The organism is Pontibacter sp. YIM B11418 (assembly GCF_059278805.1).
Genome location: NZ_JCAEMH010000009.1, coordinates 57,672 through 104,441, shown reverse-complemented (window position 1 = coordinate 104,441; position 46,770 = coordinate 57,672). Strand labels below are relative to the sequence as shown.

Below are 46,770 nucleotides of genomic sequence, written 5' to 3'. Positions count from 1 at the left end.
CGGAGCAGGTAGTATTTATCAAGATGGTTTTGGGGAGCAAAAAGAGAAGTGGAATCAGAAAAGCTATAGAGATCAGAAGTTACTGAGGAGTTGTGCAACAGCTACCCTTGTTAGCAGCTTTTATTCTTTTGTTAATCTAATTTCCTCAATGATGCTGTACCCGAAGAACCCTTTCCGAGTGGTAAGAACTACGTAGTTCGCAGCTTCAACTTGTTGTCTTTCAGCACTGTCAAACCTAATGTCCTTTGAATAGTCAACCGAGTTAATTTCAGCATATACGGATCCGCTCCTCCTTGCATGACTAACGCCCACGATCGGCTTTTTCAATGTCTCTGTCTGTTCCCTTCCAAAGACAGAGTTAATCAAAAAGAGAAGTCCGGTAATAAAACCACCGAAAGTCAGGATTGACCAGAATAGATGCCCGTAGTACCTAAACTTTTTACCGCTATACTCTCTCAAGTATTTGCTTGTAAGCAAGCTGAAAAGAGTGCCCGACATGGCCGCAATAAGCATGGGTAACCTGTAGTCAATTAGTGTCTTGTTGTATTGAATACCCGCATATAAAGCTGATATGCCCCCAATCAAATAGCTAAACAGAACGACCCAAGAAGTTCTTCTAGTGATGCTTTCCCTTTTTTGCTTAGCAAGCTTATTCATTAATTAAAAATTGCTGCTAACTAAACGCTACAGTATCTGCAGTCGCTTCAGCAAAGCATCGCGGTGGGTGTTGCCGATCGGGATCTGCTTGCCGCCGATGAGGATGTTGTTGTCTTCGATGGCCTCGATGGCGGTGAGCTGCACGATGTAGGAGCGGTGTATGCGCATGAACTGGCCGGCGGGGAGGCGCTGCTCCAGGTTTTTCAGGCTTTGGCTGACCAGGTGCAGGTGCGAGCGGGTCTTGATGTTGCAGTAGATGTCCTGCGCCTCGGCCCAGACGATGTCTTCGAGCATCACTTTTTCGAGGCGGTTGCGCACTTTTACAAACAGGGCATCGTGCAACAGGAAATTGTCGGCCTCCACGGTATCGGCGGGCTGGGCAGGTATAGCCATGGCCTGTGCCGGCTGCAGCTGTCGTGTGCCAGCATTGTGTATGGCAAGCTCGATACTGCTTTGCAGGGTGCGGGCATCAAAGGGCTTCACCAGGTAAGCATGCGGATTGGTTTGCTTGGCGCGGTCGATGGTCTCCTTATCCGAAAAAGCCGTCATAAAAATGAAGGGAACCTTGGTCGCCTTCGCTAACATGGCAGCGGTCTCTATGCCGTCGAGTTTGCCATCCAGTGTGATGTCGAGGATGATCAGGTCCGGTTGGTGCTGGTGCACTTGCAGGAGCAATTCCTCGCCCGAACTCACGGCCTGGCACACCTCGTAGCCCATCGACTCCAGCGAAAGCGACAGGTTCTGGGCGATCACCACATCATCTTCTGCAATCAGTAATTTAAGCCGGGCCATAGGTATAGGTATGAGTAAAATCAGTCAGGTATAGCAGCTCAATATAGCAAAAGGTTTCCATTGGCGAAATCTCTTACATGCCGAAGTATAGCTGAACTGAGATTATTTTGTAAATTGACGTATGCTTGCGCCTTGCTATACCTGGTTTTCGCGTCGCCTTTTCAGGCTGTTCGCCTTGCTGCCTTTCCTGTTAGTGGCGCTGCAAACCCGTGCGCAGGCACCCGATACAGTAGATGTGTCGGCTTCGGAACAGCACATAGTAGAGGCACTGCAGGTATACCACGACCCAAGCGCGACACTGACCGTTGACCAGGTTCAAACGCACCAATTTATACCTAACAAGACTGATGCTGTGCTGCAGTCGGGTAAAACGGTGCATTGGGTGCGGCTTGTGTTGCGTAACCCCGGCAACCGCGAACAGACGCGCCTGCTCTATGCCGGCGATTGGAGTCACCTGGAGCTCTATCAGCAAAACGAAACAGGCTATACCTTAAAGCGCACAGGTCAACTTTTGCCTATTGGGGAGCGCGACGTGCCTTCTCATAAACCTTACATCCGGCTGGAGTTACTGCCCAACAGCACCACCACGCTATACCTGCGTCTGCAAGGCGACATTGACCTTTATAAGCCGCAGGCGCTGCAGCTGCAATTGCTGCCGCCGGAACAGGTGAGCGCCACTAACAGCGACAGGCTTTTCGGGCAGGGTATATTTATCGGCATTATCCTCGTGATGACGCTCTACAACCTCGTGCTCTTTGCCTCGGTGCGCGACCGCAGTTATCTGTACTATGTGTTGGCGCTGCTGGGCACGGGGCTCTATTTTATGTTCTACCACGGTTTTGCCATTGAGCTGCTTTGGCCTAACTCTCCGCTCTGGAATGCACACAGTTTCCCGTTTATCGTCACGTTCAACGGTTTGTTCCGGGTACTGTTCACGCGCCACTACCTCAATACCCAACGCACCATGCCCGTCTGGGATAAAGCGCTTACGTTGCTGGCGCTGCTGTACATGCTGCCGGTTGGCATGGGACTGTTATCGTACCTCACACCGCTCGACCTGTTGCAGGCCTGCGTGAGTCTGATCGGGATAATCGGTGGGCTGGTGCTGGTGGCCATGGTGCTGACCAGTATCCAATCGCTGCGACAAGGGTATAGACCGGCCCTTTACTTCCTGATCGCCAATGTGTTTTTTGTGGTAGGAGCCTTGCTGTTCATCCTGAAAGAGAACCATTTAGTGCCGGACAATATCGTTACGGTGTATGCGGCGCAGGTAGGTATGGTCGCGCAGGTGGTGCTCTTCTCGCTCGGTCTGGCCTACAGGCTGAATACCGTAACAAGCGAGCTCAACGCCAGGGTGCTCGAAAAGGAGCGACTGGAGCGCGAAAAAGAAACGGAACGAAAACTGCTGATAGAGCAACAGAAAAACGAGTTGGAAGTGATGGTGGCTAACCGCACGGCAGCTCTCCGGCATCGTACGCAGGAGCTTAAGGATACGGTGCGCAAACTCAAGGCGTCGGAGCAAAAGCTGCGCCGGCTTAACTATTTCAAGGACCGCTTCTTCTCCATTATTTCGCACGACATCCGCACGCCGCTGGCCACGCTGGAGTCTTTCCTGAACATACTCGTGAACTTCTCGGACAAGATGAAGCCGGACCAAATGCAGAAACTGGCCACGCATACGCAGGTATCGGTGCGCAATCTGCAGGCCCTGCTCGAAAACCTGCTGCAGTGGTCGACGGCCCAAACAGCCTCGGGGCACCATGTGCGCTTCGAGCCGGAAGTGCTGACATTGGAGGAACTGGTGAACCGAAATGTGGCTTTGCTGAATGACACAGCCGATACAAAACAGATTACCTGGCAGGTGCAGGTGACGCCTACGTTGCAGGTTCGTGCCGATGCCCACATGCTCGACTTCGTGGTGCGCAACCTGTTGCACAATGCTATTAAGTTCTCGTACCCGGGCGGACTTATAAAAATAGACGCTGAAAAAGGTCCCGGCCACATGGCGACCATAGCCGTGACAGACCAGGGAACCGGTGTTAGTCCGGACGTACTGGCAACGCTGTTTAAGCTGGAAACGCCCGCCATGGCCACCAAGGGCACCGTGAACGAAAAAGGAACAGGCCTGGGGCTGCTGCTTTGCCGCGATTTTGTGGAGCGGCACGGAGGCAAAATACAGGTCGAGACAGCATTGGGACAAGGTAGTCGCTTTTACTTTACAGTGCCGCTGGCTATACCTGAGCAAGCACCAGGAAAGCAATTGCAGTTGGAAGGCGAGATCTGCTAAGTCCTCGCTCGCGTAGCCCGAGAGTGCGCTATCTGGCGGACTTTGGCTGCTAGCATTTGTGCTCTGGCGCCGCACCAAATGCTATTTCGGATTTATCAATTCGAAATCTAACTCTCGCGGATTTGCAATCCGCATTGTATGGCACGGGGATTAGGAAATCCGGAAGAGCGATGGCCCGGGAGCATGAGGTATAGGTCGGTTGCCAGCTGGCCTGGAGAAAGCCCACAAGTTATACCTGCAGGGCGAGTAGCCTAGGTATAGATAACCAGTTTTCATGAGAAGTTTACCGCGAAAATTCGTGCATACACCTGATACAGATACGATTTGGCTATACATCAAACGGCGCCTTTCATAATTTCCGGTTAGATTTGATTCTCTCCGCTATACCTTAAAACAACATATCTTATGCGACATCGCCTACCCGACGGACTGGAACTACACTACGAACTGCACGGAAACGCTGACGCCACACAGGCCATGGTTTTCCTGAATGGGCTGTCGCAGTCAACGGCGGCTTGGGCGGGACTGGTGCATGCGCTGGGCAAAAAATACAGGCTGGTGCTGGTGGATCTGCTGTTTCAGGGGCAGTCGGATGAAGCGCCGGAGCACCGCAGCTTCGAAGAACACGCTGCTGACCTGGCCGATCTGCTCAGGAACTTGCAATTGCCTGCCGACACGATACTGGTCGGTATATCCTACGGGGGAGCGGTGGCGCAACGTTTTCTGGTCAATCATCCGGAGCTGGTGCAGCGGGGGGTGCTGCTTTCTACTTTCCCTTACAAAGACGCTTATTTCGACGGTATCGGGGCCAGCTGGAAACAGGCTTTGCTGGCAGGCGGCTACCCGCTGATGCTCGAGGTGATGCTGCCTTTTGTGCTGGGCCGCACCTATTTCCTGAACCCGATCATCACGATAGAGAACCTCAAAAACAGCAAAACAAGCCAAAGCCCTACCTCGGAGCGATTGCTCAAACTGGTGCGCGCCACCGAAGAGAGCGGCAACTATTTGGATGAGCTCAAAAAAGTGAAGGTGCCCGTGCTGGTGGTGCACGGCGAAGAAGACATGCTTTGCACCCCGGAAATGGGCCGGGCTATGTACCAGTCGCTGCCCCACGGTGAGCTGGAGATTCTGCCCCACGTAGGCCATACCTTAAACCTAGAATGTATACCTGACCTGATTCAGCTGCTGGATACTTTTGCCGCGAAGGCTATACCTGTCGAAAGATAAATAGTCAATAGGGCCTGCAGCAATACAGTTTACACAAGACCCAGGATCAGAAGAGCGTTAACAGCTTCTCCTCCAGCCATAAAAATCCGCTGCTCAACACGAAGAGCAAGAAGAACCAAATTGCCGAGACCTGCTCCTCTGCATACGCCGTTCTGCTTTCTGCTACTTTAGTGCGTTGCTGTAAAGCAAACTGCAGAGTTGCTTCCCGTTTCGCCTGTATACCTTGATGCTGCCACGCGGCAGTATCCTGCACCAGAAAATAAAACGGCTCTATACCTGCTGACTCCACCATATGCCAGCCCAGACGGCGCGGCCAGAAAGTGCCTTCGTATACCTCTGGCTGATGTACGCTTTGCTGTAAGACTATACCTGTTTGTGTTGTGTCGTTTGTACTACGGACGGTTGCCACAGGTATAGCAGAGGCTTCGGTCAGGGTATAGTCGGTGAGTTTGAGGGTAACAGGTTGGTGAAGCTGCGGCACTTGCGGGTTGGCAATCTGCCAGAACTTGTCCTGTACCTCTCGCCTGGCCACCGACGAAAGCAAATGTGCCCAGTAGCTGGCATAGGTGCCTTGCTTGCCTTCGAGTTGCCAGCTGAACGTTTGCGGCACCACCGACAGCGCCACCGTACCCCAGCCTGCTTTGCGGCCCGCTGCCAAAAGATTGTTGCTTTGTTCTTCTATCAATCCCGTTACAGCATCGCTGCTCACCAGGGTATAAGGCGACACAGGTATAGCCGCGGCTGTGGTGCCATTGCTCCAGTTGGCGCGGGCACTACGGGTGTCCTGCTGCGAGAGGCGTTTGCTTTGGAAGTTAGTGAAGAAGGCGGTGGTACGGTTACCCAGTTGTTCACTGGCGATGGTTAGCACGCCCAATCCATCCTCGGTAACAGCCCTTTGCAAAGTTGCCCTTTCGCCGCTGTTAAGGTCCTGCAAAGCCTGCGGTTCTATGATCACCACATCAAACTGCTGCAATAATTTGGGCGTGATGCGGCTCAGGTCGGTTTGCGGCATGTTCAGCCATTCGCTCTGGTACATACCTTTGCTAACGGTGCTGCGCAAGGCCACTTTGTGCTGCAACTGGCCGAGGTGGTTTTTCAGAAACTTAAATTCGAACAGCGGGAATGACGAGACGAGCAGCACGGCAGGTTTGGCAGCAGCATCTACCTTTATCGGCACCATGCCCAGCGTATCCACTTTCTCACCCGATTTAGCTGTCAAGGTATAGGTATAGCGGTCCTCCTGCTTCGGGGTATAGCGCAACTGGAGCGTTTGCTGACCGGCTTCTTTTAAAGTAACAGAATCCTGCGCCTGCCCTGCGGCCTGCAGGTATAGCGTTGTCATTTGATCGGCTTGCAGGTTATATCGGCCCGCCACTGTAACCTGCTCTCCCAGCGTAATTATTTCTGGCCATGTAACATTCGCTATACCTGTGGGAATACCGGATAGATGCGGAACCACAGTAATGTTTTGCAGCGCCTGTAGTTCTTGCTTCGCTAAACCATAACCCAGCACATGCACGGTTTGTACCTGTGGCTGCTCTTGCCGGAAGGTATACAAGTCAGGTATGGCGGTTGATTTTGGAGCTTCGGTTTTGTAGGTATAGACCAGCGGCCTGGGCTCCATGCTGGCGAGCAAAGCATCCAATGTATCAGCCTCATATCCTTCAGTCATCAAGATAGCGGTGCCCGGATCGAGTGCCCGCTGGTAAGTTGGTGGGAAAAGCAACAGCACCAGACTTATACCTGCTACCGCGCTGGCCAACAGTCGCCATACCAGCCGCCTGCGGTCAGGCCGACGCCACGCCAGCCAGCCGAGCAGAAGCACAGCTGGAATTGCAAGGAGGTATGGGAGGTATGGTGTCATTTGTCTGAATCAGGATTAAAAAAAATTCAGGATTGATAATGTTGGGGTTAATTGTTGGCTGTGACCCATCGAGCGGAGAGCGGCTCTAGTTATAGATTCGTCGTATAGGGGTTTTCGAAATCTCTTTTTTACTAACCCGTCCATCCGACCCAATGGTGTAATGTGTAACTGTGGAGTCGCCCTCCACAACTTCTGTGTTAGTAACTGAATCGATCTCTACCATTTCGGTTTCAACCATTATTTCTTCGTAGGTATCTTCGGAAATAAATTTACCATAAGAGTACAGGCCCCAGCCACCGTCGCCGCAACCGGCAGCCGCTACAAAGCTATCAATGGCCTTTCCGTTTTTATCGTAAATCAGATAGTGTAGCTGGTCACAATAGCTGCTCTCATCCTGAGTTAAAACTGTAAACTCCATAAGATTTGGGTTTCTGTTCTGCCACGAATAGAAATAGTCGCGGTCGTAATCTGTACCAATGAAGACCCTGTCACTCTTTTGCCAGACTAGCTTAAAGTTGGTGCTGTCGAGCTCCTTGTACTGCCCTATTCGGTTTTCCCAGTTAAAAGAGTCGATGGCGAAGCTGTCTAAATCCGAAAACTTAAAGTCAGTCTTGTAATCTAATATGGATAACTGCTTCTCTTCAACAATAGGAGCTTGTTCCACGCTTTCTGTGGTGAGTTGCTTGTTATCATTGCAGCCAGAAATAAAGAAAAACGCACTGCAAATGGTGATTAGAGATTTTCTCATTTTATAGTTTCAGGTTCTACTGCTAAGTATGAGTTTTGCCGGTTAATTAATCTTTCAACTCCTCCAGATAACTCTCCGCCAGCCTGCTCCTCGTCGTGCCCCGCTTCTGCGGCGCTGGTTTGGCTGGTGGCAAAAGCTCGTACCACGCCCGTTCTACCGTTATCAAACAATTAGAACAAAGCGGACGGTTGGCGTTGATGTCAGCAATAAGGGTGCGTAGGTCTTGCATGGTGCGGAGGTAGCGACCGGGTTTGGCCAATGCCTCCTGTGCCAGTTCCCGTCCGGCCCGCTCCAGTAGCGCCACATCCTGCTGGCTATACCTGTTGCCCTGCTTTTGGCGCTCTAGCCACTGCAGCGCCTGCCGGGTGTCAGGAAGTTTGGTTTCGGCTTCTATCGTTCGTCGCTCCGTCGGGGCTTTTATTTTACTCAGGTCGCCTGTCAGGCGTTTTTCGGGTTCTTTGAGTGGCGGTGCATCGAAACCGGTTTTGGCGGCGTAGGCACGGGTGCTTTGCTGTACCTCCTTGAGCATGCGCAGGGCCTTGTACTCGTAAGGCAAGGCTTCTTTCGGACGATGAGTGCGCAGCCGCAGTTCGGCTTCCCACATTTGGGCCAGTGCGCCCTTCAATTTGGTTTTCACGGCAGGCTCAAAGAAAGTGGCAGCCTCCTCCTGATCGTGCTTGTGCAGGTATGGGTCGAGCAAGGCCTCTACACTGGTCTCGTCCTCAAACTCCGGATGATCGTGCCCGTCGCCTGCAAAATGCTCTTCTTCTCCGTGGCCTTCTTCGCCCTCCGGTATGCCGCCGCCCGGACCTATACCTGACTCGAACTCCTCACCCAGAAATTTACCATAGCGCAGCCGCAAAAGCTTCTGGTCCACACCCAGGTTGTTGCCCCGCTCTTCAAATACAGCTCGACTCAGTGTGTTTTGTTCTTTAATCAGCTTTTCGGTGTCGATGATGATCTGGCGCTGGCTGCGGAAATACTCGGGTACCGGGTTCACGCCCATGGTCAGGTCATCCATACTCTCCACAATGGTCGTGTCCTCGATCTGCACAAAGTAGGTTTCAGAGCGGGTGTATCCGCGGTGATTGTCCCAGGCCTGCACATAAAAGTAAAGCTCGTCACCGTAGGTCATGCCCAGCTTTTGCAGGTCAATCGTTTTGTTCACACTGAAATTGCGACGCTGACCGCTAAAGCCAATGCTCATTTTTTCCTCCCTGAACTTCACGGCCTCGCCCGAACCTTTAGCCACGGTAGCAATCATGTTCGCATCGCGCAGGCCGTAATCGTCTGATAATTCTGCCCGGATGGTTACACGTTGCGGGTCGCCGAACAGGATTTCCGTGTACTGCTCCGGCTTCGTGATCTGGATGGTCGGGGCTTCGTCAGGTATAATCTCCAGGGTATAGTAAGCCGATTTTTGTCCGTTGACAGCAATGCGATAGAGCGCCGGTTCTGTAAAAGTCCGCGACAAGGTATAGCCGCTATTTTGCGAGGAGAGCGCCATGGGTTTTCCCTCGTTGAGCACCAGTGCTAGACTTCGGACTGGGCGGTTTGTCTTGATGCGCCACGCTACTCGGGCACCCTGCTCCACCCGCAGGTTAGGCTGCTCGGCCTGGTAAGCTTTGCGCCCGGTATAGGCAGGCGGCGTGATGGTGATGTCGATTTTCTGGATAGAAACGGCAGTGTCGGCAACCGCTGCGGGCGTGTCGGGGAAGTCAAGTTGCAGAGGAGAGGCCGTGGTGACATCGGCCACTGAGGCGGCCGGCAGTGCGGCTATACCTGCTGCGACGAGCACGGCTATACCTAAGGCAACATAAGTTGGCTTCTTTTGCAGGTGAAAAACCGACTGCTTTTCAGGTATAGCGGTCTGCAGTCGATCGGCTACCCGTTGCTGTTGCAGGCGCTCCAGTAAGTTGAGTTCAGGAGTAGGTTGAAGCAAAAGTCCAGCGCTGTCCTCGAGTTGCGGATAGGTGCGATTGAGGTGACGGGCCACCTGCTGCAGGGTAGTTTTTTGGACGCTACGCCATGCCCAAATCAGGTATAGCAAAGCACCCAGAATTGTCAGGATAGCCAGCCCAGCCAGCAAAGGTACCTCCAGTCGCCACTTATACAGGATGGCAGCACCCACCAAGGCCACAGCCAGCGCCTGCAAGGTATACAGCCATCCCTTCGCCAGGATGTACTCCCGGCGGATACGCTGCAAGGTATGGAGGCTGCTCTGCATCAGGTGGTTTTACGTTTACTGGAAATCAATCGCTCTGCTAAAAATAACAGGAAAGCCAGCAACACCAGCCAAGGTATCAGGCTGTACTGCTGCTTTTCGGACTTGTCTTGTTTGATGACCGGCTGCACTATGGTTGATTTCAGTTGTGTTTCATCCAAAGCCCTGGCATCGTACTGATTGGCGCTTTGTTGTGGCAAAAGCAAAGGCAGCAAAAGCTCCGGCAGCTGCGGACTCTGCCCCAGCTGGCTCCAGGCTGGACCAAAACCGCTTCTGAAATGATAAACCTTTCCTATACCCAACTGTTGCACTAAAAGTAAAGGTTCTCCAACGGACGTCTGCCACACGATATTCGCATCGCTTAGATTTATACCTGCTTTGCTGTTCGCTATACCTGCAGAATGCTGCTTTATCCTGATCTTCTCTATACCTGTCGAAGCCAGCTGCGCGGTTATTGGCTCAGGCTCCGAAGCTGACTGCACCCACAGTTTGCTGCCCTTTTCCTGCACCTGCTCTAACCAAGAGCTAGGTACATCTTCATTGCTCAACCAAAATAACCAATTCGCAGAAGTGTCGGTTTGGGCGGCAGTGATGACGTGCGTTTCGATGGGTATACCTGTATAGCGACTGATCGCCTGCACGGCGGCCTGAAGATACCGCACCTCTGTTTGTTGCGTTTCGTCGTGGGCTATACCTATGTGGAGTGGTTTATTCCGAATAGCTACCGTTTGCGAGGCGCTGTTGCCCCATTTTACTGTAAGAGAATCTCCCTGCATACCTAAGCTAACCTGACTGCCGTTGATATTCGTCTCCCTAGCAATAGCAGCCACTTTGGTAGCATTAAATTTAGTGCCTTCGCGATTGCTTTGGCCCGAGATCAATAAGAGACTATCAGAGCGCAAGGTATAAGCGGCCTGTACCCAGTTGGTGGTGCTTTCCAGTGCCACCGGTACCCAGCGGATGTTCTCCTGCAATGTGGTTGGCGAACCCTGAAAGTGCCGTTGCTGATCCGAAGTGAAAAGCCAGACGCTATCCTGCTGTTGATCATACTTTTGCGCCAGAGCGGGCAGTAAACCCCAGTGATTGCCACTACTCACAACAGAGTCTATCGGGTTGCTACTAAGCGCCAGCCAGGCTTCTGCAGGTATAGCCTCAAAGTTCGGGGTATAGCGATGCAAGGAATAGCCGCGTTGTAACAGGGCATCCACCGTCGGTTTAATGTTGCGGAGGGCAGCGCTATACAGCAATTCCTGGCTGATGAAAACAGCTTTTTGTGCCTGCTGTGTTGTCGGGCTTCCTTCCCATACCGGTTTTGCCAAAGCTCCTGCCAGGAGTAAAAGGATGCAGCAACGCAGCACCAAAAGCCAGACGTCGTTCAACTTAATACTACTCCAGCGTTTGCTTGCCGACGGCTCCAGCCAGCGCAGACTCCCCACCTTCACAGTCTTCCCCTGCCGCCTGTTCCACAGGTGAATCGCGATCGGGACCAGTATCGCCGACGCTGCCAAAAGCCAATATGGGGAGAGGAAAGTCAAGGGAGTTTAAGAATTTGAGAGTTTAGGAGTTTGAGAGATAGAGGATTCTAGAGTTTAGGATTGATGTATTTTGCCTACTCGGGTTAGAATGTCGAATGTAACAGTGGCAGTCTCGCCCTCAAAAGCCTCCCGGAGTTGCTGCTCTACCTGCTGCACCGGATTGTGGCCTTGCTGCTTCTCGTAGTGCTTCACCGCCGACCAGGTGTTCAGGTAACCGATCAGGTCGTCGGGTGTCCAGGTATAGCTACTGCTGAATTTTGGCAACACAATCTCCTCAAAAGGAAAAGGAATGGTGCGGTAGCCCTCGTCAAGGTAATTACGCTCCGGGTCCCAATAACCTTCGAGTACATCGCTATAGAAATGATCAATTACCTTATCCAGAGCAGGATGCGTTTTAAGCAGGGCATACCCAATCACAGCGATCACCCCCTCGGGCTTAAGTACCCGCTCGACTTCCTGATAAAAGCGCTCAAAGTTAAACCAGTGCACCGCCTGCGCCACTAAGATCAGGTCTACAGATTGGTCAGCCAGCGAAGATTTCTCGGCCTGCTCTACCCTATAGTTGATGTTGGGCAGCTGCACGGCGTTCTTCAGCTGATTCTCACTAATATCAGTAGCTACAACCTGATTGAAAAGCGGTGCGAGCATGGCAGCTACCTGTCCGTTACCCGTGGCGCAGTCCCAGGCCAGCTGCCGGCCTGGCGCTATACCTGCCAGATGTGCAATCAGCTCCTGCGGGTATGTGGGCCTATACCTGGCATAGTCTGCAGCGTGTGCGGAAAAGTTATCTTTCACCATTCTTCTAGTATTCACTCCATCTTAATTCACTCATCCACTCAATCACTCATTCACTCATTCACTAACTTAACAACAGTCTGTTCTTCAAAAATGCCCTCAAGGCCTTGTCCAGCGGCTCGTCCGTCACGAAGCGGTCGTACGTAATCTGGCGGTTGCGCATGGCTTTTTCGGTTTGCTGGAGCCAGTCCTGCAGCTTGGTCAGGTATGTCTTGCGCTGCTCAGCGGTGCCTACCTGCATGGTCTGACCTGTTTCCAGATCCTCGAACGTCAACGTGCCTTCAAACTTAAAATCCAGCTCATTGCGACTCATCAAGTGACATAATAATAACTCGTGCCGCTGTGCGCCTAGTTTGTAAAGCAGGTCTGTTATCTCATGCTCGTGCTCATACAGGTCGGTTACAAACACAGTTAACTCCTTCTGCCGACGACCCGAGAACAGATTGGCGGCTGTATCGGCATTCGGGAAGCGCCCGCTGGGTTTGATCTCGGCCAGCTGGTGCCAGAAGCGCTGCAGGTGCATGTTATCGGAGCGGGGTGTCAGGTTGATCAGTTGCTGTTCATGCAACACATACAAACCCACCGCATCGCCTTGCGTGGTAGCCAGGTAGGCGAGTGAGGCCACCAAAAACCGCGCATAATCCATTTTGGTGAGGCCGTTCTCGTCTTCATGCGCCATCGAAGCACTGCCGTCCACGATAAAGCGCACGGTGATGTTGGTGTCTACTTCGGCTTCCCGGATATAATAACGGTCGGAGCGGGCAAACATTTTCCAGTCGAGCTGGCGCAGGTCGTCGCCGGGCTGGTAGCTGCGGTACTGGCTGAACTCCAGTCCTGCTCCCCGCCGGATGCTCTGGTTCTGGCCGCTCAGAAATCCTTCCACCACCGTTTTAGCCAGCAGTGGCAGGTCCTTGATTGTGGACAGCACTTTCGGATCGATAAACTTGTGCCCTGTTTGTGACATGAAATGCTGCTGTTAAACCAAACTCTGGCGTAGTTTCAGATCGACTAATTCTGCTTCTATCGTGGCTTCATCCAGTATAATATCCACGCCGCCGATCAATTCTTTGCGTACTTTCAGCATGTACTTCTGCGAGTCGGTATACAGCACAATGGCTGCATCGTAGTGAATGGCCTCGTCCATCTCCTGGTTCCAGTCCTGGTATACCTCGATCAACAATACCGGGGTTGATAACACGCGTATCTCGGAGTGCTGACCTGATTGGAGCAGTTTTTCGCAGCGGAGTGGCATCCGGCTTTCCTCTATTGCAAACTCGTAAAACGTTGTAGACGAACGGGGCGTCAGTTTGTAGTCAGCACTGATGTTGATAAAGCGGTGGTCCTGTTTGTTTTTGGTTAAGCCGATGGCAAACTCAGACGCCCAGTAGGTAACCTTTCCCCCGGTGGCCTGTATTTTTATATTGTCAGTGAAGAAATAACAGATTCGCTCTCCTACAATCCTTTTCAGGAGTTGTGTGCCTGACTCTGTTAGTTTCACGTTTTCTATTTCTTCCATTTGTTTTCAGTTTTTGCCACGTAGAGCAGCCGTAACCAGTGTTCATGCTACTTCGGCAGCAGGAGACTCAATACTGCTATACCTATACCAGCACCGCTTTAGGTAGTTCAATGTGGCGGAGCAACTCTTCTACCACTTTGTCTGGGGAGATGCGCTCGGCCTCGGCTGTAAAGTTGACCAGTATGCGGTGGCGCAGCACCGGGTAGGCCATGGTTTGCACATCGGCAGCGGTTACGGCAAAGCGGCCCTGCAGCAAAGCCCTTGCTTTGGATGTCAGGATAAGCGCCTGCCCCGCTCTCGGGCCCGCTCCCCAGCGCACATAGCTCTTGATGTGTTCACTCGAAGTTGTGTCGGGACGGGTGGCACGCACCAGTTGGTTCACGTAGGTCAGCAGATCGTCGCTGATGCTCACTTCCCGCACAAGTTGCCGCAGTTGCAGTATTTCCTCGCCCGAAATAGCCGGGTATACCTGTGACTGCCGCGTGCCGGTGGTGCTGGTGAGGATGCTCAGCTCCTCCAGTTCCGTAGGGTATTTTATTTTGATGTAGAGCAGAAAGCGGTCTAACTGCGCTTCAGGAAGCGGGTAGGTGCCGGCCTGCTCGATCGGGTTTTGGGTTGCCAACAGGAAAAAGGGCTTCGGCAAGGTATAGGTAGTGCCCGCGTAAGTCACTTCGTACTCCTGCATAGCCTCCAGCAGTGCTGCCTGCGTTTTGGGCGGCGTCCGGTTAATCTCGTCAGCCAGTACGATATTAGCGAAGATGGGCCCTTCATTGAACTTGAAGAATCGCTTGCCCGTGGCATGGTCCTCTTCCAGCACCTCGGTGCCGAGAATGTCGGTGGGCATAAGATCCGGCGTGAACTGGATGCGGCGGAAACTCAGGTCCATGGCGTTGGATAAGGTACGAACCAGCAAGGTTTTTGCGAGCCCGGGTACACCTTCGAGCAAGCCATGACCGCCCGCCAGCAGTGTGATCAGCACCTCGTCGAGTACTTCCTCCTGCCCCACAATTACTTTCTGTATCTCCTGCTTGAGCTGTGGCAGCTTGCCGAGGAGTTGGTTGATGTCTTGTTCAGTCACTGTTTAATGGGTTAATGACTTGTGTTATTGTAGCAATTGCTGTTTCAGGTATAGCCACCACTATTGTTTTATAGCTTGCCCTGGCCGGGCGGGCCTCACTTTTTTCCTTGATGAAAAAAGTAAGCAAAAAAATCAAGACTCCCCAAACTCGCTGAACGCTCGAACAGTGGGTAGTCAATTGGTGCACCTGGCAAAGCGATCTGTTTCATCGCTTCCGGTGCAAGTTAGTCTTGCCATACCTGCCAGTGGTTATTTCTACAACGCTTCTACCAGTAAAATGGCAGTTGCTGAAAATCCCCTTTTGAGAGGGACAGGGGTGTGTTATAGCAGCTGCCTGTCCTCCCTTCAACTAAGATCAAGATCCTTTCTGGATGACAGAAAGAAACTGGTATAGAAAAGGCCCCCTCGAAGGGGGCAGGGGGATGACAATCGTGCACGACAATTCTGAAGCCCCTGATGCAGACAGACTAACTCGTCAGCGCATACATAATAATATTCACCCCAAACTTCGTGTTATCTTCCGCTAACCATCGCTTGTTCCGAAAGTCGTAATCCCACTCGCAGCCGTAGTCTTTGTTACTGTAGAGTACTGCAATTCTACCGTTGATTTCAATCGCTTTCAGATAATCGTGTACCAGGTCGTCGCCCCAGCCGTTGAGCTCGAATGACGTAGTAGGCGGACCATCGTCGAAAGTAAAGAAACTACAGTAGAGCTTGTGGTTGTTGGGAATTTTTTTCAGCGCAGCCTGCCCGAAAATCTGCTTCATCTGCTCCTCAAATGACCTTGCAAAAAGCCCGTCGATGTCGTGGTTGCAATCGTCCACAAACACAAAGCCGCCGTTGCGCACATACGTCTCGAAGTTTTGTCGCTCCTTCTGGTTGAACTGCACCAGCCGGTGGCCACTCATATAGCTGAAGGGGTAGTTGAACAGCTCGGCACTGTCTAAAGGTATAATTTTCTCCTGCTCGTTCACCTTCACCGTGGTATACTCGATGAGCGAATGCAACAGATTGCTCGGCATACGTGGGTCGGTATCCCAGTTGCCGGAACGATACTGCAGTCGGACGAAGGTAAAAGGTTGCAATTTGGATAGTTTAGGGTTTTATACTTTATGCGTTTATTTGCTTGGTAATAAACTAAATCCAAGAATTTTCTCCGGGTCTAGCTCGGCTGTTCTAAGAATAAGTTTGTAGGCTTCTAAAAAATCATTCAGCTTCCTTTTATCGGTTTCATAGTCTGGTGTGTTCACATGATGAGTAATACTTGTGCCATTTGCTCCATAGGATATGGAACAGGAAGCTCCATCTAAAAGTGAAGGGTGCGGGCCATCGATAATATCTGTTTGCTTTATCTTCTGCAGAGAGGTGACAAGAGCTTGAAACTGACCTTCTGTAATTGCTATTTTCTTCTCCGTTGGCTTGGCCTCCGGTTTCAGGGAATTAGGGTTTATTTGTAACCGCATGGATACAGATTCTACTCTTAAGCTATAAGTATTGTCCGTACCGCGGGAAATGTGAACTTTAACACGAGCATTATCCGGTCTGACTGCGGTACTATATTCCAGTTTTATAATTCTAATCTCTTGGCTAAAAGCAGCTGTTAGGGACAAAATACTTATGAATATTACTGATAGCACTGCTTTCATAGTGAGTTAGCTTGTCATTCATAACCTTTTGGTATGAAAATGAATGCCGTACACAAAGCGCTGCATACGGCATTCAAGGTATAAGCTTTAGTGATTACACCGCGTCAGACAAACTGGTGAAGGTGAAGTCGCGGATCTTCATTGGTGGTACGAGGTTGCCGTTGATACGCTGCGGACGACCTAAAGCCTCCAGGTTGTTGAGCATGATGATCGGGCTCTCGTTGAAACGGAAGTTCTTCACCGGATACTGGATCTTGCCGTTCTCGATGTAGAAGGTACCATCGCGGGTAAGTCCGGTGTAGAGCAGCGTTTGCGGGTCTACGGAGCGGATGTACCATAGGCGTGTTACCAGGATGCCGCGCTTGGTGCTCTTGATCATGTCTTCCAGTGTCTGGTTGCCGCCTTCCATCACCATGCCGCCAGGGCTCGGTACGGATTTGGCACCAGTTTTCTCAGCCCAGAAACGAGAATTGTACAGATTCTTGATAACGCCTTTCTCAACCCAAGTGGTCTTCTCGCGCGGACGGCCATCGCCGGCAAACGGAGCAGACGGAATTTCAGGGTGTGTCGGGTCAGAGTAAACCGTGATGCGTTCGTCAACCAGTTTCTCGCCCAGCTTGGTTTTGCCGCCAGGTTTGCTCAGGAAGCTGCGACCTTCTTCGGCGTTGCGCTGGTCCATGTTACGGAACATATTCTGAAGCAAGTCAATAGAAGCAGCCGGTTCCAGGATAACGGTATACTTGCCCGGCTCCAGGGCCTTGGCATTACGGGAGTTCACCGCTTTGCTGGCTGCAATCTGGGAAGCAGCGCCTGTGTCGAGTTTGCTTACGTCGCTGAAGTCCTGCGTCACGTAGCCCGAACCTGTGCCATCTTCTGTTCGCATCGTTACCGAGAAGTCGACTACAGTAGACGGATGATAAGCAAAAAGGCCTTTGGAGTTGAGTCGCGCCATAAAGCTGGTCGAGTGCTCCAGAAAGCCCGCGGCAGTCAGACCTTTGTCGGCGGCTGCTTTTATGCTTTTGGCAGCAGCATCGGCTCGATAGGCGGCGTCTATTTTGGCAGTGGAGTCAAAGTGCGCTTTGGTGGTGATATACTTCTGAGGTCCCAGCATGGGCACATACTCGGGACTCTCCGGCGCAATGCGCGCGATCTCCTCGGCGCGGCGCACCACTTTCTCCAAAGAGGCATCGTCAAACTCGTTTATAGTGGCCACGCCGGATTTTTTCCCGAAGCGTGACTCTACTGACAAGGCCACGTTTTCGTCTGCCCCACTGGTGGACACCTCGTTACGGGCGTATCGGATATTGCCACCATTGTTGCCGCTCAGCGTGACCTCACACTCATCGGCTTTTGAGTAAGCCAGCGCCTTTTTGAGTAAGGCTTCTGCTTGTTCTCTTGTATATATTGCCATGTGTTTTTTAGTTAAGAGTTATGAGTTCAGAGTTAAAAGTTGATAAGCGGCGGAAGGTATAGTTCAGCTATACCTGTCAGCAAGGCTTATCGCTGAGTAAGGGCACATGTATGGCCGCTTAACTCACAACTTTTAACGCTTAACTAATTTAGATTTTACGAGCCGTATTGATCACGTTCACGCCATTAAAGCGTGTGTGGGCAGAGCCGTGCGATACTGCACTTACCTGGCTTGGCTGGCCTTTGCCGTCGAAGAACGAACCGAACAGGCGGTAGTCGCTTTCGTCGCATGAGCCCGCGCAGGAGTTCCAGAACTCTTGCGTGTTGCTCTGGTAGGCCACGTCCTCCAGCATACCTACAATCTTGCCTTTGCTGATCTCGTAGAACACCGTGCCCCCAAACTGGAAGTTGTAGCGCTGCTGGTCGATGGAATAAGAACCACGTCCGGCGATGTAGATGCCCTTGTCGACGCCTGAAATGAGTTGGTCCACGTTCATCTTTTGCTTGCCCGGCGACAGTGATACGTTCGGCATACGCTGGAACTGCACCGAGCTCCAGTTGTCAGCATAGCAGCAGCCATGCGACTCCGGCTCGTCGATGATGTGCGCCTGGTCGCGGATGGCTTGATAATTCACCAGCACACCATCTTTGATCAGGTCCCACTGCTTGGTTTTCACGCCTTCATCATCCCAACCTACCAGGCCAAGCGAGCCCTTCTGGGTCTTGTCAGCGAAGATGTGCACCTTATCGGAGCCGTATTTGAAGTTCTTGGATTTCCACTTGTCGAGGGTGGCGAAGGAGGTGCCGGCGTAGTTGGCTTCGTAGCCAAGCACACGGTCGAGCTCCAGCGGGTGACCTACCGATTCGTGAATGGTCAGGCCGAGGTGGTTCGGGTCCAGGATAAGGTCGTACTTACCAGCGGCGACTGACTTGGCGGTTAGTTTTTCCTTGGCTTGTTTAGCGGCCAGGGCGGCGTCTTCGAGCATGTCGTAAGCGTAGCGGTAGCCTACCAGACCTGTGCCTTGCGGCCCGTTGATCTTTTCGCTTGCTTTTGGCACCATGTACTCCCAGCCCATCCCCATCGGGGCGCTCAGGGCCTCACGTGTTCTGAACTTCCCACTTGCTTTGTCCACAGCCGTTACCGTGAAGTTTGGCCAGATGCGGTGGATGTCCTGGTCGATGTAAGAGCCGTCTGTAGAGGCAAAATACTTCTGCTCGTTTACCTGGAAGAGAGCCGAGTTCACGAAGCTGGCCCCGTTCTCCATGGCCTTGGCGTTGGCAGCCAACAGCAGGTCGGCTTTCTCGTTGATCGGCACTTCAAAGGAGTTCTTCTCGATCGGCGTTTTCCAGCTCACTTCGCCATAGCTCTTCACTGGCGCCAGTCTTACCGGCTCTTTCTGTAGCTTAGCGTTGGCCTTGGCGATAGCCACAGCCTCCTGAGCGGCCTTGGCAATACCCTTATCGCTCACGTCGGAGGTGGCGGCAAAGCCCCAGGTGCCGTTGGCCAGCACCCGTACGCCCACGCCATAAGACTCGGCGTTTACGATGTTCTGCACCTGCTTCTCACGCGTGAAAACATACTGCTGCAGGTAGCGGCCTATGCGCACGTCGGCGTAGGAAGCGCCGCTTGACTTGGCTGTATTCAAAGCTACATCTGCCAATCGCTTTTTCAGGGCAGGGTCTACCTGTTCCAGCGCTCTCTCGGGTGAGATGATATCGCCGAAAACAGGTATGGAAGGCAACATAAGCCCACCAAACCCGAGCGCCGATAGCTCGATAAAATGACGTCTTTTCAAGTTCTTTTAAGTTAAGGTTTAGAGAAGTTTAGTTTTAGGTAACTAAGTTTAGGCATTTGCATGCTTAAATCAAAGTGCAGGCGCAAGTTATAAGCCGTATAGCAGGTTTTTATAGATGAAGCAGGTGTATCCTTCTATGAAAATAGCGGCCTGGCTTTTAGAATATAGGAAATGGAGAAGGTTTAATGAGGAACCTGACAAAGCCCTTAAAACCAAAAAGCGGGATGCCATATCATGGCATCCCGCTTTTTGGTTATCAGTAATCTATTAGTCGTTTAGGCTTCGCTAACCTTTCCTGCCAGGCCTTCTTCTTCGAGTAGCTCGTTGAAGGCCTCAGCTTCGTTTCTGCTATTAAATCTGCCGGCTTTTAGCAGCATTACTTTTCGGCCGTTAACACGCTCTTCAGCCATCTCTAGCGGAAGGTGCTTGTCAAAGGCTTTGAGTTTGCGGCTAAGCGCCTCGGCCTGCTGTTGGTCGGCTGCCGTCTGGATGGTATAGGCTCCTGGCTTCGCTTCTGTTGTCGCAGCTGCCAGGTCACTCTTATCGAGCACCTCTACCTTTACTTTGGCCACTCCTGCCGAATGTATACCTAGCTTGTGAGCGGCTGCTTCCGACACATCAATAATGCGTTTACCCACAAATGGGCCGCGGTCGTTGATGCGCAGGATGACAGATTGGTCGTTGGCTGGGTTGGTCACTTTAACCATGGTGCCGAAAGGAAGGGTTTTGTGCGCGGCGGTCATCTCGTTTTTGTTGTAGCGCTCGCCGCTGCTGGTTTTTCTGCCGTGGTATTTGCTGCCGTACCAGGAGGCAGCTCCCACTTGGGTTTTGTCGTTGCTTTGTGCGAAAGTTGGTTGACTAACTCCGATAAATAGAAAAATGATTACTGTTAAGAGAATGCACTTTCTATCGTTCTTCATATAGTTTTTGGTTGGTGAATCCGCAAAGTTACGGAAAATTTTGAAAACAAGGTCTTATACGCTGTATCACGGCCTTAGGTATAGGGGGATACGCGCTGCCTCAAATAATCGCTATAAGGGCTGTAAAGTCAAAAAGGCTTTTTTTAGCTTATATGAGCATATTTTCATATACTATTATAGCGATTAACTAATTTGCTATACCCGAAAAAATATTTTGTTTTTCAGTCATAGCTGGAGTTAAAACGGGAACTTTTGGTGGTATATTTTGTTTGAGCCCAAAATTCTACCAAAGCGTATACTTTATAAAAGCATAGTGCCATGGACTTTGGAAAACTCTCGGATATCAGCCGCATTGACTTTGCCTTGCCAGCCGACCATCCTGATACCTTACCGCTGTTAAACAGGTATAGTAAGCGCTACAAAAAACCCAGGGTATACATTGGTCTGCCTGTGTGGGTAAACAAGGCCTGGGTAGGCGAGTACTACCCTGCAGGTATGAAAGAGAAGGAGTCGCTGCTGTGGTATGGCAAGCAGTTCAATACCATCGAGCTCAACAGCACGCACTACCACGTACCTGGCCCGGATACCATTGAGCGGTGGCGGAATTCTGTGCCACAGGGATTTACCTTCTGCCCCAAGTTTCCGCAACTCATCAGTCACGAGGGTCCGCTTGTGAGCTCCCTCGATCTGACTGCCACTTTTTGTGAAGCCATCGCCGGACTGGAAGATAAATTGGGATGTTCTTTTTTGCAGCTGCCGCCTTATTTCGGGCCTAACCAGCTGAATGACCTGGAAAAATTTGTGCAGTACATACCTGAAAGTGTGCCGCTCGCCGTAGAGCTGCGCCATCCCGATTGGTTTGTGGACAATGTGGCCTCGCTGGAGCTGTTTGAAGTACTGGAGAAATACCGTGTGAGCACCGTGCTCACTGATGTGTCAGGTCGCCGCGACGTGCTGCACATGCGCCTGACCACCCCAACGGCTATGGTACGTTTTGTGGGCAACGGCCTGCACCCCACTGATTATACCCGCATTGATGACTGGGTGGCCAGAATTAAGGTATGGCTCGATGCCGGATTGCAGCAACTTTACTTTTTCGTGCACGAACCTGACAATACCACCTCCCCGCAGTTGGCCACATACCTGATCGAGCAATTGAACAAGGTATGCGGGCTCGACATCAAGCCGCCGAAAAAATTTGTGCAGGCAGTGCAGGGAGAGTTGTTTTAGAAAAGAGTGCAGGTGTAGTCGACCTTCAACTAGCCTTCAATATTGGGTTTGATGATCAGATACTATAGTCAGGCAGTCAATTTGCTTGCGCTTCAAGAGACTTATACCTGCAGTTCTTGAATTCCTATACCTGCTATACCTTATGCTAAGAAACGGATTACTCTTATACCTGTCGCCCGTAAGTTTATACCTGCTTAGTAGGTATAGCAAGTACTCAGAGTGGCTTTTGATAGGTATAACCAGAAATAAAAAAGCGGCGTGTCCGGATGGGCACGCCGCTTTTTGGGTTATTGGGTAAAGGGTATTAGATTTTGAAGGCGTCGTCGCTGATACCTTTGTTCACTTCCACGCTCTGAACCTCTGCTTTGATCACCTGAGGACCAACAACGGTCTCAATCACGTGCGGGTATTTCACGCCGTCTACTTCTTTGTAGTTCTTGTAGCTCTTGGTCTGCGTAATAGCGCCTTGTGGCGTTTGCATGTTCTTCACATCTTTCAAAAGCAAACCTGTTGCCTTGTCAAAGTAATGAAGCGTTTTCTGACCGTTTGAGGCGGTCGCTTCTACGATGTAAGCTTCAGCGCCATCTACTTTCTCCTGACCGGTTACAGCCGTCTTAATGCCGAACTTCTCGAAACGGGTCATAGAGAACATGTCAGACTCGGCTTTAGAAGAAGCAAGCTCTTCGGCAGTCATGTCTTTGTTCAGGCCTTGCATTGGAGCTTCCATCTTGCCTTTATCGCCGTTGATGATCACGCGCTGCATCGGGCTGTTGTTCATCAGGATCTGGATCAGCATTTTGTCAGCGCCTTTTTGCTGTTGCTTAAAAGTTAGTGCCATACCTTGTACGCTTGCGTTCATGGTCACCGTCACGTCTTTCACCTTCTCGATGTTCGCTTTGCCACCAATGGCCTGGATATACTTCGAGATAAGCTGATCTGCTGTAACATCTGTCGGAATTGCTTTGGCAGCAGCCATATCTACTTTCTCGCCGATGGCATCAAAGTAAGTAATGGCGTTATCGTCTTTATCGAAAGCAACGAGCTTGTCGGCGATGTCTTTGGCGTTGCCAACAGCGAGGATATAAAGCTGGTCAGGGCGCACGTACTTCTGTGCCACACGCTGCACATCGGCCGCTGTAATTGACTCAACCTTCTTCAGGTAGTTGGCATAATAGTCAGCTGGCAGGTTGTAGCGCGCAGTCGAGATGGCGTACATGGCTACAGTACCTGGGTTCTCCAGACCACGGGCGAAGTTACCGGTGATGTAGGCTTTGGCATAAGCCAGTTCCTTGTCAGTTACCTGCTTTGTTCTGATGCCGTTGAATTCTTTCATGAACTCCGCTGTGGCACTGTCGGTTACGGCGTTGCGTACGCTGGCTGAAGCGTTGAAACGACCCAGAATTTTGTCAGAAGAAAGCGTAGAGTAAGCGCCGTAGGTATAGCCATTTTTCTCACGCAGGTTCATGAACAGACGGGCTGTGCTGCCGCCACCCAGAATGGTGTTCATCACCTGAGTTGCTACATAATCCTCCGCACCCGGCTTCATTTGTACAGGGTTTGTAAACGAAAGCACACTTTGTACTGCGCTTGGGCGGTCAACGATGACTACTTGCGTTTTGCCATCGTGCTTCGGCAGGTCGTAGTTGTGCGTTGGTACGTTGCCTTTTTTCCACTTGCCAAACGACTTGTTCAGCAGCTTTTTCATCTCTTTTGGCGTCACGTCACCCACCACAGCCAGGTAACCGATGTTCGGACGGAAGTAGGTGTTGTAGTAATTCTGCACATCAGTCAACGTAATGTTGTTGATTGTTTCTTCCGTAGTCAGCTCGCCGTTCGGATGGTTCTTACCAAAAAGCAGGGTGTTGCGAATCTTGCCGGCAATAGCATCCGGGTTGTCCTTTTCAGAAGCCAGATTGGCCAGCATCTGCTTTTTCACCTTGTCGAGTTCTTCCTGTGTGAAGTTCGGGTTCAGGAGGGCGTCAGCTGTCAGATCGAGCAGGGTAGGCAGGTTTTTCTTAAGCGAGGAAGCGCCAAAACCGGTTGAGTTGAACGAAAGGTTCGCACCGATAAAGTCCACTTGCTCGTCAAACTGGTCTTTGCTGCGGGTTTTGGTACCTGTGCGCATCATCTGGCCCGCCATATTCACGTAGCCCGCTTTGTCGCCTTCCAGAACCGGATCGCGGTCGAGTACCAGCGACATGTTCACGACTGGCAGTTTGTGGTTTTCAACTACGTATACCTTCAAGCCGTTTTTCAGGGTGAAGTGCTCGTACTTGCCCAGTTCAATTTTAGGGGCCGGACCAGCCGGAGGAGGCGTTTGTTTTGTCTGCGCTGTGGCCACCGTAGTGAGCGCCAGCATCAGTAGGAGTATGTTATATATTCTCTTCATGATAATCTAAATTAATTGCTTGGTTGAGCTGACTTTGGTAGGTAGTGCAACACCACGCGGTTGTTTTTGGTGAGGTACTTGTTGGCCACACGCTGAATGTCTTCCTTGGTCACTTTCATGTAGCGGTCAATCTCGTTGTTGATCAGGTTGGCATCGCCGTAGTACACGTGGTAGTTGGCCAGGTTTTCGGCACGACCAGCTACCGTGCTGTTCTGCTGCACAAACTGGCTTTCCATCTGGTTGCGCAGTTTCTGGAACTCACGCTCGCTTATCAGCTCTTTTTTCACAAGTTCGATCTCTGCGTCCACAGCGCTCTCCAGGTCCTTCGCATCCACTCCCATGTTAGCGATCGCGTAAGTCAGGAACAAGCCCGGATCTTCGGTAGGGAAAGGTATAGAAAGAGCGGCAACGGCTTTCTGCTGCTTGTCTACAATGGCCTTTGGCATACGGGCGCTCTGGCCGCCGGAAAGCAACGTAGTCAGCATAGACAGGGCATAATGGTCTTCAGTGCCTTGTGCCGGAATGTGGTACGCCTGAATAACGGCTGGTAGCTGAATGTTGTCATACACCACTTTGCGACGTTCTTCGGTCTGGGCAGGCTCCACCACGTTTGGTCTCGGGATTTCCTTAGTTCCTTTCGGGATTTTGGCAAAATATTGCTCAATCAGCTTCTTTGTCTCGTCGATGTTGATATCACCGGCGATAGAAAGCGTGGCGTTATTTGGCACATAGAAGGTCTTATAGAAATCGCGGAATTCCTCGATTTTGGCATTGTTCAGGTCTTCGAACGTTCCGATCGGCGTGATTTTGTACGGGTGCTCGGTATAGGCAAGACCGAAAGTGTTCTCCAGGATAGTACCGTAAGGCTGGTTGTCTACGCGCATGCGCTTCTCTTCCTGCACTACTTTACGCTGGGTTTCCACACCAACTTCGTCTACTTTGGCACCTACCATACGCTCAGCTTCCATCCACAGGCCAAGGGCCAGCTGGTTAGAAGGCAACAGCTCATAATAATAAGTGCGGTCAAACGATGTGTTGGCATTCAGAGAGCCGCCAGCAGCCTGCACCATGTTCATGTACTGGCCACGCTCAATGTTCTCGGTGCCCTCGAACATCAGGTGTTCAAAGAAGTGCGCAAAGCCTGTGCGGCCTTTTACTTCGTTTTTGGAGCCCACATGGTATAGCACCGACACTGCCACGTTAGGAGTGGATTTGTCCTGATGCAAAATCACGTGCAGTCCGTTCGGGAGCGTATACTCCGTGAATTCGATCTTATTGCTCTTGGTCTGGGCGAAGGCTGCAAAGCCCGACGCAACCCAAACAAGGCAAAGTAGAAGTTTTCGTTTCATAAAAGAATAAAGGTTTAGGAATAGAATTGCTCTATCACACGACTTATGTTATAAAGCCTATAAAATTAGTGTAAATATTGAAAGAGTTTTACACAAATAGCCGAATGCCTATGTTCACTCTACTAACGGGGAGGTATAGCGGATAAACATTGGAGATCGGGGATTGATTTTAGATGTCCATCTTATTGGGAGGCCACATTTGACTGCGAACTGCATACCCACCCCTTAATACATCTTCGGCAACTCTATCCCTTTTATCTTCCGGTACAACCCGAGTGCGGCCTGGTCGGTGAGGCTGGTGACGTAGTCGGTGATGTGGATGATACGGTCGTAGTCGGAGGAGCCTTCGGGTAGCTGCAGGTAGTGGGGCGGAATGAGATCGGCTATTTTGCGGTGGTGTCTGGAGTCCTGGCGGAAAGCGGCTTTCATGCAGGCATCCAGCAGACCGCCGAGCACTTCGAAGCCAGCTGCCTCTATTTCCAGCACGGGTTTATTGCGGTAGATCAGCTCAATGGAAAGGCTTTTGATCTCGTCGAGCACGGGTTTGCAGCTGAGCTCGTTGATGAGCGGTTTGTCGTAGGTGCCTGCCAGAATCGCCTCCTCGTGTTGCAGGAAAATCTGGGTGGTCTCCTGAATGAGTTTGCCGATGATGCGGGCACGCAGGTAACCGATCTCTTCACGCCAATCATAAAAAGTAAGGCTGGACACGCGGTCGGGTGCATCGTTCAGGATCTGGCGCAACAGCGCTATACCTTGCTGGTGCGGTACCAGTCCGAGCTTAAGACCGTCTTCAAAGTCGATGATGCGGTAGCAGATGTCATCCGCGGCCTCTACCAAAAAAGCAAGTGGGTGACGGTGATAGAATATCTGATTATCAGTCCCTTTTTTAAGCAGCCCCAGTTCCTGCGCGATGGTGTTGAACCAGGCTTTCTCTGTTTGGAAAAAACCGTATTTCTTTTCGCTGGTGCTTTTGGTGCCTCTTATTTCCGGCAGCGACTCCTTTGGGTATTTGGTGAAAGTCGCCAGTGTGGTGAAAGTCAGGCTCAGGCCACTGTGGCTTACACCGTCGGGCAATTTGCAGTGCGCCGGGTAGGTATAAGTAAGCACCCGGAAGCCAGCTGCATTGCCTTCGAAGCGCTGCAGATCGGCTTTTTGTGCCTCCGTCAGGTTGGTCAGGAACGGCTGGGCCTCCTCACTCAGAAAGTAAGCCGAGATGGCATCCTCGCCGGAGTGTCCGAAAGGCGGGTTGCCGATGTCGTGGGCCAGGCAGGCTGCCGCTACCATATCACCAAAGTCAGCTTCCTGTATGTTTTTGTCTCCTGTTAATTCCGGGTAGCGCTCCAGTATACTTTTGCCTACGATGCGGCCAAGCGACCGACCCACTACCGAAGCTTCGAGGCTGTGCGTGAGGCGGGTATGCACAAAGTCGCTCTCCGGCATCGGCATTACCTGCGTTTTGTTCTGCAGGCGGCGGAAGGCGGAAGAGAACACGATGCGGTCGTAGTCGCGCTGAAACTCGCCGCGCACCGATTCGTCTGAACTATACTTGCTGTCGGTTGTCTCGAAGCGTTTTTTAGAGATTAAGCGTTCCCAGGAGGTAGAAAGGTTCATGTAGTAATAGGGTATAAATTAACTGAACAACACGCTAATGCCCAAGGTAGCCAGAAATAATATGATCAATGATACCATGTAAGTCAGGCCGATCGGAATCAACTTAACAGCCGTGCGCAGGTACGATTCCTTGTATACATAGCGCAGCGCAAAAAACAAATAGGCCATGCTGATTAGAAACACCCATCCATTGGTGTCAAAGCTGCTGAAAACTACCTCTACCAGTATGGCAAACATGATCAGCAGGAAAACAAAGGTATGGAAATGAACAGAGAACATCAGGTGCTCCACGTAATTGCGGCGCTGAGACCGGTAGAACAGGTATAGGATGAACCCGAAAAAGGGCATGAGCACAAACATCATGAAGGAGATATTCTTCAGTAGCTTCTGGCGTGACTGTTCTTCGTTTTTAAGGAAGTTTCTGAACTTATGATCTACCTCCTCATTAAGAATGACAGCTGAGGTGTCGCTGGTCGCCAAGCCAACCCGTGACCTGGCTAAGGAGTCAGCCTGCATTACCCGGGCGGCAGCATCTTGATTAGTGGTCTCCAGCTTTTCTATTGCACCCTCTCCATCATTCACCACAAGATTCTCTGAGGCAAACAAGGCAATCGTGGTAAAGAAAAAGATGCTCACAAACACATAAAGCCTGAACGGCGGAACGTAAGAAGCCCGCTGGCCCAGGTTGAATTTTTCAGTCAGGTAACCGGGGCGGGTGATCAGGTACTTGAACGTGCGCCAGAACTTAGTGTCATAGTGTAAGGTGCTTTCAAAGGCCTCCTCTACCAGGTGCTTTACCGGCACGTTCAGATCATGGTTTTCCTGTCCACAGTTGGGGCAGTAGTTGTTCACTTCCTCAAAGGTATAGCCGCAGTTAGGGCATTGTACAAACTTTCGTCTTCTCTTCGCCATGGGCATGTAAAGGGCAGTACGCTTAACTTGTCAAATATAGTATACTCACTATAATAAAACTACCATTAGCTTTTTGTCAAAAATTCTTGGGTACCGCTATAATTCGTTGTTGCAACAAAGTAAATATATTTTGGGATGTTACCTTTTACGTTTTCAAAGATGGGTCAACTGTTCTTGTGAGCTTATAAGGTGTTTTTTTAAGTAAAAACCAACCAGATCCAGTGTTTAGTACTAGTTACCTTTTGATATAAAGTCTCCTTTGCGTGCAGCCGATGTTTTACAACATTTGTACAGTTACTCGAGCCTATTCCGAGCGATGGAAAACAGACTGTCCCTTTCCAAGCAATGAAAACTACACGCGAGCTACTGACAAAACCCTGCGTCGGGTATACGCTTACGCTCCTGGAGCATATGCCCTGACATCTGAAAACAAACCTTAATCCTGAAAGGCGACCAGAAACATTCATTTGTTCCTGGTCGCTTTTTTTATTTGTATTCAAGGTTAAACTATAAGGAAATCAAGGCGTAGAGATTAGTGGAGTTCTCCCATCCTGCAAAGGATGTTCACGCAGTATGTTTAACCAAAACCAAAAGGAGGTACCACTATGAAACCAATGAAGAAAGAACGTACAGGAGGTGAGAGCCTCGCTCCGAGGTCGTTCTTCACAGATTTTTTCAGCGATGTAGATCGCTTTTTTGAGAACGACCTGCTGCGAATGCCGGCACAGATCGGGCGACAGATCATGCGGAACATGCCCGCTACCAATATCCGCGAAAATGAAAGAGAGTACACCATAGAGTTGGCGGCACCAGGTATGGCGAAAGATGATTTCGCGGTAGACATAGATGAGGGCATGCTGACGATCAGCAGTCAGAAAGAGCAGGATACCACAACAGAAGAAGATAACTATACCCGCCGGGAATATAATTACAGCTCATTCAGCCGCTCGTTCAAGCTGCCGGATGCTGTAAGGCCAGAAGAAATAAAGGCGCGCTACGAAGAGGGTGTGCTGAAAATAACAGTGCCAAAGCAAGAGCAGGCAAATAACAACAACCGTAAGCGTGTCAACATCGAATAAGGTGCCAGGCGAAACAGAAAAGGGAGGCCGAAAGCCTCCCTTTTCTGTTTATTGTACTTTGACCACTTTCGTGACACCGCTGTTTGAGCCTTCGCTCCAGCGCAGCACATAAGTACCCGATGCCAGGTCAGCGACATTGATCTCGATAACGTCCGTTCCGTCGGTCACCGTGGCTGTCACGTCGCGCACAAGCCTGCCCTGCAAATCGTACAGCTGCATGCTCAGGTCAGATGAGCTGCGCACCAGGTATTCGATGCGTATGGTTTCGCCAGGGGTGCCATCGGTATTGGTGGTGAGGCCGATCGGATTTGGGTATACCTTGAATACACGCAGGTCGCTTGGGTTAAGTACCTGCACCCGTGCCGAAAAAGCCTCCGTGTTATCTGTGTATACCACGCGCAGGCGGTAATAGCTGCGACGAGGCAGCGGATCGCTGTCTGTAAAGGTATAGTCGCGGGCCTGACCGGAGGCAGGAACTTCGCCTACATCTTCCCACTGCTGACCATCCTGGCTGCGCTGTACCACAAAGCGGGCTATAGCTTGTTCCGTGCTGGTCGTCCAGATCACATTCACGGCGCCGGCACTCGAAAAGGAAGCGTCAAAGGTGAAGACCTCAGAAGCCAGGTTACAGTCGCCGTCCAGCTTTGGTGTCATAGGTGAGCGACCACCACAGGCCAGCGGGCCCAGGCTACGGCTCAGCACCAGGTTGGCCCCGGCTATGTCAGGCGGCGTCAGGTCACGGATCTGCTTTTGGCGGCCAATATTGTAGTGCATCAGGGTATTGGGCAGAATAACATGGCCAAGCTGGTGCGCGTGCCCCAACTCGTGCAGGATCACGGTTTCAAAATCGAACTGATTGGTGGTTGGGCCTCCCGGACCATACTGCCAGGTGATGTTGCTGTTTATCTCCATGTCGAACTCGGTGAGCCAGAAGACCGTGTCGCGGCGTGCTCCATCAATAGATACGCAGCCCCTGTACTTACTGATAGTGCGGGCCAGCACACTCTGGCCTGTCACGGATGAGGGCGCAAAGCGAATAACGCTGCGGCCGTCGTCGGCTGAGCTCTCCGATGTGGTGGTGGCTCCAACCACCCAGTTTACGTTCGTGGTGCACACCCAATTGTTCACGGCGCGTCTGAAGCCCTCCTGCGCAGCAGCTCTGCTCTGCAGACTGGGTGCGAACTGTATGGTATAGCCGCCTTTCTGGTTGGCATCAATCAGGGCAGGCTGAAATGGTGTGTTGCCACCCTCGGCTACTACGTTGGAGTAAGCGAATTCAATGATGAGCGTCCCGGCACTCGTGCCTGAAGTCCCGTCATCGGCTGTTACCTTTACGCGTCCTGTTCCGGCTGTGCCACCCGTTTCGGTATAGGAAGGTACCATTACTTTGATCTGGTTATTGCTCCAAGACACGTAGTCAGAAGCGTAGGGGCGTACCAGGGTAGTGCCGCCATCATCGGCGTTGGGGAACTCCACAAATCCTTTTCCGCGGGTGCTGCCGAAGCCTGTGCCGGTTATGGTGAGCACCGCTCCTGTGCCGGCGCTGGTGCGCGTAGGGCTAATGCCGATGACGGTCGGAGCCTGCGTAGCCTGGGTGCTCTCTTGCTTCAATTGGGCCTTTATACCTGACTCCAGCCTATCGTTCGCTATCACTGTTTTGTATTGCTGCCCCATGCGCGCCGTCACAGTTTGGTATACCTCCTGCACCGATTTGTATTGGTTAAACGGATCGGCCGCTGTGCCCCGCTCCACGTCGTAGCGCACAAAACCCTGCCGGCTGGCGTATGGTCTGGTGAAGACAGAAGCGGCGCTGGCTGCTATACCTGCAGGCGCGCCCCTGGTCAGGAAAAACAGGCCCTGCTGACCTCTTCTCAGCTGCAAAGCCGACGACACCGTGTGCATCGCCAGTCCTACCGTGCCACCATCCGTGATCACCTCCACCTGACGTTCCTTCAGCTCTCCCTTGAATACCTTGAAAAGCCGGACGGTATGCGCAGTGTAAATAAGCTCCTTTCGGGCATCCCAGAACGAGCGCTGGGTCACCACTTCGCCTTCAACAATTAGATCAGCTGCTTTGATGCGCTCCTCAAGCGAAACAGGCACCATATGTAGGTCTTCGGAGGCACGTGCTGCAAAGGAAATCACCGAAAGAAGGAGTGCCAACAACATGGCAGCGCTTCGCGACCCCAGGCGGTCAGGTGTTAGGAGTATGGTGGTCATAGACTGGTGCGGATTGTCAGTTTAGCTGTCGATAAAATTAGAATGTGGCATTGCAAAGCGGCCATAACGTACTATTACGGAAAAGGATGCGCCGTGGTATGCCCGGTTTACTGCCAAATATAATAAAATTGTGTGTCGGGTGAAGTAAGTCAGGTATAGCTTTCATCTGGGAGCAGCAGTTTTGAGCGCTAATGTGCTAGCGCTGACTTTATCAGGATAAACTCGTTGATGTTGTCGGAGTTGATCACACCTGCTAGCCGCCCGTTTTCGAGCACTGGGAAAAGGGGCGCTTTTGTCTTCTGTAGTTCGGTATAGGCCTCGGCCAGTTTGTCCTGCACGTTAAAAGCCTTTACCTCCTGCGTCATGATATCCGACACCGGGCTTTCGGTCTTCTCCTCCTTTACAGCCTGAATCAGTTGCATGCGCGTGAGCGTGCCCATTACCTCTCCATCCTGCTCCACCACAAAGTCGTGTTCCGATCCTTTGAGGAGTTTGCCGAGGGCATCACGAACCGTTTCGGAAGGTGCCAGTGTCACGAAGTTGGTCATCATACCTTCGCGCACCAGGTGGCCACGCAAGAATTCGATGTGCTGCACCACGATGTTCTCAGACCAGGCGCCAAAAAACACGAAGATGCCGATCAGGATCAGGAAAGGGTTGTAGAAAAAGCCGATGAACATAAAGAAAATGGCCAACATCTGGCCTAGGTTGGCCGCTATCTGGGTGGCCCGCACACGCCCCAATTTGAAGGCCAGGAGCGCCCGCAGCACACGCCCGCCATCCATCGGGAAGGCAGGTATAGCGTTGAAGACGACGAGCATCATGTTCACGAAAAACAACAGGTATAGAAAGTTAGCCGGCGTAATGCGGCTGAAAAACGATTCGTCCGGTAGCTCGCGCAAAGGAGGAAGAATGACCCAAAGCACGAAGGCGATTACTACATTCACAGCAGGGCCGGCGACGGCAATCATGAGCTCTTTTTTCGGATTTTCAGGTATGCGCTCCAGGCTAGCCACGCCGCCGATCGGCAATAGGGTAATCATCTTGGTGTTCACGCCATAGCGTTTCGCCATGAGGGCATGGCCCAGTTCGTGCAGCACCACGCACAGGAAAATGGTCAGCACAAAGGCAACCGACAGGAGGGTGGTAGCCAGGTCGGAGCCGCGCTGCATTTCCGAAAACACGATCCAGCCGATCAGGATCAGGAATGTCCAGTGCATCAGAATCTTGATGCCCGCTATTCTGCCAAGGTTAAGGGACCATTTCATAGGGCGTCTCTACAAGTCGTGTTATACCTGTAACGTGCTTATAAAGTATAGGTTAGCAGCCTGAGGGGCTTTGTTGTAGCGCTATACCTTAGCCCAAAAGCTGTGGTACCACCTTGTCACCAAACACCTCGATAAAGCGCTCCTGCTCCAGGTTGACGTTGTGCAGAATCAGCTGACTGAAGCCTAGGTCGAGGTCCTGCTGCAGCCACTCCACGTGCTGGTTCGGGTCGGAGGAGATGCGCACGTGCTCGCGCAGGTCTTCTTCGCGCACAAACATAGCCGCTTGTTCGAGTTGTTTGGCCGTGCGCAGGTCGGAGAGTACGGCACTCGGGAAGATGTTGGAACGCCACTGTTCATGGGCTCCCTGCAGCGCCTTTTTCTCGTCCTTGTCGTAAGACAGCTGCACTTTCAGGTACATTGGTTTGCCCTCGCCCCCGCCTCTGTGGAAAGCCTCTACCATTTTCTTGAGTTCCTTCGGTGGCTTCGAAACAGTGATCATGCCATCAGCCCAGCCGCCCACCCATTCGGCTGTTTCTTCGGTAATGGCGGCTCCTATGATCTTGGGCGCTACCTTGGCACGGGTCCAGAGTTTGGCTTCTTCCACCGTTACCAGGCCATGGTGCGTCACGGTTTCGCCGTTCCAGAGCGCCCGGATGATGTCGACACACTCTTTGAGGCGGTCGTTGCGGTCCTGTTTGACAGGCCAGTGCTCGCCTGTGATCTGTTCATTGATGTACTGTCCGCTGCCCATGGCGACCCAAAAGCGTTCCGGAAACATCTCGGCCAGTGTAGCAGCAGCCTGCGCGATGATGGCCGGGTGATAGCGCTGCCCAGGCGCGTTGACGATGCCGAAAGGCAACTTGGTGGCCTGCATAGCCGCCCCGAGCCAGGACCACGCAAAGCCGCTCTCGCCTTGGTCGAGGCTCCAGGGTGCGAAGTGGTCCGAAGACATGGCGGCGTTAAAACCCGCCTGCTCGGCCTCTTGCACAAACCGGAGGAGTTCGCTTGGTTTAAACTGTTCGTGCGAGGCGTGGTAGCCGATGCGGAGTGTGTTGTCTTGTTGCTTCATAGGTATAGCCGCTTGGTTTTAAGTAGTAAGGCATACGGCGACGCTTTGCACTTTGGTTTCGGAAGGAGCGGCAGGCACAAAAAAGGAGCTGACCTTCGGACAGGCCAGCTCCTTTTCCTGGTTAAGCAATGCGTTTACTTTACCTTCGCCAGGAAATTTTTTACATGCCGGTGAAAGAGCGCCGTTTGTTCCTGATAAGGGCAGTGGCCGGTGTCCATCGGGCGGTAGGTGGCATTCCTGAACTTGAACAGTTTGTAATGCTCAGGTCCTACCGACAGGTCGTTGTTGCCCGAGATAACGAGCACTGGCATTTTGAGCGAGGCACTTTTTATGGTGAAGTCCTGCGCATATTCAGGGAAGTCCCATACCTTGCTGCCGAAATCCCAGTTGATGGTGGTGTCCATCAAGGCGTTCATCTGGTCGAACATCTCCTTCTTGGGGTACATCATTTTGTACATCAACCCCTGTTGGTTAAGTTGCGAGGCCACGCCGTTGAGCGCTTCGCCAATGGAGCCGGCCGTTTTGCGGAATTCTGACTCCGGCTTGCCCAGCAGGCGTGCACCATTTTTGACATAACTCTCCAGCGCATCGTTCAGGTATAGCGTGGAGTTGACGAAGATGGCTGCGCTGACACGCTTCGGGTGCTGGTAGGCATACTCAGTGGCGATGGTGCCGCCAAAAGAGTGCGGCATGAGCATCCACCTGTCGTATCCCAGGTGCTGGCGCAGTTCCTCAAAGTCCTGCACCACGCGGGCCAGTGAGTAATCCTTGGTTTCGGAACTGGAAGAGCGACCGCAGCCGCGCTGGTCTACGTAGATCATGGTCATGTCCTGCTCCACCACGTCGCCGCCCAGGGCGTAGAAATACTTGGTCCAGGAGCCGGGCCCACCGTGGATGAAGAGGCAGGGCTTGCCTTCTCCGGCCATGCGCACATACAATTGCACGCCGTCGGAGGTGGTGAAGTAAAAGGATTTGTTGACGGCCTGCGAGAGTTGCGGAAGCGCAAAAAGTATGAGCAGCAGACAGGCAAAGCGTAACTTTTTCATAGAAAAGGTATAGGATTATCAAAAATTTCACAAAAGACGCATAAAAACATGAAAAGACGCGTACTGGCCTGAAATTATTAGTGAACAGGAATAAAAAGGCGGTTACAAGTTTGTTTCGGAAGGTATAGCAACGATATGGCAGATATAAGAGAACGTGATTTTGAGCGGGAGTTGAGTTTTCAGGCTTCGCGGAGCGGCGGGGCAGGTGGGCAGAACGTAAACAAAGTGGCCAGCAAGGTCGAGCTGCGTTTCCATGTGGCAGATTCGCAACTGCTGACAGACGAAGAGAAAGCGCTGGTGCAGGAAAAGCTGGGAAACCGCATCAACAGCGAAGGTTTCCTGCAGGTGGTTTGCCAGGCGGAGCGCAGCCAGCTGCAAAACAAGGAGCAGTGCATCGAGCGCTTTTACGAGCTGCTCCGGCAGGCGCTTACCCGCCAGAAAAAACGCAAAGCCACCAAACCCACCCGCGCCTCGGTGCGCAAACGCCTCGAAGGCAAGCGCCGCCAATCCGACAAAAAAGCCAGCCGCGGCGGTTTCAAAAGCGATTACTAAGGTATAGGAGGGGCAGTTGGGCTCCGCGTTTTGATTCGCAGACCGTTTAAATTCTCAAAAACGACTACTGGGTATAGAGTCGATTGCTCATTTCACAGGCTAGTCTTTCAGTAAATCTTTAGAGGCAGCTCTTCAGGTATAGCGCCTTTCTTTTAGCACAGGTATACCAAGCCGCTCTCACCATACGTTCCGATAAGACTGTCCGCTATACCTTGCTGCATCATCTCTCAAAAAAGATAGCGCTAAGGCTGGGCAGTTTGGTTCTTTTCTGCAGAATAGGTAAGATATTTGCAGCGGCAGGAGGCAGACTCCGAAGACAACACATGAAGAAGATTTTTATTACGATGCTATTGGTGGCGGGGGCGGCTACGGCCAGCCAGGCGCAGAAATACAGAACAGCGGCAGGAATACGCCTGGGTGGCGACCAGTTTGGGGCCACCCTGCAACAGCGGGTCGCGGAGAAAAGCACCCTCGAAGGTATAGCCCTGGTCGGCTCGCGGGAGTACAGCGGCACGGTGCTCTACCAGCGGCACTGGCCCATGCTGGGCAAGCGCTTCAACTACTACCTGGGCGGCGGCGGGCACATCGGCAACCTCAAAGACCAGGGCGTGTTTACGGGTTTGGATGCGATTGTGGGGGTGGAGTATAAAGTTAACGGACTGCCTTTTCTGCTCTCCGCTGACGTGAAGCCGGCGCTGCACTTCAACCACGAGGACTGGGTGAACCTGGCCACGGGCATCTCGATACGCTACGTAATTGTGCCGGAGAAGAAAGAGAAGAAGAGCATCTGGCCTTTTGGCAAGCAAGAAGTTGAGGAAGAAAAATCGGGCTGGCCGTTTGGCAAAAAGAAAGAACCGGAGCCACCGAAGAAGAAGGTATGGCCATTCGGCAAAGAGGAGGAGCCCGTTCCGGAGCCAGAGCCTGAGAAGCGCATCGACCTCAACAAGATATTCAAGAAAAAAGAAAACTAGCAGCAATCGCCCGGCCCCATGCAGGCCGGGCGATTGTTGTTATAAGGGCAGTGTCTTTGTGGTCGCTCAGCTTAGCAGTGAGCGTGATATTGGTAGGTAGATAGAACCTGGAGAAGTGTTGGGCCGGGGTATAGGTCATGTTACAGCTAGCATTTGGCCCTTGGTAAGGCGGCTTGCTACAGCATGGCCACAGGCTGGGATGCAGGGTTTTGGGTGCTGTACAGCAAGGTAACGCGCTCCTGCTGCAGGTGCTCCGCCAACAACACACGCTCGTCAATGGTTTTTTTCAAGGCAAAGCCAAACGAGGCTACCAACGCTAATAAAAGAATGATGATTTTCATGGTTTTATTTGGTACTAATGGCGGGGTTAAAGAATCGGTAAAATCAGGTATGCTACTTCATCAGGGAGTCACGCGAGATGGTAATGACTACTTCAGGGAGAAGGTTGGGGTAGCGCTCCAGCTCTCTCATTTCCTGGCGGTGCTTGATCTCTTTTACATCGCTAGCGGTTTTCTTGCCTGCAGTGCCAAGAGCTGCTGTTAGTCCGAACAATAGAATCAGGATTTTCATAGTGATTTAGTTTTAGGATGATGTGTAAAAGGGTTGTACGTGCTCAGGGTGTCAGGCCTTTGGTGCTACGATCAGCACTTCTGGCAACAGGTTAGGGTAGCTGCGGAGTTCTCTTTGCTCCAGGTGCAGTTTGTGCTTGGCGGCGGCTACTTTAATGTCGTCTGCTGTCTTTTTGCAGGTGGCTCCGAAGCCAAGTACCAGGGCGATCAATAAGATGATGATTTTCATAATTGTAAGGATTTAAAAGTTTTTGAGTTTTAGGTTCTAAGTACTTAATAGATAGTAGAGTAGGGTAAAAGGTTGCTTGGTGCTTCTAAAATTTTTTTTATTTATGATGAGCATATTACATTTTATGTGCCAGTGATTCAAGTTGCTGTAAATCAGTAGATTGTGAATTTAAACCGCTGTTCCGTCTACCAAAGTCGTCCAATAGCGTACAGGTGTTTGTTCGAAAATGAACATAGCAAAAGCGGATTTACGCGCTGTTTTAAATCTTTTCGGATACTTAATTGTAAAGTATACAGCCGCTTACTGTATGGTGAGCGCAACTTTCTACCTAATCTGTAATACCCATGTACAAAGGAACCTTAATAGCGCTCGGAGGAGGGTATGATGATGATCTTATCAAGCTGATCAGGTCTGAGATATGCCCGGTGCATGCCAATATAGAAGTGATCGCCACGGCGGCTACCGAGCCGCAGGAATCCGGCTTGGCTTACAAGGAGGCTTTTGAAGAACTGGGCTGCAACAAAGTGCAGTTCATGCTGATCGATGAAAACCATGCGGCGGACCAGGCTGAGTACATTAGCCGCATTCAGCAGGCCGATGTGATTTTCTTTACGGGAGGCGATCAGGTTCGCCTGACTGAGTTCCTGAACGGCACGCAGCTTCTGGAGATCATGCGCCGCCGCTACCACGAGGAACCCATCATCATTGCGGGCACCAGTGCAGGCGCCGCCATCATGTCAGATCGTATGATCTACGACGGCTACGGCCACTACTCGCTTATCAAAGGGGAGATGAAAACCACCATCGGCTTTGGGTTTGTCAGCCATCTGTACATCGACACGCACTTTGTGGAGCGCGGCCGCTTCGGGCGACTGGCCCACGCCGTGGCGCACGACCCGGCCTACGTCGGTGTTGGTCTGAGCGAAGAAACCGGCATCATCATTAAAGAGGGAAATAAAATAGAGGTGTTCGGGACAGGAGTCGTGACGATCATCGATGCCAGCAAGATCCGGTTCACCAACACCAGGCAGGTGTCCGAGAACCAGCCCATTGCCGTGGAGCACCTGATCATGCACATGCTCGTGGAGGGCTACCGTTACTGCCTGGAGGAGCACCTGTTCCAGCCAGTGGAGCAGCATCTGCCCAGCCCCGCTCAGGAGGCCAGCGATGCTACTGCCAGCTTGGTCTAAGGATTCTCCCTGTCTTCCTGCTGCAACTCCATGTTGATGGCCACCCCGGCCTTGGCACCTTCTGCTGCCGCCACAATCACGAGCTGCATGTCGCGGGCTGCATCACCAGCCACATAGAGACCCGGTATGTTGGCCTGCTGCAGGCGCCGCGTCTTGATCACGCCCTTACCGGTAAACTCACATCCCAGCTGCTCGCCGATATCTGACTGTTGCCTGGTTTCTCCTGAGAAGAAAAGTGCCTCCTGCGGTCTTAATTCCCCGTTTCGCAAAACGATATGCTGCAGCATGCCATCCTCTCCCTCCACACGGGCGATGGCATCGGTGCATACCTTCACCCCGTTCAGATCTAGCAGCTCCATGTCCTTGTTGTTAAGCTTCCGGGTGCCGTCCGTATAGAGGGTCACGTCGTCGCTCCAGTTTTTCATGGCCAGGGCCTGTCCTATACCTGAACGATCCTTGCCGTACACGGCAATGGCTTTGTCGCGACTCTCCCAGCCGTCGCAGTAAGGGCAGTGGTGCACGCTTTTGCCATAGAGCTCTTCTATACCTTCCACCTCCGGCAGCGTGTCCTTCAGGCCTGTCGCCAGAAGCAGCTTGCGGGAGTGGTATACGTGCCCTTCGTTGGACTCTACCACATAGGTGCCTTTGCTGTATGTGGCGTCGGTCACTGGGTGGTCTATTACCTGGATGCTGTATTTTTTAAGTTCCTCACGTCCTTTTCGGATAAAATCGCCAGGGTTCACGCCGTCGCTCGACAGGAAGCCGTTCATGCTCCTGGACCAACGGTTGCGGGGTTCGCCACTGTCAAATAAAAGTACCTTGCGTCGGGACCTGCCCAGTATCATGGCGGCGTTAAGCCCCGCAGGGCCGCCTCCGATGATGATCACGTCATATATTTCCTTCATGGGTTTATTCTGTTGAGAGTATGTAAACGTAGATTGCCTGCGGGAGGTGGGGCGGCTGAGGGAAAAATGCCATGATAGCCCTTTAAAGGCACAGTATGGGGTATGGGCGGGCGTTTTTCGACTAAAGTCAGATATTATTTGAAAAAAGGAGCGGCAAGCGCTTTTTAAGTATGAATGTTTTATATATTTGTTTAACCTTATTAACACCCTTCATTTAAACAAGTCGCATTTTATGAAAAGCAAAATCTTAGCCTTATTAGGTAGCGCCCTGATTTCGGGTACAGCTATGGCCGGAGGATACCAGGTGAACCTGGCTGGCCAGCGCCAGATCGGTATGGGCCATACGGGTACGGGTCTAGTGACAGGCACGTCCAGCATTTTCTTCAACCCGGGTGCCATGAGCCATTTAGGCTACAGTGGCGTGACGATAGGCGGTAGTGCGCTTGTCTCCAAAATTGCCCATTCTGCTCCTGAGTCCGGAGGAGTTACGGCTCGTACGGATAACCCACTGGGAACTCCTTTCCAGGTGTATGGCGTGTATAACATAAACGAGAAATTCTCTGCCGGCCTGGGGGTGTATACCCCGTTTGGCAGCACCGTGGAGTGGGGCAACGAGTGGAGCGGCCGTTATGGGCTGAACCAGCTGAAACTGCAGGCCATTTATATACAGCCTACCGTTAGCTACGCCATTACCGACAAGCTGGGTATAGGTATAGGTCTTTCTTATGTAGTCGGAAGCGTAAACCTGCAGCGTTCACTGCCTGTGCAAAACCAGGACGGCACTGAAGGCAGTATCGAACTGGATGGCGGCGCTGAATCGGCATTTGGCTTTAACGCAGGTATCTTCTTCCAGGCAACAGAGAAACTCTCTATCGGTGTGAACTACCGCTCCAGAGTAGACCTGAAAGTAGAAGGCGGCGATGTGATGTTCAGCAACATTCCGGCTGCTGCCAGTGCTACCTTCCCAGAAGGCACGACCTTCAATGCGGAACTGCCAATGCCTTCCACCCTTTCGGTAGGTATAGGTTTTAAGCCAAACGAGCGCCTGACGCTGGCTGCTGACGTGAGCCATGTAGGCTGGGACGCTTACGAGAAACTGCGCTTTGACTTTAGCCAGCCTGTTGGACGTCCGGCTCCTGAGGGACTTGTGTCTGAGAGCGCCAGAAACTACGACAACGCTTTCATCTACCGCATTGGTGGTGAGTACATGGCAACAGACGCCCTCGCCCTCCGTGCCGGCGCCTACCTCGACAAAACGCCTGTGCAGGACGGCTACCTGACGCCAGAGACGCCGGATTCAGACTCACGCGGTCTTTCTGCAGGTATAGGCTACTCCGTTTCTGAGAACTTCAGCATCGACGCTTCTTTCCTGTACATTAACAAAAAAGAGAGAACGGATGCAGCTAACCTGTCAAACGGTGTTCCGGGTACTTTTAAATCTGTCGCCTATATCCCTGGTATCGGCCTGAACTTCAAATTCTAATTTTCTTTAGCAAAGTATATGAAAAAGTTTTTCTATAAATCGAGTGTACTGGCCCTGATGGCCGGTATGTTCCTGACAAGCTGCGATCCGGAGATTGATGCCCCTGCGGCTAGCTCGGGCGAGGCAGATTTTAGTACTTATGTGGCGCTAGGAAACTCCCTGACAGCAGGTTTTGCCGACGGGGCGCTTTACCGTGAAGGACAGCAGGCGTCTTACCCAGCTATCCTTGCCAAGCAATTCGAGCAAGTAGGAGGTAATTCTGATTTCAGACAGCCTTTAATGCCGGAAGGTGTGAGTGCTGGAAGTCCTAGATCAAATCCATCAAACCCTAGCATTGTGGAGGTGCCACAAAAAAGGGTGTTGCGTATACAGCCTGATTGCAGAGGAGACGTTGGTTTGGCGCCAGTTGAAGCGGGAAATGCGGCTGCGCTTACTCCGGCTTTTTTAGGTCAGTTAGCACCAACCGTTCAGGGGCCCTATAACAACTTAGGTGTACCAGGTGCAAAGTCATTCCACTTATTAGCGCCTGGATACGGCAATCCAGCAGGGTTAATGACGCAGCCAGCAACAGCTAACCCATTCTTCGCCCGCTTTGCATCATCTCCTAACACAAGCGTGGTAGCTGATGCGATGGCTCAGAATCCAACCTTTTTCACTTTGTGGATTGGCAATAATGACGTGCTTGGGTATGCACTTGCTGGCGGTACTCCATCACCAACTAGCTCTGACTATCCAACAAACAAGGATATGTTTACGGCTTACATAGCCGGTATAGTAAATCAGCTTACCAGCAAAGGTGCCAAAGGTGCTTTAGGGAATATTCCTGATGTGACAAAAATTCCTTTCTTTACAACTATTCCTTATAACGCGCTTGTTTTATCAGCAGAGCAGGCAGCGCAACTTACTGCTGGATATGCAGCAAAAGGTCTTGGCCATCTTACTTTCCAAGCTGGTGCAAATGCCTTGGTAGTACTCGAGGATGGCATTCCACGTAAGGCAACACCTAATGAGTTGATTCTGCTGCCTGCGTCAGACTTTATTAAATGTCAAGGTGGTGGCTCTAGCACTCCGCTTCCTGATCAGTTGGTGCTGTCTGAGGCTGAGCTGGCAATTATCAAAGACCATACGAACAGCTACAATGCGTCAATCAAAGCAGTTGCAGATGCTAAAGGCCTAGCACACGGCGACTTCAACGCATATCTATCTAGACTGTCTACTGGCTTCGCTCAGAATGGTGTAGCTTATAACTCAGCTTTCGTGACAGGTAATATTTTCAGCCTCGATGGTATTCACTTCACTCCTAGAGGAGCCGCGCTCGTAGCCAATGAGTTCATTAATGTGATTAATACAAAATACGGTGCTAGAATTCCTAAAGTAGACGAGACACAGTATAAGACTGTAGCACTACCTTAATTTCCTGAGGTTTCCGTGCACTCAAACCAAGAAAGGCGCCCTCCGCATCGGAAGGCGCCTTTCTGTTTTTATAAGGTATAGCAACAGGTATAAGCCAGCTATACCTTAGTGTGCTTCCAGCCAGTTTTTGCCTACGCCTAAGCCAACTTCCATCGGCACGCTCAGCGGCAGGGCGTTGGTCATGAGCTCCACGATCTTCGGCGTCACAATGTCCACCTCTTCTTTAGGCGCATCAAAGAGGAGTTCGTCATGTACCTGGAGGATCATGCGGGTGTTCAGGTTCTCATGGCGCAGGTACTCGTGTATGTTGATCATCGCGATCTTGATGATGTCGGCGGCAGTGCCCTGGATCGGGGCGTTGACGGCGTTGCGCTCGGCAAAGCCGCGCACGGTAGCGTTGCGCGAGTTGATGTCGCGGAGGTAGCGGCGGCGGCCCAGCAGGGTCTCCACATACTCCTGCTCGCGCGCTTTCTCAATGGCGCTGTCCATATACTCCTTCACGGCCGGGAACTCCTGGAAGTAAGCCTCGATGATGTCGGCGGCTTCGCGGCGCGGTATACCCAGGCGCTCGGAAAGGCCGAAAGCCGAAATACCATAGATGATACCGAAGTTGATCGTCTTGGCTTTGCGGCGCATCTCGCTATCCACCTGGTCGAGCGGTACGTGGAACACCTTGCTGGCTGTGGAGGCGTGAATATCGAGTCCGTTTCGGAAGGCTTCTTTCATGGTCGGGTCTCCGCTGAAGTCGGCCATGATGCGCAGTTCGATCTGGGAGTAGTCCGCCGAGATGATCAGGTGTTTGCTGTTGCGTGGCACAAAGGCCTTGCGGATCTCACGGCCCCGCTCGGTTCGGATCGGGATGTTCTGCAGGTTCGGGTTGGTCGAGCTCAGGCGGCCCGTCGCGGTCACGGCCTGGTTAAAGGAGGTATGCACGCGGTTGTCGAGCGCGCAAACCAGCTGCGGCAGCGCATCCACGTACGTTGACTTGAGTTTGGAAAGCTCCCGGTGGTCCAGGATCAGGCGCACGATCTCGTGCTCACCGGACAGTTTCGACAAGATCTCCTCTCCGGTGGCATACTGGCCGGTCTTGGTTTTCTTGATCTTGGCTTTGCCGTGCAGTCCCATTCTGTCGAAGAGCACTTCTCCAAGCTGCTTCGGTGAACCGATGTTGAACTCCGTGTCGGCCAGTTCGAAAATGCGGGTCTCAATCCCTTTGATCTCCTGCTCGAGTAGCAGCGAAATGTCGGCCAGCGCATTAGCATCGATCGAGATACCTTCTTTCTCTATACCTGCCAGCACCTGCACCAGCGGGTTTTCCACTTCGTTGAACAGCTTCATCAAACCCTGCTCCTGCAGCAGCGGCTCAAAGTAGTGCTTTAGTCGTAATGTGACATCGGCATCTTCGCAGGCATAGTCTTTCACCTCTTCCGGCTTCAGGTCGGCCATCGTGATCTGGTTCTTGCCTCTCGGGCCGATCAGGTCGGTGATAGGGATAGGACTGTAGTTGAGGTAGGTCTCGGCCAGCACATCCATGTTGTGGCGCATCTCGGGCTCCAGCAGATAGTGCGCCAGCATGGTGTCAAACAGCGGGCCGCTCACCTCGATGCCGTAGTTCTTCAGCACCAGGATATCGTACTTGATGTTCTGGCCGATCTTGGCAATGTTCGGGTTCTCGAGCACATCCTTAAACTCGGCGGTGATGCGCATGGCCTCTTCCTCATTGTCGGGTGGCACGGGCACATAATAGGCCTCACCCGGCAAGTAGCTGAACGACATGCCCACCAGCTTGGCGGTGATCGGGTCGATGCTGCTGGTCTCGGTATCGAAGGAGATCTCCTGCTGCTTCTGTAGGTAGCGGATCAGGCTTTGGCGCAGGGCCGGCGTGTCGATTAGGTGGTAGTCCTGCACCGTATTGTTGAAACGCGCAAACGGCACATGTTCGGTGGCTATACCTGCTTCATCTTCAACTTCGGCAATGGCGGTAGCGGCAGCTGTATCGAAAAGGGAGGTCTGCTGCTGGTTAGTTGGCTTGGCGCGTCTGGCAGTGGTTTTTGCTACCGGTGCATCGGCCATCGCAATGCCCAGCACACGCTGCATCAACTGACGGAACTCCAGCTCAGCGAACAGTTCGGCCAGTTGTTCTTCGTTGGGTCCGTCGTAGTGCAAAGCCTCGGCGCTGAAGGGCACCGGCACGTCGCAATGTATGGTGGCCAGCTCTTTGGACATGATGCCCTGGTCGGCAAAGTTCACGATGTTTTCTTTCTGTTTGCCTTTGAGCTGATCAGCATTGGCGATCAGGTTTTCCACAGAGCCGAAGCGCTGAATCAGGGCCTTGGCGGTTTTCTCGCCGATGCCCGGAATACCGGGTATGTTATCCACGGCGTCGCCCTGCAGGCCGAGTATGTCGATCACCTGCTCTACGCGCTCAATCTCGAACTTCTCCAGCACCCGCGCTACGTCCCATACCTCCACAGCATTGCCCAGGAAGGCAGGCTTGTACAGGAACACATGCTCGGTCACCAGCTGGCAGTAGTCTTTGTCGGGCGTCATCATGTACACGTCAAAGTTATCCTTCTCGGCGCGGCAGGCCAGCGTGCCGATGATGTCGTCGGCCTCGTAGCCGTCCATGATGAGCACCGGTATGTTAAAGGCCTCTACAATCTTCTTGCAGTAAGGTATAGCCAGCGAAATATCTTCGGGCATGGCCTGTCGGTTGGCCTTGTAGGCGGCAAAATTGTCGTGGCGGAAGGTCTTGGCCGCTGAGTCGAAAGCGACGCCGATGTGCGTGGGCCGCTCTTTCTGAAGCACCTCTACCAGGGTATTGGTAAACCCAAGTGCCGCCCCGGTGTTCATGCCTTTGGAGTTGATGCGTGGGTTTTTGCTGAAGGCAAAGTGCGCCCGGTAGATCAGGGCCATCGCATCAAGCAGGAATAATTTTTTACGTGGTTCGCTCATAGTATAAAGGTATAGGCTGCCGGCTTCCTTTGCAAATCTCGGGAGTGCGCAGCCGGGAAGTTTGTGCCATTCCGGCTTTATACGCCAGATAACTATACCCTGCCGGGGAAATTTTTTACGTGAAAAATAAAATATAGTGATTCCATAATAAATGGAATAGTCTTTGTATCTTCCTAAACCAAGACTGAAAATAAACAAAACTTAAATTACCAGAGCAGGATGATGCACCTCATGACATGGAAAAGAGCGGTACTTAGCGTATTTTTTGTACTGACCGCTACACTTGGTTACAGCCAGGATCTGATCGTTAAGAAGAGCGGTGAAGAGTTAATCGGGAAGATTGTGAAAGTGGGGGAAGACACCATCCATTACCGCATGCTGAGCGAAGAGAAAGGCCCTATGCGTTTTGTGCTCCGGGGCGATGTGGCTTCTATGCAGTTTGCAACCCAGCCCTCGCAGCAACAGCTCAGCCAATTGCCGCAAAGCAACGACGAGTATGCCTCGGCTTCCGCTATACCTGCAGGCGCATCGGCCTCGCGTACCTATACCCAGGAAGAACTCATGTACCAGGGCCGACACGATGCACTGCTGTATTACAAAGGACAGGGGCCACTTTGGGGTACTGCCGGTGCCACCTTTTTGCTTCCTCCTGTCGGGTTAGTGGCGGGCATCGTAACAGCCGCCATTCCGCCTAACGTGGACAACATGTTCCACCCGAATTATCAACTAATGAAAGAGCCCGTTTACCGTGATGCCTTTAAAAAGCAGGCGCACAAACGTAAAGTAGGCAAGGCGGCTGCAGGCTTCGGGATAGGCTTCGGTTCTCTGATAGCACTGGCGCTCATGCTGGGCGCATAAACACATCGTATACCTGATTACCCAGTTTGTATTCCCCAAACTGTGGAATTTCCGCCACACTACGCAGAGGATTCCACAGTTTGGGGAGTTTTGCTTTTTTTGTGCAATACGCTGTCTGTCAGTAATTTAATTTAAATATATAGTTTTGGCATAGTTTTGACTTATAGGCCAAATGAAAAATTAAATTTGAGCGACAGAATAAAACTATGAAAAAAATATCCTACCTGGCAGCCGCCATCGCATTCTTTGGCTTTGCCTCACTTGACGCGAACGCGCAGACTGACAAGAACAAGAAGAAGTCGAAGAAGAAGCAGAAAGTAGAGCAAACTACCGAAGTAGAAACTGAGACGAAGGCTGAAACTGAAAATCAGGTAAACTACGAGCAGCAGGCGCAGACTGAGACACAGGTAACAACTGCAACGCAGACGCAAACCACCACTCAGACTGCAGCGCAGGATGATAAAGAGAAGCGCGAAGCCATTACCAAGGAAGAGCTTCCGGAGCCAGTACAGCAGGCACTGACTGCCGAAGCATTCAGCAGCTGGCAGATTGTAGAGGTGTTCCGCGTAACACCTAATGCAAATGCCGCCGGCGCCAATGCCCAGGGTATGGAGAACCGTGCTGAGCAGGCCAACCAAAATGCGCAGAATGTTAACGCACAGGCTAATGCGCAAGGCCAGGGTGCCAAAACAATGTATGAAATCTTCTTCACCAACGAGCAGCAGCAGAGCGCCAAGGTTCGCATTGATGAAAAAGGCAACATTATCCAAGACCAAAAATAAGCCACATAGATTGAATACTAGCGACCCTAGTATCATGGAACGAGCCTCCGCCTAGCGGAGGCTTTTCTGTTTTACGCCCTACCGCCGCATTTATACCCAACCTTAAGCGCCGCTTTTCGGTAAACAGTCGGAATGCCCGGCCGAGCACGTTATTTTAGGGCAACATTTTCCCCCTGCCCCGCGGTTGTGTATATT

At 51.9% G+C, this 46,770-nt stretch carries 39 protein-coding genes; 11 read left to right on the top strand and 28 right to left on the bottom strand.

Translation table 11 applies throughout. From position 1 onward, the window contains the following. Positions 1-120 precede the first annotated feature (120 nt). Together AC4QZR_RS19220 and AC4QZR_RS19215 are read right to left on the bottom strand one after the other, a co-directional pair. Positions 121-657, bottom strand: a complete 537-nt coding sequence (locus AC4QZR_RS19220) for a hypothetical protein (protein ID WP_494482363.1) — start codon at positions 655-657, stop codon at positions 121-123. A 27-nt stretch (positions 658-684) separates the two neighbouring features. Beyond that, on the bottom strand, positions 685-1,449 hold the full coding sequence (locus tag AC4QZR_RS19215; RefSeq protein WP_494482362.1) for a LytR/AlgR family response regulator transcription factor: 765 nt from the start codon (positions 1,447-1,449) through the stop codon (positions 685-687). 121 nt (positions 1,450-1,570) lie between these two features. Here AC4QZR_RS19215 and AC4QZR_RS19210 point away from each other — a divergent pair, with 121 nt between their 5' ends. Together AC4QZR_RS19210 and AC4QZR_RS19205 are read left to right on the top strand one after the other, a co-directional pair. Continuing rightward, the gene (locus AC4QZR_RS19210; RefSeq protein ID WP_494482361.1) at positions 1,571-3,736 is read left to right on the top strand and encodes a sensor histidine kinase; all 2,166 of its coding nucleotides are present in this window, start codon (positions 1,571-1,573) and stop codon (positions 3,734-3,736) included. Between the two features lie 405 nt (positions 3,737-4,141). Continuing rightward, complete coding sequence (locus AC4QZR_RS19205) at positions 4,142-4,963, top strand: alpha/beta fold hydrolase (RefSeq protein WP_494482360.1); 822 nt, start codon at positions 4,142-4,144, stop codon at positions 4,961-4,963. Between the two features lie 46 nt (positions 4,964-5,009). On the opposite strand, the gene AC4QZR_RS19200 is transcribed toward AC4QZR_RS19205, so the two are convergent. The 13 genes from AC4QZR_RS19200 to AC4QZR_RS19140 all read right to left on the bottom strand — a co-directional run bounded on the left by AC4QZR_RS19200 (position 5,010) and on the right by AC4QZR_RS19140 (position 20,495). Continuing rightward, the gene (locus tag AC4QZR_RS19200) at positions 5,010-6,827 is read right to left on the bottom strand and encodes a hypothetical protein (RefSeq protein ID WP_494482359.1); all 1,818 of its coding nucleotides are present in this window, start codon (positions 6,825-6,827) and stop codon (positions 5,010-5,012) included. Between the two features lie 85 nt (positions 6,828-6,912). Continuing rightward, complete coding sequence (locus AC4QZR_RS19195) at positions 6,913-7,575, bottom strand: hypothetical protein (protein WP_494482358.1); 663 nt, start codon at positions 7,573-7,575, stop codon at positions 6,913-6,915. 46 nt (positions 7,576-7,621) lie between these two features. Beyond that, a complete protein-coding gene (locus tag AC4QZR_RS19190; protein WP_494482357.1) occupies positions 7,622-9,802 on the bottom strand; it encodes a hypothetical protein in 2,181 nt (726 codons plus the stop codon). Further along, entirely contained in the window at positions 9,802-11,334 is a 1,533-nt protein-coding gene (locus tag AC4QZR_RS19185) for a BatA domain-containing protein (RefSeq protein ID WP_494482356.1), read from the bottom strand. The genes AC4QZR_RS19190 and AC4QZR_RS19185 overlap by 1 nt, the downstream gene beginning before the upstream one ends. Positions 11,335-11,388: 54 nt before the next feature. Beyond that, complete coding sequence (locus AC4QZR_RS19180; protein WP_494482355.1) at positions 11,389-12,132, bottom strand: class I SAM-dependent methyltransferase; 744 nt, start codon at positions 12,130-12,132, stop codon at positions 11,389-11,391. Positions 12,133-12,193: 61 nt separating this feature from the next. Continuing rightward, on the bottom strand, positions 12,194-13,093 hold the full coding sequence (locus AC4QZR_RS19175) for a DUF58 domain-containing protein (RefSeq protein ID WP_494482354.1): 900 nt from the start codon (positions 13,091-13,093) through the stop codon (positions 12,194-12,196). A 12-nt stretch (positions 13,094-13,105) separates the two neighbouring features. Further along, on the bottom strand, positions 13,106-13,645 hold the full coding sequence (locus tag AC4QZR_RS19170; protein WP_253401697.1) for a hypothetical protein: 540 nt from the start codon (positions 13,643-13,645) through the stop codon (positions 13,106-13,108). A gap of 82 nt (positions 13,646-13,727) precedes the next feature. Next, positions 13,728-14,723 carry an AAA family ATPase gene (locus AC4QZR_RS19165; protein WP_494482353.1) on the bottom strand — a complete coding sequence of 332 codons (996 nt, stop codon included), beginning with the start codon at positions 14,721-14,723 and terminating at the stop codon, positions 13,728-13,730. 467 nt (positions 14,724-15,190) lie between these two features. Further along, positions 15,191-15,808: a DUF4159 domain-containing protein gene (locus tag AC4QZR_RS19160; RefSeq protein WP_494482352.1), complete on the bottom strand. Its 618-nt coding sequence runs from the start codon at positions 15,806-15,808 to the stop codon at positions 15,191-15,193. A 33-nt stretch (positions 15,809-15,841) separates the two neighbouring features. Then, a complete protein-coding gene (locus AC4QZR_RS19155) occupies positions 15,842-16,369 on the bottom strand; it encodes a hypothetical protein (RefSeq protein WP_494482351.1) in 528 nt (175 codons plus the stop codon). A 94-nt stretch (positions 16,370-16,463) separates the two neighbouring features. After that, positions 16,464-17,780: a TldD/PmbA family protein gene (locus AC4QZR_RS19150; protein WP_494482350.1), complete on the bottom strand. Its 1,317-nt coding sequence runs from the start codon at positions 17,778-17,780 to the stop codon at positions 16,464-16,466. 148 nt (positions 17,781-17,928) lie between these two features. Beyond that, positions 17,929-19,575: a TldD/PmbA family protein gene (locus tag AC4QZR_RS19145; RefSeq protein WP_494482349.1), complete on the bottom strand. Its 1,647-nt coding sequence runs from the start codon at positions 19,573-19,575 to the stop codon at positions 17,929-17,931. Positions 19,576-19,850: 275 nt separating this feature from the next. Then, positions 19,851-20,495, bottom strand: coding sequence for a septal ring lytic transglycosylase RlpA family protein (locus tag AC4QZR_RS19140; protein WP_494482348.1), 645 nt, complete (start codon positions 20,493-20,495; stop codon positions 19,851-19,853). A 318-nt stretch (positions 20,496-20,813) separates the two neighbouring features. Here AC4QZR_RS19140 and AC4QZR_RS19135 point away from each other — a divergent pair, with 318 nt between their 5' ends. Further along, positions 20,814-21,725, top strand: a complete 912-nt coding sequence (locus tag AC4QZR_RS19135; RefSeq protein WP_494482347.1) for a DUF72 domain-containing protein — start codon at positions 20,814-20,816, stop codon at positions 21,723-21,725. 304 nt (positions 21,726-22,029) lie between these two features. Here AC4QZR_RS19135 and AC4QZR_RS19130 read toward each other — a convergent pair whose 3' ends face one another. The 4 genes from AC4QZR_RS19130 to AC4QZR_RS19115 all read right to left on the bottom strand — a co-directional run bounded on the left by AC4QZR_RS19130 (position 22,030) and on the right by AC4QZR_RS19115 (position 27,986). Continuing rightward, complete coding sequence (locus tag AC4QZR_RS19130) at positions 22,030-24,114, bottom strand: insulinase family protein (RefSeq protein WP_494482346.1); 2,085 nt, start codon at positions 24,112-24,114, stop codon at positions 22,030-22,032. An 11-nt stretch (positions 24,115-24,125) separates the two neighbouring features. After that, positions 24,126-25,463 carry a M16 family metallopeptidase gene (locus AC4QZR_RS19125; protein WP_494482345.1) on the bottom strand — a complete coding sequence of 446 codons (1,338 nt, stop codon included), beginning with the start codon at positions 25,461-25,463 and terminating at the stop codon, positions 24,126-24,128. A 225-nt stretch (positions 25,464-25,688) separates the two neighbouring features. After that, positions 25,689-27,074, bottom strand: a complete 1,386-nt coding sequence (gene dgt, locus AC4QZR_RS19120; protein WP_494482344.1) for a dGTP triphosphohydrolase — start codon at positions 27,072-27,074, stop codon at positions 25,689-25,691. 18 nt (positions 27,075-27,092) lie between these two features. Beyond that, the gene (locus AC4QZR_RS19115) at positions 27,093-27,986 is read right to left on the bottom strand and encodes a DUF3667 domain-containing protein (RefSeq protein WP_494482343.1); all 894 of its coding nucleotides are present in this window, start codon (positions 27,984-27,986) and stop codon (positions 27,093-27,095) included. Positions 27,987-28,591: 605 nt separating this feature from the next. Here AC4QZR_RS19115 and AC4QZR_RS19110 point away from each other — a divergent pair. After that, positions 28,592-29,065: an Hsp20/alpha crystallin family protein gene (locus AC4QZR_RS19110; protein ID WP_253401720.1), complete on the top strand. Its 474-nt coding sequence runs from the start codon at positions 28,592-28,594 to the stop codon at positions 29,063-29,065. A 48-nt stretch (positions 29,066-29,113) separates the two neighbouring features. On the opposite strand, the gene AC4QZR_RS19105 is transcribed toward AC4QZR_RS19110, so the two are convergent. The 4 genes from AC4QZR_RS19105 to AC4QZR_RS19090 all read right to left on the bottom strand — a co-directional run bounded on the left by AC4QZR_RS19105 (position 29,114) and on the right by AC4QZR_RS19090 (position 34,668). Next, positions 29,114-31,285 (bottom strand): T9SS type A sorting domain-containing protein, encoded by a 2,172-nt coding sequence (locus AC4QZR_RS19105; protein WP_494482342.1) that lies wholly within the window; start codon positions 31,283-31,285, stop codon positions 29,114-29,116. A gap of 188 nt (positions 31,286-31,473) precedes the next feature. Continuing rightward, entirely contained in the window at positions 31,474-32,553 is a 1,080-nt protein-coding gene (locus AC4QZR_RS19100) for a site-2 protease family protein (RefSeq protein ID WP_253401724.1), read from the bottom strand. An 88-nt stretch (positions 32,554-32,641) separates the two neighbouring features. Next, entirely contained in the window at positions 32,642-33,622 is a 981-nt protein-coding gene (locus tag AC4QZR_RS19095) for a TIGR03885 family FMN-dependent LLM class oxidoreductase (RefSeq protein WP_494482341.1), read from the bottom strand. A gap of 134 nt (positions 33,623-33,756) precedes the next feature. Beyond that, positions 33,757-34,668, bottom strand: coding sequence for an alpha/beta fold hydrolase (locus tag AC4QZR_RS19090; protein ID WP_494482340.1), 912 nt, complete (start codon positions 34,666-34,668; stop codon positions 33,757-33,759). A 135-nt stretch (positions 34,669-34,803) separates the two neighbouring features. Between AC4QZR_RS19090 and arfB the strand changes: the two genes are divergently transcribed. Together arfB and AC4QZR_RS19080 are read left to right on the top strand one after the other, a co-directional pair. Next, complete coding sequence (gene arfB, locus AC4QZR_RS19085; RefSeq protein WP_188500900.1) at positions 34,804-35,220, top strand: alternative ribosome rescue aminoacyl-tRNA hydrolase ArfB; 417 nt, start codon at positions 34,804-34,806, stop codon at positions 35,218-35,220. 323 nt (positions 35,221-35,543) lie between these two features. After that, a complete protein-coding gene (locus AC4QZR_RS19080) occupies positions 35,544-36,191 on the top strand; it encodes a hypothetical protein (protein ID WP_494482339.1) in 648 nt (215 codons plus the stop codon). A gap of 176 nt (positions 36,192-36,367) precedes the next feature. On the opposite strand, the gene AC4QZR_RS19075 is transcribed toward AC4QZR_RS19080, so the two are convergent. Genes AC4QZR_RS19075 through AC4QZR_RS19065 form a run of 3 tightly spaced genes read right to left on the bottom strand, consistent with a single transcriptional unit; the run spans position 36,368 to position 36,989 of the window. Further along, entirely contained in the window at positions 36,368-36,532 is a 165-nt protein-coding gene (locus tag AC4QZR_RS19075) for a hypothetical protein (RefSeq protein ID WP_188500902.1), read from the bottom strand. Between the two features lie 52 nt (positions 36,533-36,584). Beyond that, positions 36,585-36,761, bottom strand: a complete 177-nt coding sequence (locus AC4QZR_RS19070; protein WP_188500903.1) for a hypothetical protein — start codon at positions 36,759-36,761, stop codon at positions 36,585-36,587. Between the two features lie 51 nt (positions 36,762-36,812). Next, the gene (locus AC4QZR_RS19065) at positions 36,813-36,989 is read right to left on the bottom strand and encodes a hypothetical protein (RefSeq protein ID WP_188500904.1); all 177 of its coding nucleotides are present in this window, start codon (positions 36,987-36,989) and stop codon (positions 36,813-36,815) included. A gap of 344 nt (positions 36,990-37,333) precedes the next feature. Between AC4QZR_RS19065 and AC4QZR_RS19060 the strand changes: the two genes are divergently transcribed. Next, positions 37,334-38,179: a cyanophycinase gene (locus AC4QZR_RS19060; protein ID WP_188500905.1), complete on the top strand. Its 846-nt coding sequence runs from the start codon at positions 37,334-37,336 to the stop codon at positions 38,177-38,179. On the opposite strand, the gene AC4QZR_RS19055 is transcribed toward AC4QZR_RS19060, so the two are convergent. After that, positions 38,176-39,084 (bottom strand): NAD(P)/FAD-dependent oxidoreductase, encoded by a 909-nt coding sequence (locus tag AC4QZR_RS19055; RefSeq protein ID WP_494482338.1) that lies wholly within the window; start codon positions 39,082-39,084, stop codon positions 38,176-38,178. The two genes, AC4QZR_RS19060 and AC4QZR_RS19055, sit on opposite strands and share 4 nt — an antisense overlap. Positions 39,085-39,316: 232 nt before the next feature. Here AC4QZR_RS19055 and AC4QZR_RS19050 point away from each other — a divergent pair, with 232 nt between their 5' ends. Both AC4QZR_RS19050 and AC4QZR_RS19045 read left to right on the top strand, forming a co-directional pair. Beyond that, positions 39,317-40,567: an OmpP1/FadL family transporter gene (locus AC4QZR_RS19050; RefSeq protein ID WP_494482337.1), complete on the top strand. Its 1,251-nt coding sequence runs from the start codon at positions 39,317-39,319 to the stop codon at positions 40,565-40,567. Between the two features lie 18 nt (positions 40,568-40,585). Continuing rightward, positions 40,586-41,980 carry an SGNH/GDSL hydrolase family protein gene (locus AC4QZR_RS19045; RefSeq protein ID WP_188500908.1) on the top strand — a complete coding sequence of 465 codons (1,395 nt, stop codon included), beginning with the start codon at positions 40,586-40,588 and terminating at the stop codon, positions 41,978-41,980. 105 nt (positions 41,981-42,085) lie between these two features. On the opposite strand, the gene polA is transcribed toward AC4QZR_RS19045, so the two are convergent. Further along, positions 42,086-44,935 carry a DNA polymerase I gene (gene polA, locus AC4QZR_RS19040; RefSeq protein ID WP_494482336.1) on the bottom strand — a complete coding sequence of 950 codons (2,850 nt, stop codon included), beginning with the start codon at positions 44,933-44,935 and terminating at the stop codon, positions 42,086-42,088. A 231-nt stretch (positions 44,936-45,166) separates the two neighbouring features. On the opposite strand from polA, the gene AC4QZR_RS19035 reads away from it, so the two are divergent. Next, positions 45,167-45,793 carry a hypothetical protein gene (locus tag AC4QZR_RS19035; protein WP_494482335.1) on the top strand — a complete coding sequence of 209 codons (627 nt, stop codon included), beginning with the start codon at positions 45,167-45,169 and terminating at the stop codon, positions 45,791-45,793. A 206-nt stretch (positions 45,794-45,999) separates the two neighbouring features. Next, positions 46,000-46,575, top strand: a complete 576-nt coding sequence (locus AC4QZR_RS19030; RefSeq protein ID WP_494482334.1) for a hypothetical protein — start codon at positions 46,000-46,002, stop codon at positions 46,573-46,575. Positions 46,576-46,770: the final 195 nt, after the last annotated feature.

What these genes read in the sequence shown, in the direction of transcription:
- AC4QZR_RS19075 (WP_188500902.1), bottom strand. Translation starts at nt 36,532, where the DNA reads ATGAAAATCATCATTCTTTTATTAGCGTTGGTAGCCTCGTTTGGCTTT.
- AC4QZR_RS19155 (WP_494482351.1), bottom strand. Translation starts at nt 16,369, where the DNA reads ATGAAAGCAGTGCTATCAGTAATATTCATAAGTATTTTGTCCCTAACA.
- AC4QZR_RS19170 (WP_253401697.1), bottom strand. Translation starts at nt 13,645, where the DNA reads ATGGAAGAAATAGAAAACGTGAAACTAACAGAGTCAGGCACACAACTC.
- AC4QZR_RS19175 (WP_494482354.1), bottom strand. Translation starts at nt 13,093, where the DNA reads ATGTCACAAACAGGGCACAAGTTTATCGATCCGAAAGTGCTGTCCACA.
- AC4QZR_RS19045 (WP_188500908.1), top strand. Translation starts at nt 40,586, where the DNA reads ATGAAAAAGTTTTTCTATAAATCGAGTGTACTGGCCCTGATGGCCGGT.
- AC4QZR_RS19030 (WP_494482334.1), top strand. Translation starts at nt 46,000, where the DNA reads ATGAAAAAAATATCCTACCTGGCAGCCGCCATCGCATTCTTTGGCTTT.
- dgt (WP_494482344.1), bottom strand. Translation starts at nt 27,074, where the DNA reads ATGAACCTTTCTACCTCCTGGGAACGCTTAATCTCTAAAAAACGCTTC.
- AC4QZR_RS19210 (WP_494482361.1), top strand. Translation starts at nt 1,571, where the DNA reads ATGCTTGCGCCTTGCTATACCTGGTTTTCGCGTCGCCTTTTCAGGCTG.
- AC4QZR_RS19140 (WP_494482348.1), bottom strand. Translation starts at nt 20,495, where the DNA reads ATGAAGAACGATAGAAAGTGCATTCTCTTAACAGTAATCATTTTTCTA.
- AC4QZR_RS19205 (WP_494482360.1), top strand. Translation starts at nt 4,142, where the DNA reads ATGCGACATCGCCTACCCGACGGACTGGAACTACACTACGAACTGCAC.
- AC4QZR_RS19150 (WP_494482350.1), bottom strand. Translation starts at nt 17,780, where the DNA reads ATGGCAATATATACAAGAGAACAAGCAGAAGCCTTACTCAAAAAGGCG.
- AC4QZR_RS19130 (WP_494482346.1), bottom strand. Translation starts at nt 24,114, where the DNA reads ATGAAGAGAATATATAACATACTCCTACTGATGCTGGCGCTCACTACG.
- AC4QZR_RS19215 (WP_494482362.1), bottom strand. Translation starts at nt 1,449, where the DNA reads ATGGCCCGGCTTAAATTACTGATTGCAGAAGATGATGTGGTGATCGCC.
- AC4QZR_RS19115 (WP_494482343.1), bottom strand. Translation starts at nt 27,986, where the DNA reads ATGGCGAAGAGAAGACGAAAGTTTGTACAATGCCCTAACTGCGGCTAT.
- AC4QZR_RS19190 (WP_494482357.1), bottom strand. Translation starts at nt 9,802, where the DNA reads ATGCAGAGCAGCCTCCATACCTTGCAGCGTATCCGCCGGGAGTACATC.
- arfB (WP_188500900.1), top strand. Translation starts at nt 34,804, where the DNA reads ATGGCAGATATAAGAGAACGTGATTTTGAGCGGGAGTTGAGTTTTCAG.
- polA (WP_494482336.1), bottom strand. Translation starts at nt 44,935, where the DNA reads ATGAGCGAACCACGTAAAAAATTATTCCTGCTTGATGCGATGGCCCTG.
- AC4QZR_RS19065 (WP_188500904.1), bottom strand. Translation starts at nt 36,989, where the DNA reads ATGAAAATCATCATCTTATTGATCGCCCTGGTACTTGGCTTCGGAGCC.
- AC4QZR_RS19055 (WP_494482338.1), bottom strand. Translation starts at nt 39,084, where the DNA reads ATGAAGGAAATATATGACGTGATCATCATCGGAGGCGGCCCTGCGGGG.
- AC4QZR_RS19050 (WP_494482337.1), top strand. Translation starts at nt 39,317, where the DNA reads ATGAAAAGCAAAATCTTAGCCTTATTAGGTAGCGCCCTGATTTCGGGT.
- AC4QZR_RS19220 (WP_494482363.1), bottom strand. Translation starts at nt 657, where the DNA reads ATGAATAAGCTTGCTAAGCAAAAAAGGGAAAGCATCACTAGAAGAACT.
- AC4QZR_RS19125 (WP_494482345.1), bottom strand. Translation starts at nt 25,463, where the DNA reads ATGAAACGAAAACTTCTACTTTGCCTTGTTTGGGTTGCGTCGGGCTTT.
- AC4QZR_RS19200 (WP_494482359.1), bottom strand. Translation starts at nt 6,827, where the DNA reads ATGACACCATACCTCCCATACCTCCTTGCAATTCCAGCTGTGCTTCTG.
- AC4QZR_RS19135 (WP_494482347.1), top strand. Translation starts at nt 20,814, where the DNA reads ATGGACTTTGGAAAACTCTCGGATATCAGCCGCATTGACTTTGCCTTG.
- AC4QZR_RS19180 (WP_494482355.1), bottom strand. Translation starts at nt 12,132, where the DNA reads ATGGTGAAAGATAACTTTTCCGCACACGCTGCAGACTATGCCAGGTAT.
- AC4QZR_RS19035 (WP_494482335.1), top strand. Translation starts at nt 45,167, where the DNA reads ATGACATGGAAAAGAGCGGTACTTAGCGTATTTTTTGTACTGACCGCT.
- AC4QZR_RS19195 (WP_494482358.1), bottom strand. Translation starts at nt 7,575, where the DNA reads ATGAGAAAATCTCTAATCACCATTTGCAGTGCGTTTTTCTTTATTTCT.
- AC4QZR_RS19095 (WP_494482341.1), bottom strand. Translation starts at nt 33,622, where the DNA reads ATGAAGCAACAAGACAACACACTCCGCATCGGCTACCACGCCTCGCAC.
- AC4QZR_RS19100 (WP_253401724.1), bottom strand. Translation starts at nt 32,553, where the DNA reads ATGAAATGGTCCCTTAACCTTGGCAGAATAGCGGGCATCAAGATTCTG.
- AC4QZR_RS19090 (WP_494482340.1), bottom strand. Translation starts at nt 34,668, where the DNA reads ATGAAAAAGTTACGCTTTGCCTGTCTGCTGCTCATACTTTTTGCGCTT.
- AC4QZR_RS19080 (WP_494482339.1), top strand. Translation starts at nt 35,544, where the DNA reads ATGAAGAAGATTTTTATTACGATGCTATTGGTGGCGGGGGCGGCTACG.
- AC4QZR_RS19070 (WP_188500903.1), bottom strand. Translation starts at nt 36,761, where the DNA reads ATGAAAATCCTGATTCTATTGTTCGGACTAACAGCAGCTCTTGGCACT.
- AC4QZR_RS19105 (WP_494482342.1), bottom strand. Translation starts at nt 31,285, where the DNA reads ATGACCACCATACTCCTAACACCTGACCGCCTGGGGTCGCGAAGCGCT.
- AC4QZR_RS19110 (WP_253401720.1), top strand. Translation starts at nt 28,592, where the DNA reads ATGAAACCAATGAAGAAAGAACGTACAGGAGGTGAGAGCCTCGCTCCG.
- AC4QZR_RS19060 (WP_188500905.1), top strand. Translation starts at nt 37,334, where the DNA reads ATGTACAAAGGAACCTTAATAGCGCTCGGAGGAGGGTATGATGATGAT.